Origin of the sequence: Mumia sp. zg.B17 (assembly GCF_019550915.1) — a bacterium.
GTDB lineage: Bacteria > Actinomycetota > Actinomycetes > Propionibacteriales > Nocardioidaceae > Mumia.
In genome coordinates this window covers 226,028-280,924 of record NZ_JAHWCI010000009.1, presented here as the reverse complement: position 1 = coordinate 280,924, position 54,897 = coordinate 226,028, and the positions used below count along the sequence as shown (strand labels likewise).

Sequence of the window (54,897 nt, the reverse complement as noted above, 5' to 3'; positions counted from 1 at the left end):
CACGTCCACCAGCCCGCGCGACGGGCACGCGACCCTCGCGGACCGTCCACCGTCGCTCGCCCTGCCCGGGATCGTGCTGGGAGCCGGGCTCGGCGGGTTCGTCGACGGAATCCTCCTGCACCAGATCCTGCAGTGGCACCACCTGCTGACGTCGACCAACACCGACAACATCGGTGTGCCCTACTACCCGGCCAACACGGTGCACGGCCTCGAGATCAACACGCTGTGGGACGGCATCTTCCACGCCGTCACCTGGGTGCTGGTCCTCACCGGGCTGGCCCTCCTCTACTCGCGCGTCCAGCACTCGCGCGGACGGGTGTGGGCCTCGCGCGCGCTGTGGGGCTGGGTGCTCGTCGGGTGGGGCGTCTTCAACCTCGTCGAGGGCATCGTCGACCACCACCTGCTCGGGATCCACCACGTACGGAGCGGTCCGAACGAGCTCGCCTGGGACCTCGCGTTCCTGGCCCTCGGTGCGGTGCTCGTCCTCGTCGGGTGGCTGCTGCAGCGCGGCGCCACGTTCACCGACGACCGGGCTGTGGCCGACCGGGCATGAGCCGGCTGACTGCGGCGGCCGGCCCCGGCGTGCTCGCGCACGGGCCGTCGCACGACGAGGGGGTCGGCAGCCGGCTCCTCGAGGTCGCCCTGACGACCGGCCCGCTGGTCGTCGTCACGCTCCTCGCCCTCGCCTACGTCGCCGCGGCTGTGATCGAACGCGGGCGTCGCGGGTGGTCGACCGTCCGCACCGTGGCCTTCGTCGCGGGGTCGGTGGTGCTCCTGCTGGCCCTCTCCCCCGCGTTCGACCGCTATGCCGACGACGACTTCGCGGGGCACGCCGCGCAACACATCCTGATCGCCATGCTCGCCCCGCTCCTGCTGGTGCTCGCCGCACCCGTCACGCTGCTGCTGCGTACCCTCCCGCACGCCGGAGCCGTCCGCGTGGGCCGGATCCTGCGGTCTCGACCCGTCGGGGTGCTGACCCGACCCGTCGTCGCGCTCGTCCTCAGCAGCGGTGGGCTCGTGCTGCTCTACTTCACCCCGCTGTACGACCTGAGCACCCGCAACGGCGCCGTCCACGGCCTCGTCCATCTCCACATGCTGCTGGCGGGCCTGCTCTTCGCCTGGGTGATCGCCGGTCCCGACCCTGCGCCTGGCCGGGCCACGGTGCCCGTGCGCCTCGTGGTGCTCGGGGTCGCCATCCTCGTCCACGCCGTGGTCTCGCAGCTGCTGTACGCCGGCCTGCTGGTGCAGGTCCGCGAGCCCGTGGCGGAGATGCAGGCCGCGGGGAACCTGATGTACTTCGGCGGTGACCTGGTCGAGCTGATGCTGGCGCTCGCGCTCCTGCTCACCTGGCGCACGAAGCCGGCGCGGACGCACGAGGGCCCCGAGACCGTGCGGTCCCGGGGCCCTGTGGCGATCAGCTGATCACGCGATCAGGCTGATCGGACTGCTCAGACGAACTTCTCGTCCTTCGCGGCCTTCTCGAGCAGCAGTGCGGGCGGGGTGAAGCGCTCGCCGTACGCCGCGGCGAGCTCCTGGGCCCGCTCGGTGAACGCCTGCACGCCGATGCGGCCGTCAGCAGCCTCGTAGCCGTTGATGTACTGCAGCGCACCACCGTAGACCGGCGGGAAGCCGATGCCGAAGATCGAGCCGATGTTGGCGTCGGCGACGGTGCGGAGCACACCCTCCTCGAGACAGCGGACCGTCTCGATGGCCATGATGAAGGTGTAGCGCTCCTGCATGTCGGCCCACGGGATCTCCGCGCCCTCCTTGCGGAACTGCGAGAGTCCCGACCAGAGGTGCTTCTTGGCGTCGGCGGGGTACTCGTAGAAGCCCGCGCCGGCCGCCTTGCCCTTGCGGTCGAGGTCGACGAGCGTGTTGATGACGTCCATCGCCGGGCTGTCGGGGAAGGCCTTGCCCTCGCCCTCGGCGGCGGCCTTGGCCTCGCCGTTGATCTTCTGCGGCAGGGTCAGCGTGACCTCGTCGATCATCGCCAGCGGCGGAGCCGGGAAGCCCTTCGTCGTCGCGGCGCGCTCGATCGAGACCGGGTCCAGGCCCTCGGCGAGCATCTCGGCGCCCTCCATCGTGAGGGTGCCGAAGACGCGGCTGGTGAAGAAGCCGCGGCTGTCGTTGACGACGATCGGCGTCTTCTTGATCTGCTTGACGTAGTCGAGCGCGCGGGCGATCGCCTCGTCGGAGGTCTTCTCGCCCACGATGATCTCGACCAGCGGCATCTTGTCGACCGGCGAGAAGAAGTGGATCCCGATGAAGTCCTCGGGACGCTTGACGCCGTCGGCGAGGATCGTGATCGGCAGCGTCGACGTGTTGGACCCCAGCAGGGCGTCGGGCTTCACGACCGGCTCGAGGTCACCGAAGACCTGCTTCTTGAGCTCGACCGACTCGAAGACGGCCTCGATGACGAAGTCGCATCCCTCGAGCTCAGCGTAGTCGGCCGTCGGGTGGATGCGTCCGAGGATCTCGTCGCGCTTCTCGGCCGTCAGGCGCCCCTTCTCGACCTGCTTGTCGAGGAGCTTGGTGCTGTAGGCCTTGCCCTTCTCGGCCGCCTCGATCGAGATGTCCTTGAGCACGACGTCGATGCCCGCACGGGCCGAGACGTACGCGACGCCGGCGCCCATCATGCCGGCACCGAGGATGGCGAGCTTGGTGGCCTTCGTCTTCTCGATGCCCGCCGGACGCGAGCCGCCGGCGTTGATCGCGTTGAGGTCGAAGAAGAACGCCTGCGTCATGTTCTTGAACTGCTGGCCGGTGACCAGGTCCACGAAGTAGCGCGACTCGATGCGCGAGGCGGTGTCGAAGTCGACCTGCGCACCCTCGACGGCCGCCGACATGATGTTGCGCGGAGCCTTGAACGGAGCGCCCTTGGTCTGCTTGCGCAGGTTGGACGGGAACGCCGGGAGGAACTGCGCCAGCTTGGGCGACGAGGGGGTGCCACCGGGCATCCGGTAGCTCTTCTTGTCCCAGGGCTGGGTGAAGGCCTCGGCGTCGTCCTTGTTGGCGAGGATCCACGCCTTGGCGGCGGGGACCAGGTCGTCCTGCGTGGCGACGACCTGGTCGATCAGACCGGTTTCGAGGGCGCGCTGGGGCTTCATGCGCGGTCCCTGGAGGAGGACCTCCATGAGGGCCTTCTGCAGGCCGAACATTCGGACGGTGCGGGTGACGCCGCCGCCGGCGGGCAGCAGGCCCAGGGTGACCTCGGGCAGACCGATCTCGTAGCGGCCCTCGACGGCGATGCGGCGGTGGGTCGCGAGAGCGATCTCCAGGCCGCCACCGAGCGCCGCGCCGTTGATCGCGGCGACGACCGGCTTGCCGAGCGTCTCGAGCGTGCGCAGCGTGGCCTTCATCGCCTCGACGCTCTCGAACACGACAGGCGCGTCCGCGGGGGTCATCTGCGTCATCAGCTTGAGGTCGCCACCGGCGAAGAACGTGCTCTTGCCGCTGGTGACGACGACGCCGGTGACGTCGTCCTTCTCAGCGACGAGACGGTCGACCGCCGCCTTCATCGAGGCCTGGTAGGCCTCGTTCATCGTGTTGGCGCTCTGGGTCGGGTCGTCGAGGACCAGGGTGACGATGCCGTCCTCGCCGCGTTCGTAACGGACGGCCTCGGCCGCCGTGGTCGTAGCGTTCTCAGTCATTCGTGTGTGCTCCGTGAACTCTGCTCGTCAAGAAAGGGTGAGTCGGTGGGCGAGGGATCAGAGACGCTCGACGACGGTGGCGATGCCCATGCCGCCGCCGACGCACAGCGTCGCGACGCCGTAGCGCTGGTCGCGTCGCTCGAGCTCGTCGACGAGGGTGCCGAGGATCATCGCACCGGTCGCGCCGAGCGGGTGGCCCATCGCGATCGCTCCACCGTTGACGTTGACGATGTCGTGCGGGACGGACATGTCCCGCATGAAGCGCAGCACCACCGCGGCGAACGCCTCGTTCATCTCGTACAGGTCGATGTCGCTCGCCTCGAGGCCCGCCTTCGCGAGAGCCTTGCGGGTCGCCGGCGCAGGGCCGGTGAGCATGATCGTGGGCTCCGAGCCGGAGACCGCGGTCGCGAGGATCCGGGCGCGCGGGGTGAGGTCGTTGCGCCGGCCCGCCTCCTCGTTGCCGATCACGACGATCGCGGCACCGTCCACGATGCCGGAGCTGTTGCCGGCGTGGTGGACGTGGTCGATCTTCTCGACCGAGTGGTACTTCTCGAGGGCGACGGCGTCGAACCCGCCGAAGTTGCCGATCGCCTCGAACGACGGTGCGAGCGAGGACAGCGACTCGACCGTGGTGCCCGGACGCACGAACTCGTCGTGGTCGAGGATCGTGAGGCCGTTGACGTCCTGCACCGGGACGACCGACTTGGCGAAGTAGCCGTTGGCGATCGCCTTGGCGGCACGCGCCTGCGACTCCGCGGCGTAGGTGTCGACGTCGGTGCGGCTGAAGCCCTCGATCGTCGCGATCAGGTCGGCGCCGATGCCCTGGGGCACGAAGTCGGTCGCGAACGCGGTGGCCGGGTCCATCGCCCAGGCGCCACCGTCGGCGGCCATCGGGACGCGGCTCATCGACTCGACGCCGCCGGCGAGGATCAGGTCCTCCCAGCCGGACCGGACGCGCTGCGCGGCCTGGTTGACCGCCTCGAGGCCCGAGGCGCAGAAGCGGTTGAGCTGCACGCCCGCGACGCTGTCGGGGAGTCCCGCGGCGAGCGCGGCGGTCTTGGCGATGTCGGCGCCCTGGTCGCCGACAGGGGTGACGCAGCCGAGGACGAGGTCCTCGACCTGGCCGGGATCCAGAGTCGGGTTGCGCTTCTGGACCTCCTCGAGGAGCCCGGTCACGAGGCTGATGGGCTTCACCTCGTGCAGGGATCCGGTCTTCTTGCCGCGCCCGCGGGGGGTGCGGATCGCGTCGTAGATGAATGCCTCAGTCATGGCGGTCCTTCGATTCGTTGACGACCCGACAAAGTTACTTGCGAGTAACGAGTGTGTCAATGATACCTAAAGGCCACTATGACACCACCGCTGTCATGGTGTTGCCGCGGTGGTCAGTGGCGAGACCACTCCCCGAGGAGCACCTGGAGCGCGGCCACGAGGGCCACCGGCTGGTCGAGCATGATGTGGTGCCCCGCGTCCGGGACGACGGTGACGGGAACGTGCCCGCCCAGCCGCTCGGCGACCGTTGTCGTGATGTCGGTGGTCGCCATGCCCCGCTCCCCTCGGACCAGGGCCGTGGGGCAGTCGGTCTCGGCCACCTCGGCGGGCTCCATCTGGGCGCTGAGGAACACGTGCGGGTCGAACTTCCAGGTCCAGCCGCCCTCCACCTCGCGCACCGAGCCCGCCGCCACGTGCTCACGGACGTACGGGAGGGTCGCGTCGTCGGGCGGCAGCGTACGGAAACGGCGCACGATCTCGTCCCAGCTGGGATAGACCTTGTTGCCGGGCAGGTGCCGCCCGGACTCCTTCCACGCGCGGGTCTCCGGCGACATCTGGCGCACCGGGGAGTCGATCGCGCAGGCGCCAGCGAGCCGTGACCCGTGGTCACGGGCCGCGGTCAGGCTCACGAACCCGCCCATGCTGTGCCCGATCACGACCGGCAAGACGCCGTCCTGTGCACCACCGGACGGCGTCTCGGCCGCGGCGACCGCCATCACCTCCTCGGCGAAGGTGGCGAGGTCGTACTGCCGTCGCCACTGCGAGTCGCCATGCCCGGAGAGATCGATCGCGGCGACCCGGTGCGACGCCGCGAGGAACGGGGCGACGTGGTCCCACCAGCCGGCGTGCGCCGCGCCTCCGTGCACGAGCACGACCACAGGCATCCCCGGCTCGCCCCACGTGCGGTAGGCGATCCGTGCGCCGGCCACGTCGACGTCGTGGCGGTGGTACGGCGTTGCGACCGCCTCGGAGAACCAGGCGGGTACGGCGGTGACCGGCGCCGCACCGGTCGTCTGCGAAGACATGGGCCCCCTCGGGGAGGACGAGCTGTGATCCTTCCGGAACCCTACGACCGGCGGCGTACTATCTCGCGCTTGGTCTCGTTGACGGCGCTCTCGTAGGCCGTCACGAGCGCTTGCACCGTGAGCGGCTTGAAGCGCTCGACCATCGCCGCGATCGCCTCCGACGACTCGCCGCTCGCTCGGTAGTGCGGCAGCACCTTGTCGCGGAAGACCTCGGTCAGCTCCTCCGCGATCGCCCGGGCATGCGTCTCGAAGATGCGCTCGGCCTCGACGGCGCCGTCGAGCGGGAGACCGAGGTCCATGAGCTCGATGCCGATCGACAGGTGGGCGGGCGCGACTCGGAAGACGTCCTCGTCGGGCGTCGGCTCGACCACCCGCAGCGCGACGAGCAGCTCGATGTCGTCGTCGGACAGCGGCCTGCCCGCGCGCGCCTCCAGCGTCGACCGGTCGGCCGTCTCGGGCAGGTCGGAGAGCCAGGGCGCCAGCATCGTGCGTTGAAGCGCGACGTCGCCCGGCGTGGCCGTGGGCGAGAGGCGCTCGAGGTATCCCTCGATGGCCGAGAGCGTGAAGCCGTGCGCCTGGAGCTCGCGCACGAGCTCGAGCCGCACCAGGTGGTCGGCACCGTAGAACCCGTTGCGCCCCTCGCGGACCGGCGGCGGGATGAGCCCTCGGCCGGCGTAGAAGCGGATCGTACGGACGCTCATCCCGACCCGCTCGGCGAGCTGCTCGACCGACATCCGGTCCGGTCCTGTCGGGGTCATGTCCGCACGATAGACCGCTCGACGGCTCTGGTCAGTCCACCCCCATCGGCAGGATCACGACGGGGCACGGGGCGGTCCGGGCGAGGACGTCGCTGACCGAGCCCAGGGCGTTGTGCCTGATCGTGGACGTGCCGTGGCTGCCGATCACGAGCATCTGCGCCCCAGCAGCGACCGACAGGAGGATGTCGACCGGCAGCCCTTCGTGGACGCCGACCGACACCTCGGCGTCGCCGTCGTGGAGCGCGGCCACCTCGGCCGTCTCGGCCGCGAGGCGCTCGCCCTCGGCGATGGTCCGGACCGACGATCGGTCGGGATCCACGGTGATCACGACCTGCACCGCCGCGCCCCGCAGGTCGGCCTCCGTCATCGCCCAGTGGAGCGCGCGTCGCGCTCCCGCCGAGCCGTCGCTGCCGACGACGATCGTCCCGGTCCGTTGTGGAGACTCAGTCATGCCGCCATCCTGTCGGACGCGCGGCCGGCAGGCGACCCTCAGAGACCCATCGTGCGGCCGATGATCTCCTTCATGATCTCGGTCGTGCCCCCGTAGATGGTCTGGATGCGCGTGTCCGCGTACGCCTTGGAGATCGGGTACTCGCTCATGAAGCCGTACCCGCCGAAGAGCTGGAGGCACTGGTCGACCGTCTTCTTCTGGACCTCGGTCGTCCACCACTTGCCCATCGCCGCGTCGGAGATGGTGAGCGTGCCGGCGTTGAGCTCCATGATCGAGCGGTCGACGAAGACCTGAGCGATCTGCGCCTCGGTCTCGAGCTCGGCGAGGGTGAAGCGGGTGTTCTGGAAGGAGCCGATCGGACGTCCGAACGCCTTGCGCTCCTTGACGTACTCCAACGTGAGGTCGATGACGGCGCGGCACGCGGCGGCGGCGGCCACCGAGATCGCGAGCCGCTCCTGAGGGAGCTTCTCCATCAGGTAGACGAAGCCGTTGCCCTCCTCGCCGAGGAGGTCCTCCTTGGGGACCCTGACGTCGGTGAAGAAGAGCTCGGCGGTGTCCTGCGCCTTGAGGCCGAGCTTGTCGAGGTTGCGACCGCGCTCGAAGCCCTCCATGCCGCGCTCCAGCACGATCAGCGAGACGCCCCGCGCCCCCGCGCTCGGGTCGGTCTTGACCGCGACGATCACGAGGTCGGCGAGGATGCCGTTGGAGATGAAGGTCTTCTGGCCGTTGACGAGGTAGTGGTCGCCCTGGTCGATCGCCGTGGTCGCGATCGCCTGGAGGTCCGAGCCGGTGCCGGGCTCGGTCATGGCGATCGCCGCGATCGACTCGCCGCTGCAGAACGCGGGCAGCCAGCGCGCCTTCTGCTCCTCGTTCGCGTACGACAGCAGGTATCCCGACACGAGGTCGACGTGCAGCGGGAAGCCGACACCGCTGGCGTGCGCCCGCGCCAGCTCTTCGTCGATGATCGCGTTGTAGCGGAAGTCCGAGACCCCGCCACCGCCGTGCTCCTCCGGCATCATGAAGCCGAGGAAGCCCTGCCGACCGGCAGCCCGCCACATGTCGCGGGAGACGATGCCGTCGATCTCCCACTGTGCGTGGTACGGCTTGATCTCCTTGTCGACGAAGGTCCGGAAGGCGTCGCGGAACGCGTCGTGGTCCTCGGTGAAGATGGTGCGCTGCATCGGCGGGCCCTTCGTGGTGTCGTGGTTAGGACGGATCGTTCTGGACGACGGCGCCGGACGCGACGAGGGCGTCGACGTCGCCGACGCCCCACGCGGCGAGGGCTTCGCGGGTGTGCGCCCCGGGCCGGGCGGGGGGACGCCCCAGGGTGGCCGGAGTCCGCGAGAACCGCGGTGCGGGCGCCGCCTGGACGACGCCGTCGTGCTCGACGTACGTGCCGCGCGCGGCGAGGTGCGGGTGCTGGGGTGCGTCGCGAATCGGGACCACGGGCGCCACGCACGCGTCCGTGCCCTCGAAGACCTCCGCCCACTCGGCCTGCGTGCGCTCGGCGAAGCGGGCCGCCAGGCGGGCGCGCAGCTCCGGCCAGACGCGAGGGTCGTTGCGGTCGGGCAGCGGTGAGTCGGGCAGCGCCACGTCGGCCGGCACGTCGAGGCCGAGCAGCCGCACCATCTCCGCATAGAACTGCGGCTCCAGCGCGCCCACGGACATCCAGCGTCCGTCGGAGGTCTCGTACACGTCGTAGAACGGCGCACCGCTGTCGAGGAGGTTGGTGCCGCGGGCATCGTTCCAGGCGCCGACCTGCTGGAGGTTGGTGATCATCGTGAGCAGGTGCGCCGTGCCGTCGACGATCGCGGCGTCGACGACCTGGCCGCGGCCGGAGGTGCGTGCCTCGAGGAGAGCGGCGAGGAGGCCGACGACGAGGTAGAGCGAGCCACCCGCGAAGTCGCCGAGCAGGTTCATCGGGATCTGCGGGGGCCCGCCCGCGCGGCCGATCGGGTCGAGCGCCCCGGAGACGGCGACGTAGTTGACGTCGTGCCCGGCGCTCGAGGCGAGCGGGCCGTCCTGGCCCCACCCCGTCATGCGTCCGTAGACCAGCCGAGGGTTGCGCTCGAGGCAGACGTCGGGGCCGAAGCCGAGCCGCTCGGCGACGCCGGGCCGGAAGCCCTCGACCAGCACGTCGGCTCGCTCGACCAGCTCGAGCAGGACGGCGACACCGTCGGGCTGCTTGAGGTCGATCGCGACCGTACGGCGACCGCGGGCGAGGACGTCACGCTCCTGCGGCAGCGACTGGAGGCCTCCCGGCGACACCCGGTCCACACGGACGACGTCCGCGCCAAGGTCGGCGAGGAGCATCGCGGCGAAGGGGCCGGGGCCGATCCCCGCGATCTCCACGACCCTGAGGCCGGACAGCGGGCCGGACAGCGGGCCGGACGGCGGTGTGGTGTCGGTCACGCCCTGATTGTGACAGTAGGACTGTCAGAGTGGCAAGCGCGCGCCACCTGCGGCTACGCTCGCCGAGTGTGACACGTCCGATGTCACATCCCGCGTGACAGGAGAGCGTCGATGAGCGTCGTCTACAGCAGGCAGGGCTCCGGTGAGCCGCTCGTCCTCCTCCACGGGATCGGTCACCGCAAGGAGGCGTGGAACCCCGTGCTGTCACGGCTCGCCGCGCACCACGACGTCGTCGCTCTGGACCTCCCCGGTTTCGGCGCGTCGCGGGCCCTCCCGAGGAGCAGGCGCGACGGCATGGACCAGCTCACCGAGGCGCTGGCCGACTTCTTCGCCGCCGTCGGGATCGACCGGCCCCACGTCGTCGGCAACTCCCTCGGTGGCGCCCTGGCCCTCGAGCTCGCCGCCTGCGGCTCCGTGCGTACCGCGACGGCGCTCTCCCCCGCCGGGTTCTGGACCGAGCCCGGCCGCGCCTGGGCGTTCGCGGTATTGCTCGGGCTGAAGGGCACCTCCCGCCTTCCCGAGCCGTTCGTCCGCCGCATCTCGACCCGCCGCTGGACCCGGGCGGCGGCGATGTCGTCGCTGTTCGCCCACCCGGGGCGGATCACCGCCGACGACTTCCTCGGCGACACCTTCGCCCTGCGCGACGCCGACGCCTTCGTCCGGGTGCTTCGGTCGGGGGCGCGCTACCACTACCGCGGCCGGCCGTCGGTCCCGACGACGGTGGCCTGGGGGGCGAAGGACCGCATCCTCCTCCCGTCCCAGGCGCAGGAGGCACGTCGACGGCTCCCGACGGCGACGCACGTGGCCCTCCCCGGCTGCGGCCACGTCCCGATGATCGACGACCCCGACCTCGTCGCCGCAGTGATCCTCGAGCGCACGCGCGGAGTCTCGCCGGTTGCGGCCTGACCGGCGTACGGATCACGCCTTGCGGCGGTCACCCGGCCGCTCGCGAAGCCCGACCAGGGTGAACAGGAACACCAGCGCCGCCGTGATGCAGAGCAGCGTGAGCCCGACCGTGTAGGTGTGGTCCTCCTCGTTGTAGGTCGCACCCATCACCAGCGGCGGGAAGAAGCCACCGAGACCACCGGCGGCACCGACGATCCCGGTGACCGAGCCGGTCTTGTCGGCCGGGGCGCGCTGGGCGACCCACGCGAACACCGACCCCGACCCGAGCCCCAGGAACGCCGCCATCGCCACGAAGGCGAGACCGGCCGGCCACTCCGGCTCGGGACGCAGGGCGAGCACCACGGCCATCACCGCGGTGCCGGCGAGCGAGACGAGGGTGACGAACCGCGGCCCCAACCTGTCCGACAGTGCACCGCCGACGGGACGCGCGATCACGGCCGCCAGCGCAAACCCCGCCGTCCGCTCACCGGCCTCCGTGAGGCCGTACCCGTAGGTCGTCACGTCGCCGAGATAGGTGGGCAGATACGTGGAGAACGCCACGAACCCGCCGAACACGATCGCGTAGAGCAGGGACATCTGCCAGGTCACCGGCTCCTTGAGCGCCGCCAGGAGCTTGGGTCCGGCCTTGTCCGCCGCCGGGCTCCAGCGTGGGGAGTCCCGCATGAACGCCCAGCACGCCGCGGCCGTCGCCAGCAGGGCGACGGCGAGGATCACGTGCGTCGCCATGTAGCCGAACCAGTCCACGAAGCGCGGGGTGAAGAACGACGACAGTGCCGTGCCACCCATGCCCGCACCGAACAGGCCGGTCGCGAAGCCCTGGCGAGGCTTCTCGTACCACGCCTTCACCGTGGGGATGCCGACCGCGAACGTCGTGCCGCCGATGCCGAGGAAGAACCCGAAGACGAGAAGCAGGGCGTAGGAGTCGGCGTTGCCTGCCACCGCGACGAGGACCACGAACGGCGCCGTCGCGACGAGCAGGACGGTGAACATCAGCCGGCCGCCGTACTTGTCGGTGAGCGTGCCGGCCGCGATCCGGCCCAGCGACCCGACGATCACGGGGACCGCGACCGCGAGCGACTTCTGCGTGGAGCTCAGGTCCATGTCGCCGGCGTAGCGGGCCGCGAGCGGCCCGATCATGTTCCACGCCCAGAAGCTGATCGCGAACGCCCAGGTGGCGAGGATCAGGTTGCGGGTCTGGGCGGCCCTCGGGAGAGCAGGTGCGTCGGTGGCGGTGCTCATCGCGGTGCCTTTCGGTGATCCACGGCCTGGTCGGTCGGTCAGCGGTCGCGGTCCGGTGTGCCGACGGGCTCCCAGCCCGGCCGCGGCGCGCGGGTTGCGGAGACGTCGTCGCGGCTGCGATAGACGATGTAGGGGCGGAACAGGTAGTGGACCGGCGCCGTGAACGCATGCACCAGCCGCGTGAACGGCCAGATCGCGAAGAGCGCCAGGCCGACCAGCGTGTGCACGTGGAACGACGTGGACGCGGCCGCCATCGCGTCGACGTCCGGCTGGAGGACGAACAGGCTCCGGAACCAGGGCGACACCGTGTGCCGGTAGTCGGTGACGTTGGTGTCGAACACGCTCACGACGGTGGTCACGAGCCCCGCGACGATCGCCGCGACCAGCACGACGTACATCGTCTTGTCGTTCTTGGTGGTGGCCATGAACACCGGCCCGGTCTTGCGCCGGCGATAGATCAGCATGACGACGCCGACGAGCGTGGCGAGACCGGCGATCGTCCCGAGCGACAGCGCCATCGCGTGGTACTCGCTTTCGCTGACGCCGATGGCGTCGGTCCACGCCTCCGGGACGAGCAGCCCGATGACGTGCCCGATCACCACGACGAGGATCCCGAAGTGGAACAGCGGGGACGCGATGCGCAGCAGCGCCGACTCGTAGAGCTGGGAGGACCGGGTGGTCCAGCCGAACTGGTCGTAGCGGTAGCGCCAGATCAGCCCGCCGACGAAGGTCGCGAGGACCAGGTACGGGATGACCCCCCACAGGACGACGTCCATCAGTGACCTCCGGAGTCCGACATCGGCAGGAGACGGGGGTCGTAGGAGTCGAGCCCGACCGTCTCCGTGGGTGGCCCCGCCATCGCCATCGCGGCGGCGCGGTCCTGCGGTCCCGGGCCGTCGTACGTCGCGCACACCCCGCGCAGCACGTGCGCCCACGGGGTGGGCGTCGCCCCGGGCTCGTCCTTGCCGGCGGTCTGCTCGAGCGCCAGCCGCAGCAGCTCCACGCTCGGCCGGTAGCGCTCGAGGAGCTCGCCGCCGCGCTCCGGGTCGTGCGCCGCCAGCTCCAGCACCATCGGCAGGTAGTCAGGGAGCTCGCCGTGGGTGTCCACGAGCAGGCCGGAGTCGCGGTAGGCCTGCTTGAACCCCGCGAGCACCTCGCCACGGCGCCGCGTGTCTCCGTCGGTGAAGTAGGAGAGGTAGAGCGGATGCTTGCGGTCCAGGTCGAAGACCTCGACGTACCGGCGCGCCAGCGCCTGCACCGGGGTCTCCTCGATGACGTCGATGAAGGCGAGGAGGTGCCGGTACGGCGCGCGGCGCGCGGTGCGACCGCGTCCGGCGGACTGCTCCTCGAGCGCAGCGCGGATCAGCGGGAGGCGTTCGACGAGCCGTTCGTCGGGATAGGCGAGGAGCAGCGCGGCGCTGCGGTGCGCGACCCGGTGGTCGGTCATGGGACGTCCTCCCGGTCGGTCGCCGGAGGCGGGAACATCCCCTGCGGAGCGCCGCGGCCGTCCCAGTTCAGGAGGTTCACCTGACCGCTGCTCGAGGGGTCCGGGGCGGCCACGGTGTCGGTTCCCTGACGCTGCCTGAGCGCGTGGAAGTTCTCGACCGCCATCGGCACCGGCCGTCCGCTCGCCTCGCCGACCGCCCCCGACTCGTACATGCCCGGCCCTTCCTCGAAGTCGAGCGAGCAGCCGAGCTCCTCGAGGTCGTGGGCCTGCTCGGCGTGTGCCGTCGGGATCACGTACCGCTCGTCGTACTTGGCGATCGCCATCAGGCGGTACATCTCGTACATGTCCTCCTCGGACATGTCGACCGACGCCGGGATCGTGCCGTCAGGGACCTTGCCGAGGTTGATCCCGCGCATGTAGGACCGCATCGCGGCCAGCTTGCGCAAGACGCCGGTGATCACGTCGGTGTCCCCGGCGGTGAAGAGCTCGGCGAGGTACTCGACGGGGATGCGCAGCGCCTCGATCGCCCCGAACAGGGTGCGCTCGTCCTCCGCGTCGTGCCCCTGGTCGGCGAGCAGGTCGACGATCGGCGACAGCGGCGGGACGTACCAGACCATCGGCATCGTCCGGTACTCCGGATGCAGCGGCAGCGCGACCTTGTAGCGCTTGGCCAGCGCGTAGACCGGTGAGCGGCTCGCGCCCTCGATCCAGTCCTCCGGGATCCCGTCGGCCCGGGCCTGCGCACGGACCTGCGGGTCGTCGGCGTCGAGCATGAGGTCGAGCTGCGCCTGGTAGAGCTGCTGCTCGTCCTCGACGGACGCGGCCTCGGTGACGCGGTCGGCGTCGTAGAGGAAGACGCCGATGTAGCGCAGCCGTCCGACGCAGGTCTCGGCGCACACCGTCGGGATGCCGACCTCCACCCGCGGATAGCAGAAGGTGCACTTCTCGGCCTTGCCCGACTTGTGGTTGAAGTACATCTTCTTGTACGGGCAGCCGGTGATGCACTGCCGCCAGCCCCGGCACCGGTCCTGGTCCACGAGCACGATCCCGTCCTCGGACCGCTTGTAGATCGCACCGCTCGGGCACGACGCCATGCACGACGGGTTGAGGCAGTGCTCGCAGATCCGCGGCAGGTAGAACATGAAGGTCCGCTCGAGGTCGAAACGGATCTTGTCCTCGGACTCGCGGCGCACCTTCTCGACCATCGGGTCCTGCAGCACCGACTCCGGCCCACCGCCGAGGTTGTCGTCCCAGTTCGCCGACCAGGTGATCGCCATGTCCTTGCCGGTGATCAGCGACTTGGGGCGCGCCACGGGGAAGTCGTCACCCAGCGGCGCGCGGGTGAGGTTCTCGTAGTCGTAGGTCCAGGGCTCGTAGTAGTCCGACAGCTCGGGCTGGACCGGGCTGGCGAAGATGGTGAACAGCCGTCGGGCGCGTCCGCCGGTGCGCAGCGAGAGCCGCCCACGACGGTTGCGTACCCAGCCGCCCCGCCAGCGCTCCTGGTCCTCGTACCGGCGGGGATAGCCCTGACCGGGTCGGGTCTCCACGTTGTTGAACCAGACGTACTCGACGCCGCTGCGGTTTGTCCACGCCTGCTTGCACGTGACCGAGCAGGTGTGGCAGCCGATGCACTTGTCGAGGTTCATCACCATCGCGACCTGCGCCATGACCTTCATCGGTTCTCGCTCTCCGCCCGTGGCCGGCCTGGGCTCGGACTAGTACGTCACCGGCACGGTCCGCTTGCGGACGGTGCAGACGATGTCGCGCTGGTTGCCCGTCGGGCCGAGGTAGTTGAACGCGTAGGACAGCTGCGCGTACCCGCCGACGAGGTGGGTCGGCTTGACCAGCAGACGGGTGACGGAGTTGTGGATACCGCCGCGTCGACCGGTCTTCTGCGACTTCGGGACGTCGATCAGGCGCTCCTGCGCGTGGTGGACGTAGACGACGCCGTCGGGCATCCGGTGGCTCACGATCGCGCGCGCGACGAAGACACCGTTGGCGTTGTCGCACTCCACCCAGTCGTTGTCGGCGACCTCGATCCGGTCGGCGTCCCCGACGCTCATCCACACCATCGGACCGCCGCGCGACAGCGAGAGCATGAGGAGGTTGTCCTGGTACTCCGAGTGGATCGACCACTTGTTGTGCGGGGTGAGGTACCGGACCGCGATCTGCAGGGCACCGTCCTCCACGGGAGCCGCAGCGTCTCCCACGGCCACGTCTCCGTACATGCGGTGCATGTCCAGGGGCGGACGGTACGTCGGCAGCTGCTCGCCGTAGTCGCGCATCCAGGCGTGGTCGAGGTAGAAGTGCATCCGCCCGGTGAGCGTGTGGAACGGCTTCAGGCGCTCGATGTTGACCGTGAACGGCGCGTAGCGTCGCCCGCCGGTCTCCGATCCCGACCACTCCGGAGAGGTGATCACCGACTGCGGAGCCTCCTGCGTCATCCGGAAGGTGATCTGCTTCTCCTCCGCGCCCTCGGCGAGGTCGACGAGCGGGCGGCCCGTGCGCCGCTCGAGGTCGCGGAAGCCCTGTGCGGCGAGGTGCCCGTTGGTCGTCCCGGAGAAGGTGAGGATCGCCTCCGCCATCCGCGAGTCGGTGTCGATCGCGGGCCGGCCCTCGGCCGCTCCCGACCCCATCACGCCGTGCTTGGCACCGAGCGAGGCGACCGCCTCCTCGAGGTCGTAGGTGATGTTCTTGGTGGTGAAGCCGAGCTGCTCGGCCTTGGGCCCGACGGCGGCGAGCTTGTCCGCGATCGCGGTGTAGTCGCGCTCGACGACGGCCACGACCGGCATCGTCTTGCCGGCGACCGGATCGGTCTGCCCCTCCCTCCAGTCGAGGCTCCGCCCGCCGGGCTGCGCGATCTCGCCCGGTGTGTCGTGCTGCAGCGGGACGGTGACCAGGTCCTTGCGGACCCCCAGGTGCGTCTTCGCCATCTCCGACAGCCTCACCGCGATCGCGGTGAACATGTCGAAGTCGCTGCGCGTCTCCCACGGCGGGTCGATCGCCGGGGTGAAGGCGTGCACGTACGGGTGCATGTCGGTCGAGGAGAGGTCGTACTTCTCGTACCAGGTGGCAGCCGGGAGGACGATGTCGGACAGCAGCGTCGTCGAGGTCATCCGGAAGTCGGCCGACACGAGCAGGTCGAGCTTGCCCCGCGGCGCCTCGTCCCGCCACCGGATCGTGCGCGGCGGCTCCGGTGCGTCGGTGTCGTCGACGTTCGACCGGGTGCCGAGCAGGTACTCGAGGAAGTACTCGTTGCCCTTCGCCGACGAGCCGAAGAGGTTCGAGCGCCACAGCACGAGCGTGCGCGGCCAGTTCTGCGGTGCGTCGACGTCGTCGATCGCCGCGTTCAGGCTGCCGTCCCGGAGCCGGTCGGCGATCCACGAGCCCGCGTCCGCCGCCGAGCCGGCGGCCGTCGCCGCGCCCGCCTCGTCGGCGAGGTCGAGCGGGTTGCGGTCGAACTGCGGATAGAACGGCATCCATCCCATCCGTGCCGACTTCGCGATCAGGTCGGCGGTGTGCAGGTCGCCGAGGTCGCCCTCCGCGAGCGGTGAGGCGAGGACGTCCTGGTGGGAGCCGTCGGAGCGCCACTGGCCGGTGTGCATGTACCAGTACGACGTGCCGGTCATCGTCCGCGGCGGGCGCGACCAGTCGAGCGCGTTGGCCAGCGACAGCCAGCCGGTGATCGGACGGCACTTCTCCTGGCCGACGTAGTGCGCCCAGCCGCCGCCGTTGCGCCCCATGGCTCCGGTGATCATGAGCAGCGTCAGGATCGCCCGGTACGTGACGTCCCCGTGGAACCACTGGCAGACGCCCGCGCCCAGGATGATCATCGTCCGCCCGCCCGACTCCTCGGAGTTCTGGGCCATCTCGCGTGCGATCCGGATGCACTGCGACGCGGGCACCGACGTGATCGCCTCCTGCCAGGCCGGCGTGTACGGCGACGACGCGTCGTCGTACCCGGTCGGCCACTCGCCGGGCAACCCGTCGCGGCCGACGCCGTACTGCGCGAGCATCAGGTCGAGCACCGTGGTGACGGTGTGCTCCCCGACGCGACGGACCGGGATGCCGCGCCGGATCACGCTTCCCGAGCCGTCGGGGGCGTCGAAGGCGGGCATCAGCACCTCGGCCGGCCGCGCGTCCGGGCCGATCACCGACAGCGCGGGGTCGACCTCGCCGAGGTCGAGGTTCCAGCGGCCCTCACCCTCCTCGCCGTAGCGGAACCCGACCGATCCGTTGGGGACCACCGGCTCGTTCGTACGGGCGTCGAGGAGCACCGTCTTCCACGCCTCGTTCTGCGACGTCCCCGAGCCCTCGAGGTCGGCTGCGGTGAGGAAGTTCTCCGGGACCCAGGAGCCGTCGTCGGACTGCCTGAGCCGGACGAGGAAGGGCAGGTCGGTGTACTGCTTCACGTAGTCGGTGAAGAACGGGACCTGGCGCTCGATGTAGTACTCCTTGAGCATCACGTGGCCCATCGCCATCGCCATCGCCGCGTCGGTGCCGGCCTGCGCCGGCATCCACTCGTCGGCGAACTTCGTGTTGTCGGCGAAGTCGGGTGAGACCGCGACCACCTTGGTGCCGCGATACCTCGCCTCCGCCATCCAGTGCGCGTCCGGCGTGCGGGTGACGGGGACGTTCGACCCCCACATCAGCAGGTACGAGGCGTCCCACCAGTCACCGGACTCCGGGACGTCGGTCTGGTCGCCGAACACCTGCGGGCTCGCCACCGGGAGGTCGGCGTACCAGTCGTAGAACGACGTCATGACGCCGCCGATGAGCTGGATGAAGCGCGTGCCGATGCAGTGCGACACCATCGACATCGCCGGGATCGGAGAGAAGCCCGCGCACCGGTCCGGCCCGTACGTCTTGATCGTGCTCACGTGCGCGGCGGCGGCGATCTCGACCGCCTCCTCCCACGAGATGCGGACGAGGCCACCCTTGCCGCGGGCCTGCTGGTAGCGGCGACGCTTGTCAGGGTCTGCCGCGATCTCCGCGAAGGCGAGGACCGGGTCGCCGAGACGCTCCTTGGCCTCGCGGTACATCTCGATCAGGACACCTCGTCCGTACGGGTAGCGCACCCGGGTGGGCGAGTAGGTGTACCAGGAGAAGGCCGCGCCGCGAGGGCATCCGCGCGGCTCGTACTCGGGGCGGTCCGGTCCCGTGGTGGGATAGTCGGTCTGCTGCGCCTCCCACGTGATGATCCCGTCCTTGACGTAGACCTTCCACGAGCACGACCCCGTGCAGTTCACCCCGTGCGTGGACCGAACGACCTTGTCGTGGCTCCACCGGTCGCGATAGAAGACGTCGCCGCGGCGACCGCCCTTGCGATAGACAGCGCGCCGGTCAGGACTCTCGTCCCAGCGTGAGAAGAAGTCACCGAGCGCGAGCAGGGCCTCCGACGCAGGACCGTCCGTGCCCCCGCCGGATCCCCGGCGCCGAGCACGCGCTCGTCCTTCACGGGTGGTCTGAGTCATCACAGCCTCCTCTCGCGACAACGTAGGTCGGACCGGGCATGGCCGCGACCGGAACTTCTGCGGCCCTCGGACCCCCTGTTCGCCGCCGAGCGGGGCGGGCCGGGGCCGACTACGCTCACCGTCATCGCCCGCACGGAGACGGAGGTTCGTATGCGCGACGTCGCTGCGCTCACCGAGGAGTACGTCGACGCCGCCAGCTCGGCGCCGCACGGAAGGAGCGCCGAGCTGGTGCTCACCGACGGCCCGTTGCGCCAGAGCGTCCTCGGGCTCGCCGAGGGCGCCGAGCTCTCCGAGCACGAGGCACCGCCGGCAGGCAGCATCCTGGTGCTCACGGGCGCGATCGAGGTCGTCGGCGCGTCCGGCACGACCGCCCTCGAGACGGGCATGCTCGCGCAGATCCCCCGCGAGCGTCACTCGGTGAAGGCGCTCGCCGACTCGGTCTTCCTGCTCACCGCTGTGACCGACATCTGACGCACCGGCGGGTAGGCCCTCGATCCGTGGGTACCGACGCGGCATGAAGGACATCGCAGCTGCCACGACGCCGGAGCGGAAGGCCGTCCAGACCGTACGAGCGATGGCTGCCGTGGTCGGCGCCACGTTCGTGCTCGTCGGGATCCTGGGATTCGTCCCGGGGGTGACGACGAACCTCGACGCGATCACCTGGGCCGGTCACGAGAGCGACGCCGAGCTCTTCGGCCTCTTCGAGGTCTCCGTGCTGCACAACATCCTCCACCTCGGGTTCGGGGTGGCCGGGCTGGTCCTCGCGCGGAGCGTGATCGGCTCGCTGCGCTATCTCCTCTGGGGCGGCGTCGCCTATCTGGGCCTGTGGGCGTACGGCGTCATGGTCGACCACGACCACGGCGCCAACATCGTCCCCGTGAACGATGCCGACAACTGGCTCCACCTCGGGCTGAGCATCGGCATGATCTTCCTGGCCGCCGTCGGGCGAGGACTGCTGACGCCCCGCGCGGCCGAACGCGCGCCTGGACGTGCCACGAACTGACGGGATCGCTCAGGTCGGGGCGCTCACACCAGGAACTGGAACGCCGGGTCGTCCGGAGACAGCTTCGTGGCGCGCACCGGCGAGTCCTCGAGCCGCGCGACCAGCCCGCCGAGATCGTCGGGAGAGCCGAGCTCGATACCGACGAGCGCCGGCCCTGTCTCCCGGTTGTGCCGCTTGACGTACTCGAAGAGCGTGATGTCGTCGTCCGGCCCGAGCACCTCGTCGAGGAACCGCCGCAGCGCCCCTGGCTCCTGCGGGAACTCCACGAGCCAGTAGTGCTTCACGCCGCGCGAGACCAGCGCCCGCTCGATCACCTCGGCATAGCGGCTCACGTCGTGGTTACCACCGGACACGACCGCGACGACCGACTCGCCCGGCGCCACGAGCCCGGGCACGCGCAGGGCAGCCGCGGCGAGCGCCCCGGCAGGCTCCGCGATCACGCCGTCGACCTCGAAGAGGGCGAGCATCTCCTCGCTCACGGTGCCGGCGTCGACATCGACCAGCTCGACCGCCCGGCCGCGACGGGCCAGGTCCTCGAGGACGGCCCAGGTGTGGTCCCCCACCCGGCGAACCGCGGCACCGTCGACGAACGCGTCGACCTCGTCCAGCGTGACCGGAACGCCCTTGCCCATCGCCGCGGCCATGCTCGCCGCGCCTGAGGGCTCCACACCGACGATGCGGGTGTGCGGGTGGCGTACCGCGAGCCACGCCGCCATGCCCGCGACCAGGCCCCCTCCTCCGACCGGCACGACGACGACGTCCGGGGCCGAGCCGAGCTGCTCACCGACCTCTCGCGCGACGGTGCCCTGCCCGGCGATCACGTCCGGGTGGTCGAACGCGGGCACGATCGTCGCGCCGGTGCGGGAGGCGTCCTCGTACGCGGCCGCGCTCGCGGCGTCGTAGGTGTCCCCACCGACGATGACCTCGACCGCGTCGCCGCCGAGCGTCGCGATGCGGTCGCGCTTCTGTCGCGGCGTGGTCCGCGGGAGGTAGATGCGTGCGTGCGCGCCGAGGGCACGCGCGGCGTACGCGACTCCCTGGGCGTGGTTGCCTGCGCTCGCGGCGACGAGGCCGCGCCCGCGTTCGGCGTCGTCCAGCCGCGAGATCATGTGGAAGGCGCCGCGGAGCTTGTAGGAGCGGACGACCTGGAGGTCCTCACGCTTGAGCCACACGTCGGCACCCGTCTGCTCGCACAGGCGGACGTCGCGCTCGAGCGGTGTCCGCAGAGCGACCCGGGAGACGGGCTCGTAGGCGGCGTCGACGTCGTCAGCGGTCGCAGGCACACCGTCCAGCGTAAGGACGGGCGCCTGTCCCACTCGCACTCGCCCGCCCGTCGAGACGCCCACCGAGACGCACGTCACGGGCGCGTCAAGATCGCGTCAAGGCCGGTCAAGGTCGCGTCAAGGTCGGCCGCAGGCAGCCGTCAGCGGCCAAGACTCGGCGTCATGAGTCTTGACACCGGCCTCCTGATCACACTGGTGGCCCTTCTGATCGGCTATCTGGTCGCCTCTCTCATCCACCCGGAGCGGTTCTGATGAGCGACGGTCTCGCAGGCGCGCTGAGCCTGCTCGCCCTCGTCGCCCTGCTGGCCTTGGCCTACCGCCCTCTTGGCGACTACATCGCCCGGACGCTCGAGAGCCCGCGCCACAGCCGCGTCGAGCGCCCGCTGTACCGGCTCGCCGGGGTGAACCCGGACGCGACGCAGAGCACCCGCTCGTACGCGCTGGCCGTCGTCGGCTTCTCCGTCGTGAGCCTCCTCCTCCTGTACGTCCTGCTGGTCGCACAGTCGGCCCTGCCCTACTCCCGTGGGATGGGGGGCATGCCCTGGGACATGGCGCTCAACACCGCCGTCTCGTTCGTCACCAACACCAACTGGCAGTCGTACGCCGGTGAGTCGACGCTCGGCTGGACCGCGCAGGCCGCCGGGCTCGCCGTGCAGAACTTCGTGTCGGCCGCGGTCGGCATCGCGGTCGCCGTCGCTCTGATCCGCGGCTTCACGCGAGACCGCTCGGACCAGCTCGGCAACTTCTGGGTCGACCTCGTCCGGGTGAGCCTGCGGGTCCTCCTCCCCATCGCCTTCGTCGGGGCCGTGCTGCTCGTGGTCGTGGGCACCGTGCAGAGCTTCGGCGCGGACCAGGTCGTGGACACGGTCACCGGCGGGCAGCAGACGATCACGACCGGGCCGGTCGCGAGCCAGGAGGCGATCAAGGAGCTCGGCACCAACGGCGGCGGGTTCTTCAACGCGAACTCGGCCCACCCCTTCGAGAACCCGAACGGCTTCTCGAACCTGCTCGAGATCTTCCTCATCCTCCTGATCCCGGTCGCCCTGACCCGCACGCTGGGCACGATGCTCGGCAACCGTCGGCAGGGATACGCGGTCCTGGCGGCGATGGGCGCCCTCTTCGTCACCTCGCTCGCAGTGACCACCTGGGCCGAGGTCGGTGCGCACGGACAGTCCGCACAGGCTGCCGGCGCCGCGATGGAGGGCAAGGAGACACGCTTCGGTGAGTGGGCATCCGCCCTCTTCGCCACCGCGACGACCGGCACCTCGACCGGGGCCGTCAACGCCGCGCACGACTCGTTGACCCCGACGGGCGGAGGAGCGGTCCTCGTCAACATGATGCTGGGCGAGGTCGCGCCCGGCGGTGTCGGCGCCGGGATCTACGGCATCCTCGTGATGGCGATCCTCGCGGTCTTCGTCGCAGGTCTCATGGTCGGCCGTACGCCCGAGCTGCTCGGGAAGAAGATCCGCTCGACCGAGATGCGCTACGTGGCGCTCTACACGCTGACCACGCCTGCCCTCGTCCTCGTCGGCGTCGGGATCGCGATCGGCCTCCCCAGCACCGCAGCAGCGATGGGCAACCCGGGAGGCCACGGCTTCTCCGAGGTCGTCTACGCGTTCACGTCGGCGGCGAACAACAACGGCAGCGCGTTCGGCGGCATCACGGTGACGTCCACGTTCTTCCAGCTGATGCTCGCCGCGGCGATGCTGCTCGGCCGGTTCGTGCCGATCCTGTTCGTCCTCGCCCTGGCCGGCTCGCTGGCGCGCCAGGGGAAGGTCCCCGAGACGACCGGCACCCTTCCCACTCACACTCCCCTGTTCGCGGGCCTGCTGGTCGGGGTCGTCCTCGTGATGACCGGGCTGACCTACTTCCCCGCGCTCGCCCTCGGTCCGATCGCGGAGGCCCTCGCATGACCCTCTCCCAGCTCGTGAGCCAGGCGCCGACGGCCCTGGCCAAGCTCGACCCGCGCCACATGTGGCACAACCCGGTGATGTTCGTGGTGCTCGTCGGGTCCGTCCTCACCACCGTCCTCGCCCTCGCCGACCCCGGCTTCTTCACGATCGCGATCGCGGTCTGGCTGTGGTTGACGGTGATCTTCGGCAACCTCGCCGAGGCCGTCGCCGAAGGACGCGGCAAGGCGCAGGCCGCCTCGCTGCGCGCCGCCCGCAAGGACACGGTCGCCCGACGCCTCGACCGCGACGGCACCGAGACGGAGGTCCCCGGCACGGACCTCGCGATCGGTGACCGGGTGGTCGTCGCGGCCGGGGAGGTCATCCCGGGCGACGGCGACGTGGTCGAGGGCATCGCGTCGGTCGACGAGTCGGCGATCACCGGCGAGTCCGCTCCTGTGATCCGCGAGGCAGGCGGTGACCGGTCGGCGGTGACAGGCGGCACGACCGTGCTGTCGGACCGGATCGTCGTGAGGATCACCGCGGCCCCGGGCAGCACGTTCCTCGACACGATGATCGCGCTCGTCGAGGGCACCTCGCGGCGCAAGACACCCAACGAGAACGCCCTGACGATCCTGCTGTCCAGCCTCACGATCGTCTTCCTGCTGGCGGTCGCGACGCTGGCACCGATGGCAGACTACGCGGGTGCACCGCAGCGCACGCTCGTCCTGGTGGCGCTGCTGGTCTGCCTGATCCCGACCACCATCGGTGCTCTCCTCTCGGCCATCGGCATCGCCGGCATGGATCGGCTCGTGCGGGTCAACGTCCTCGCGATGTCGGGTCGCGCCGTCGAGGCCGCCGGTGACGTCGGCACGCTGCTGCTCGACAAGACCGGGACCATCACGTACGGCAACCGCCGCGCGACGTCCTTCGTCCCGCAGGCGGGTCTGGACCCCGAGGTCCTGCGGGACACCGCACGACTCTCGAGCCTTGCCGACCCCACTCCTGAGGGCCGGTCGATCGTCGAGCTCGCCCTCACGCAGGGCGCTCCCGACGTGCCGCTCCCGGTCGGGGCCCAGATCGTCGAGTTCTCCGCATCGACGCGCATGTCCGGGGTCGACCTCGCCGACGGGACGGTGGTCCGCAAGGGCGCCTGGTCGGCCGTCCTCGCCTGGCTCGACCAGACCGCTCTGCCCCCGAGCGTCGAGTCTGCCGTGGAGCGCATCAGCGCGGACGGCGGCACCCCGCTGGTCGTCGCCGTCCGCCCCGCGCACGGCGGCGCAGGACAGGTCCTCGGCGTGATCCACCTCAAGGACGTCGTGAAGCCCGGCATGGCCGAACGCTTCGCCGAGCTGCGCCGGATGGGCATCCGTACGGTCATGGTGACGGGCGACAACGCGGTCACGGCGAAGGCGATCGCGGCGGAGGCCGGTGTGGACGACGTCCTCGCCGAGGCGACGCCCGAGGAGAAGATGGCCTACATCCGTCAGGAGCAGGCCGGTGGCCGCCTGGTCGCGATGACCGGTGACGGCACGAACGACGCTCCCGCGCTGGCTGCGGCCGACGTCGGCGTCGCGATGAGCTCGGGCACGTCGGCCGCCAAGGAGGCCGGCAACATGGTCGACCTGGACTCCGACCCGACGAAGCTCATCGACATCGTCGAGATCGGCAAGCAGCTGCTCATCACCCGAGGCGCGCTGACGACCTTCTCCGTGGCGAACGACGTCGCCAAGTACTTCGCGATCATCCCCGCGATGTTCGTCGCGGCCTACCCCGGCCTGGAGTCGTTGAACGTCATGCGGCTGCACAGCCCCGAGTCGGCGATCCTCTCGGCGGTCGTCTTCAACGCGCTCATCATCGTCGCGCTGATCCCGCTGTCGCTCAAGGGCGTGAAGTACCGGGTGACCTCCGCGGCCGGACTGCTGCGACGCAACCTCCTGGTCTACGGCCTCGGTGGCCTGGTGGCGCCGTTCGTCGGGATCAAGATCATCGACCTCCTCCTCTCGACCCTCTTCGGCTCCGCACTGTGAGCCCGTACGGAAAGGGCACGCGCATGACCACGACCACCACCCCCGCGGACCGGGAGTCCGATGCGGCACCTGTCCACGCCCCGCTCGGCGCCGGGCTCCTGCGTCAGACCGCGACGGGGCTCCGCATCCTGCTCGTCCTCACGGTGATCCTCGGGATCGGCTACCCCGCAGCCGTCTGGGCCGTCGGCCAGGTCGTCGCGCACGACCATGCGAACGGGCAGGTCGTCGAGGTCGACGGCCGACCCGTCGGATCCGCGATCATCGGGCAGACCTTCGAGGACCCGGCGCTGTTCCACCCGCGGCCGTCGGCCACCGAGTACGACGCGCTGGCGAGCGCCGCGAGCAACCTCGGCCCGTCGAACCCGGACCTTCTCGCCTCGATCGAGGAGCGGAGGACCGCCGTCGCCGAGGAGGAGGGGGTCGCCCCGTCCGACGTCCCGGCCGACGCCCTCACCGCCTCCGGCTCCGGCCTCGACCCACACATCTCGCCGGTGTACGCCGACCTCCAGGTGGCACGCGTCGCCGAGGCCAACGGCCTGGACCCGTCGACAGTGCGCGACCTCGTCACCGAGCACACCGCCGGGCGCACGCTCGGCTTCCTCGGCGAGGAGGGAGTGAACGTCCTGCTGCTCAACCTTGCGATCCTCGACGCCGCGAAGGCCTGACAGGATGGCGGACATGGACCATCCGCCCTCGCACCGCGGGCGGCTCCGGGTCTATCTCGGGGCCGCTCCCGGCGTCGGCAAGACCTACCGGATGCTCGACGAGGCACGCCGCCGCCGCGACCGCGGGACCGACGTCGTCGTCGGGTTCGTCGAGACCCACGGCCGGGTCCACACCGCCGAACAGCTCGACGGTCTGGAGGTTGTCCCCCGACGTCGGGTCACGTACCGGGAGTCGACGTACGAGGAGATGGACCTCGACGCCGTCCTGGCCCGGCGGCCCGAGGTCGTCCTCGTCGACGAGCTCGCTCACACCAACGTCCCTGGCGTTACGCACGCCAAGCGCTGGGAGGACGTGGACGCGCTCCTGGCCGCCGGGATCGACGTCGTCACCACCCTCAATGTCCAGCACCTGGACTCGCTGAACGACGTCGTGGAGGCGATCACCGGGGTCCGGCAGCGGGAGACCGTGCCCGACCAGGTGGTGCGCAGCGCCGACACCGTCGAGCTGGTCGACATGAGTCCCGAGGGGTTGCGGCGCCGGCTGGCCCACGGCAACGTCTACTCCGCCGACCGGGTGGACGCGGCGCTGTCCCGCTACTTCCGGGAGGGCAACCTCGCGGCGCTCCGCGAGCTCGCGCTGCTCTGGGTGGCCGACCGGGTCGACGAAGGGCTCGAGCGCTACCGGCACGAGCACCAGATCGATGCGACCTGGCCGGCGCGGGAGCGGATCGTGGTCGCGGTGACCGGTGGCGCGGAGTCCGCGACCCTCTTCCGCCGGGCGGCGCTCATCGCCGGTCGGACCGCGGGCGGCGAGTGGCTGGCGGTCTACGTCGCGCGTCGCGACGGCTTGTCGGGCACCTCGCCCGACCAGCTGGCACGCCAGCACGCGATGGTCACCGACCTGGGAGGCAGCTTTCACACCGTGGTCAGCGACGACGTCGCCGACGGGATCCTCTCGTTCGCGCGGGCGGAGAACGCGTCGCAGATCCTCATCGGCGCCAGCAGGCGCGGACGGTGGTCCGCGGCGCTGCGTCCTGGGGTCGGCGAGCGGGTGATCGCCGGATCGGGAGACGTGGACGTCCACATCGTCAACCACCAGGAGGCGCGGAGAGGCACCCGAGACCGGCGGCGGCCCGACCTCGGGACCCGGCGCACCGTCCTGGGCTACGGCCTCGGCGTGGTCCTCCCGGTGCTCGCTGCGCTCCTCCTGAACCTCACCGCCGACCTGCACGACCTCACTCTCGAGTCGATGGTCATGCTGAGCGTGGTGGTGCTGGTCGCGCTGGTGGGCGGTCTGGTGCCGGCCCTCGTGGCGGCCCTGCTGTCCGCGGCCCTTCTGAACTGGTTCTTCGTGGCCCCGGTGCACACGCTGGCGATCGCGCGCGGCCAGTACATCGCGGTGATCGGCGTCTTCGTCGTGGTGGGCGTCGCCGTCGCGTCGGTCGTCGACGTCGCGGCAGGACGGGCCGCGCAGGCGCGGCGGGCGTCGACCGAGGCCGACGCGCTGGCGGTCCTCTCCCACAGCCTCCTCCATGCGGGCGAGAGCCTGCCGACGCTGCTCGCACAGGCGTGCAAGGTCTTCGGCATGCGTGGCGCGGCGATCCTGGAGCGGGCGTCACACGGGTGGGAGACGATCACCGCGTACGGCGACGCGCCGGACGCGGTCTCGACTGCCGACGTCGAGGTGCCCATCGACGACCACACGTCCCTGGTGCTCCGGGGACGGACGCTCGCGGCCTCGGACCGGCGGCTCCTCACCGCGTATGCCGCGCACGCCCGAGTCGTCCGAGACCGTACGCGAGCGGCGGACCAGCGCGTGCACGCGCACGAGCTCGCCGAGGCCGACCGGACGCGTACGGCCCTCCTCGCCGCGGTCTCGCACGATCTGAGGAGTCCGCTGGCCGCCATCAAGGCTGCTGCCTCGAGCCTGCGCAACGACGAGATCACCTGGTCGGCGGAGGACGAGGCCGAGCTGGTGATGACGATCGAGGAGTCTGCCGACCGCCTCGACGCGCTGGTCGCCAACCTCCTCGACATGAGCCGCCTCCGCGCAGGCGCGATCACCGCGCTCCCCACCGACGTCGACGTCGTCGAGGTCGTCCGCAGGGCGGCCGCGGGGCTGCCTGACGCCGAACGCATCGAGGTCCGGGCGGCGGAGGGTCTCCCGGGGGCGTGCGCTGATGCGGGTCTCCTCGAACGCGTCCTCGCCAACCTGGGCGAGAACGCTCTCAAGCACACCTCGGGTCCGGTGCAGGTCCAGGCGTCGGCGTACACGGAGTCCGACGGCGCTCGCCGGGTGTCCGTGCGCGTGGTGGACCACGGCCCGGGAGTGCCGTCCCAAGGGCGCGACCGTATGTTCGCTCCCTTCCAGCGCCTGGGTGACGTGCCGCAGGGTGACGGTGTCGGTCTCGGTCTGGCCGTGGCGCGTGGGCTCACCGAGGCGATGTCGGGCACGCTGGAGGTCGAGGAGACGCCGGGTGGTGGCCTGACCTTCGTCGTCACGCTGCCGCAGGCACCGGTCTCCGGGGGCCCACCGAACGAGGAGCCAGGATGACCGTCGTGCTGGCGGTCGACGACGACCGCGCGATCCTGCGGACGCTCCGCATCAACCTCCGCGCACGCGACTACGAGGTCGAGACCGCCGGCGACGGACGGTCGGCGCTGCAGGCCGTCGCCGAGCGGGTCCCTGACGTGATCCTGCTCGACCTCGGCCTTCCCGACGTGAGCGGTACCGAGGTGATCCGCCGGATTCGTGCCACGAGCAGCGTGCCGATCGTCGTGCTCTCCGCGCGCCACGAGGCCGACGACAAGGTCGAGGCGCTCGACGCGGGTGCGGACGACTACGTGACGAAGCCGTTCGGGATGGAGGAGCTGCTCGCGCGCCTGCGGGCGGCCGTACGCAGAGGCGGGACCTCCCCGTCGCCGTCGCCCGCGGTCTCCGTCGGAGGACTCGTCATCGACCCCGAGGACGGCACCGCCGCGAGGTCCGGTGTGGAGGTGCACCTGACCCCGACGGAGTGGCGGATCGTCACCGCCCTGCTGCGGCGTCCCGGCCGGCTCGTCCGCCAGAGCGAGCTCCTGCGTGAGGTGTGGGGCCCGGCGTACGAGCGCGAGACCCACTATCTGCGGGTCTATTTCGCGCAGATCCGCCGCAAGCTCGAGGACGACCCCGCCAACCCCAGGCACTTCGTCACCGAGCCAGGGCTGGGCTACCGCTTCGTCGGGTGAGCGCTCCCGGGCTCAGCGCACGCTCGGGCGGTCGATGATCCAGCGCCACGTCCCGTCGGGCTGACGCCGCGCGACCTCGCACGTCGCGCCGCCGGCACCGGCGTCCATCGGCAGCACCGTCGTGGAGAGGGCCACGTCGCCTCGAACCAGCGGCCGACGCGGGATGCCCGCCCGGATCGGCCGGTGACCGGCGAGGGCGCGCGCGTAGAAGGCACGGATGTCGTCGTGCCCGACCGCGAGGCGGCCGTCGGGCATCTCGAGCACGGCCGTCGGCTCGTACAGCGCGACGACGCCCTCGACGTCGCGGGCGGTGAGGCGCTCGACGAGCTGCACGCTCAGCTCGTCGGGAGTGCGTGGGGCGGCGAGGAGATCGGACGACGTGGACATGTGTTCGAGAGTAGGTGCGGGCACTGACACGTCTCGGCGCTCGGGTCTAGCGTGCTGGAGCATGACGGAGATCGTGCTGTTCCACCACGCCCAGGGGCAGACCGAGGGGTTCATCGGGTTCGCCGACGAGCTCCGTGCGGCCGGCCACACCGTGCACACGCCCGACTACTTCGACGGCCGGACGTTCACCAGCGTCGAGGAGGCTGTCGGCTACCGCGACGAGGTCGGCCGGGAGGAGCTGATGCGCCGCGCAGGAGCGGCGGTCGACGGGCTTCCAGCCGAGGTCCTGTGGATGGGGATGTCGCTCGGGGCGGTCTTCGCCCAGCTCGAGGCCCAGACCCGACCCGGGGCCCTCGGTGCTGTCTTCCTCTACGGCGTGCTGCCTCCCGAGGCACTCGGTTCGACCTGGCCCGCCGGACTCCCCGCCCAGGTCCACGGCATGGTCGACGACCCGTGGATCAACTGGGATGCCGAGGTCGCGCCGTTCGCCGAGGCCTCCGGGGCGGAGGTGTTCCGCTATCCCGGGACCCGTCACCTGTTCGGCGAGGTCGGCAACGTCGACTACGACTCCGACGCGGCCGGCCTGCTGCGCGAGCGCGTGCTCGCCTTCGCCTCCCGCGTCGGCTGAGAAGGAGGTCACCTGATGCCATCGATGAGCGACGCCCCACGACTCCCGATCAGCTCGGCGACCCGGTGGCGAGACTGGCTCGCCGACCACCACGCCGACCCCGAGCCCGGGGTCTGGGTGGTGTGGGCTCGACACGAGGCCGACCGCCCCGAGCTCTCGTACGAGGCGTTGATCGAGGAGGCCCTGGCCTTCGGCTGGATCGACGGTCAGGCCAAGGGCCTCGACGACGAGCACTCGATGCTGTGGATGACCCGCCGTCGCCCCGGCTCGGTGTGGAGCCGTCTGTCGAAGGAGCGTGTCGCCCGCGTCGAGGCCTCCGGACGCATGACTCCTGCCGGCCGGGAGGCGATCGACCGGGCGAAGGCCGACGGGTCGTGGACCGTGCTCGACTCCGTCGAGGCGATGGATGTCCCCGACGACCTCGCGGCCGCCCTGGACGCCGACCCCGAGGCACGGCGTCAGTTCGACGCGTTCACCGCCGGGCGCCGCAAGCAGATCCTGCGCTGGCTCGTCGACGCGAAGCGGCCCAGCACCCGTGAGACGCGGATCGCCGAGGTGGTCCGGCTCGCCGCCCAGGGGATCGCCGCCAACAACCGGTAGCCAGGACGTCGCAGCGGTCACCCGAGGGGCTGGAGCACCTCGAGCCGGTTGCCGAACGGGTCTGCGGTGTAGAAGCGCCGGTGCCGTGGGAACGCGTCGTCCCAGGTCACCTCGATGCCGGCCGCCGCGAGCCGCGCAGCCACGTCGTCGATCCGCGCGACGAGCATGCCGGGGTGCGCCTTGTGCGCGGGTCGGAAGTCCTCCTCGACCCCCAGATGCACCTCCACGCCGCCCGACCGGAACCAGCAGCCGCCCCGAGCCCCGAGCTCGGCGGGCTTCTCCAGCTCGTGCATGCCGAGCACACCGCCCCAGAACGCACGGCACGCGTCCTCGCCGCCGGCCGGGATCGCCAGCTGGACGTGGTGCAGGTGGACGAAGGCGAGGTGCTCCGGGTCGGAGTGCGGGACCGTCATGGCGGCCACGCTATCCGGGCGCGCCCTCCCGGAACACCCGCGCCGACGCGATGGTTGTCCTCATACGTGAGCCGTTCTCCCGACACCGTGACGCTGGTCGACGTGGTCGTGATCGGCGCAGGACAGGCCGGGCTCTCGGCGGCGTACCACCTCCAGCGGCTCGGGGCCTCGTTCGTCGTCCTCGATGCGAACCCCGCTCCCGGGGGCGCGTGGCAGCACCGGTGGCGCACGCTGACGATGGGTGACGTCCACGGGATCGCGACCCTTCCGGGACTCGATGTGCCCGAGGCCGTGGACGACGCGGCCGCCCGTGACTTCGTTCCCGCGTACTACGCCGCCTACGAGGAGCGCTTCGGCCTCCCCGTCGTCCGACCGGTGCGGGTGAGCGCAGTCGAGGACGCCGACCCCGGGAACCGCGGCGGGGACCTCCTCGTCCGCACGGACGCCGGCGTGTGGCGCGCGCCGGCTGTCATCAACGCCACGGGTACGTGGGAGCGACCGTTCTGGCCGAGCTATCCAGGAGCGTCGTCGTTCCGCGGCCGCCAGCTCCACACCCACGGCTACGAGGGACCCGAGGACCTCGCCGGTCTGGACGTGGTCGTCGTGGGCGGCGGCGCCTCCGCCGTGCAGGTCCTCGGCGAGATCGCCCCGCTCGCCGCGTCGACGACCTGGGTCACGCGTCGCGAGCCCGTGTGGCGCGTCGGCGACTTCGACCCGGACGCCGGCCGCGAGGCGGTGGCGCTGGTCGAGGAGCGCGTACGGCAGGGCCTCCCGCCGCAGAGCGTCGTGAGTGTGACCGGTCTGCTGCTGCGCCCTCAAGAGGCACGCGCCGCGGCGATGGGGGCGTACGAGCGGCACCCGATGTTCACGCGGATCGAGCCCGAGGGGGTGCGGATGGCCGACGGGACCTCCCGGCACGCGGACGCCATCGTGTGGGCCACGGGCTTCCGGGCCGTGCTGAGCCACCTGGCGCCGTTGCACCTGCGCGAGGACACCGGCGGAGTGCGTCTCGTCGCCCGTGAGGATGCGCACACCCCGACGACCGCGGCACGCGACCACCGGGTGCAGCTGGTCGGCTACGGGCCCTCGGCGTCGACGATCGGGGCCAACCGCGCGGGGCGGGTGGCCGCCCGGTCGGCGGTGCGGGTCCTCGACGACCGAGCCGCCGCCTGAGCCGATGCAACGGCTTGCACTGCAAAGAGTTGCATATAGACTCGGCACATGGCCCTGGAGCACGCGATCCTCGTCTCGCTCGCCGAACGATCGGCGTGCGGCTACGACCTGACGCGCCGGTTCGACAAGTCGATCGGCTACTTCTGGAAGGCCAGCCACCAGCAGATCTACAAGGTGCTGGGGCGGATGGAGGGTGACGGGCTGGTGGAGTCGCACCCGGTTCCGCAGGACGGCCGACCGGACAAGAAGGTGTACGCCATCACCGGCGCGGGGCACGCCGCGCTGCTCGAGTGGTCACGCACACCGAGCCCGTCAGAAGCCTCCCGGAGCGACTTCGCGGTCAAGCTCCGCGGGCTGCCGTACTGCGACCGCGACGCCGTTCTCGCCGACGTACGCCGCCGGGCGGAGACCCACCGCGAGCGGCTCGCGTACTACCGCGCCGACGAGGCTCGCAACTTCTCCGACGCCGATGCGCTCGACGACGGCCAGCGCGCGCAGTACGCCGTGCTCCGTGGAGGTCTGCTGCTCGAGCAGGCCGGGCTCGACTGGTGCGAGGAGGTCGAACGGCTGCTCAAACAGCCGAGCGCGCCTTCCGCCTCGACCGGAGCGCCGTGAACGCCACCCACAGGATGCCGACCGCGATCGAGACGGCCACGACGATCAGCACCGCGTGGACCCACAGGAAGCCGGTCGGCGTGCTGTCCCCGACGGCGCCCTCCCACGCTCGCTCGTCGTCCCACACCGCCATCCCGAACCGCGGCCAGATGACGATGTTGAACACCCCGGCCAGCACCAGGAACCACGCAGCACGACGAGAGATCACCCGTCTAGTGAACACCAGAGGATCCCATGGCTGAGCAGCCCGCCCCCACCCCGTACCCGCACCTCCTCTCCCCGATCACGGTCGGCGGGGTCACGCTGCGCAACCGCGTGATGATGGGCTCGATGCACACCAAGCTCGAGGACCGGGCGAGCGACATCTCCAAGCTCGCGGCGTACTTCGCCGAGCGGGCCGAGGGTGGCACCGCGCTCCTCGTCACCGGCGGGTACGCCCCGAGCTGGCGTGGCTGGCTCAGCCCGATGGGCTCGACCATGGCATCCCGTCGCCTGGCCGACCGCCACCGGGAGGTCACGGAGGCGGTCCACGCCCACGACAGCCGCATCCTCATGCAGGTGCTGCACGCCGGCCGGTACGGGTACTCCCCTTTCTCCAAGGGCGTCTCGGCGAAGAAGTCGCCGATCACCCCGTTCAAGCCGAGCGCGATGAGCACCCGCGAGGTCGAGCGGACGATCCACGACTTCGTGCGCGCCGCGCTGCTCGCCCAGCGCGCCGGCTACGACGGCGTCGAGGTCATGGGGTCCGAGGGATACCTCATCAACCAGTTCCTCGCGGCCCGCACCAACGACCGCACCGACGCCTGGGGTGGCACCGCCGCGAAGCGGATGCGCTTCGCCGTCGAGGTGGTCCGCCGCATCCGTGAGGCCACCGCGGAGCAGTTCATCGTCCAGTACCGGATCTCGCTGCTCGACCTCGTCGACGACGCGCAGACCTGGGAGGAGACCGTCGAGCTGGCCCGCAAGCTCGAGGAGGCGGGCGCGTCGATCCTCAACACCGGGATCGGCTGGCACGAGGCCCGCGTCCCCACGATCGTCACCTCGGTGCCACGCGCCGCGTTCGCCTGGGTGACCGGCAAGCTGCGTCCCGAGGTCGGGATCCCGGTGATCGCCTCGAACCGCATCAACACCCCGGAGATCGCCGAGAAGATCCTCGCCGACGGCCAGGCCGACATGGTGTCGATGGCGCGCCCGCTGCTCGCCGACGCCGCGTTCGTCAACAAGGCGGCCGCCGGCCGCGCCGACGAGATCAACACCTGCATCGCCTGCAACCAGGGCTGCCTCGACCACACCTTCAGGAACCAGCGCGCGACCTGCCTGGTCAACCCCCGCGCCGGCTACGAGACCGAGCTGCGCCTCCTCCCCGTCCCTGAGCCGCGCCGCAAGCGGGTCGCCGTCGTCGGCGCCGGCCCCGCGGGACTCGCCGCAGCCACGGAGATCGCCGACCGCGGGCACCAGGTGACCCTGTACGAGGCCGACGACCAGGTGGGCGGCCAGTTCCGGCTGGCACAGCGGATCCCCGGCAAGGAGGAGTTCGCCGAGACGCTGCGCTACTACGCACGGCGCCTCGAGACCACCGGCGTCGACGTGCGGCTCTCGACCCGGGCGACCGTCGCCGACCTTCAGGCGTACGACGAGGTCGTCGTCGCGACCGGCGTCGTCCCTCGGGTGCCGGAGATCAAGGGCCTGGACCACGCGAGCGTGGCGTCGTACCCCGACGTGATCGAGGGCCGCGTCGAGGCTGGAGAGAGGGTAGCCGTCATCGGCGCGGGCGGGATCGGCTTCGACGTCGCCGAGTTCCTCCTCCACGAGCCGGACGAGGACCTCGACGAGTGGATGGCACGCTGGGGCGTGACCGACCCCGAGCTCGAGCGCGGGGGCCTCGCAACCAAGGTCAAGGCGCCGCCGAAGCGAGAGGTGTGGCTCCTCCAGCGCAAGGACGCACCGCTGGGCAAGGGCCTCGCCAAGACCTCGGGCTGGGTCCACCGCGCCACGCTCAAGGACGCCGGCGTCCACATGCTCGGCGGCGTCACGTACGAGTTCGTCGACGACGCGGGGCTCCACATCCTCGACCAGGACGGCGCCGAGCAGGTCCTGGCGGTCGACACCGTCGTGGTGTGCGCAGGACAGGAGTCGGTCGCCGACCTCGCCGAGCCGCTGCGCGAGGCCGGCGTGAGCGTGCACGTGATCGGTGGCGCCGACGTGGCCGCCGAGCTGGACGCCAAGCGCGCCATCCGCCAGGCGACGGAGCTGGCCGCCCGCCTCTGAGCCGCGAGCCGATGCGGCGCTGAGCGGCCAGGATGAGGGCATGAGACTCGCCTACGGCTGCATGGGACTCGGGTCCGCCGGATCCGCACCGACCGACGAGGAGGTCGACCGCGCAGAGGCCGCGGTCCGCACGGCGTACGACATCGGCATCCGTCTCTTCGACCATGCCGACATCTACGGCGGCGGATCCGCGGAGTCGGTGTTCGGGACCGTCCTCGCCCGCAACCCTGGCCTGCGGGACCAGCTCGAGATCCAGACCAAGTGCGGGATCGTCCTCGGCGGCGCGGAGAACGGCAATGCGTACGACCTGTCCCGCGAGCACATCCTCGCCTCGGTGGAGGGGAGCCTCGCGCGGCTCGGCATCGATCGGCTCGACCGCCTGCTCCTGCATCGCCCGGACCCGCTCGCCCGACCGGAGGAGATCGCCGACGCGTTCGACGTGCTGCGGGCCGAGGGCACGGTCCGCGGCTTCGGCGTCTCCAACATGGCCGCGTCGCACATCGCTCACCTGCGCTCGGCGGTCGATCAGCCGCTCGAGGTCGACCAGGTCGAGCTCGGTCTGCACCACCGCGACCTCATCGAGGCGGGCGTGCTCGTCAACCATCCCGACGCGCGGGCGTACGCACCGGTGGCGGGGACGCTCGAGTACTGCACCGACCACGCCATCACCGTCCAGGCGTACGGGCCGCTGGCCCAGGGGCGCTTCACGGGAAGGCCGCGAGGGCCGGAGGACGAGGCCACGGCGGCGCTCGTCCGCCGCTACGCCGACGAGCTCGGGGCCGCGCCGGAGGCCGTCGTCCTGGGGTGGCTCCTCAAGCACCCTGCGGACGTCGTCGCCGTCATCGGCACGACCGACCCCGGCCGCATCCGTGCCTGCGCCGACGCCGAGGCGGTCGGAGAGGCGATGACGCGTCACCAGTGGTGGTCGTTGTGGTCTGCGGCACGTGGTAAGCCAGTGCCGTGACCCCCCAGCTGCTCCAGCCGAACCTCGTCCACCATTTCTACGCGGGCGGTGCGCGCATCGCCGCCCTCCGGGGCCTGCCGCCGGTCGAACGTTGCCCGGAGGAGTGGGTGGGCGCGACGGTGGCGCGCGACGGCTCGTCAGAGGTCGGCCTCGCCCGTACGGCCGACGGGACGCTGGTCCGCGATCTCGTCCAGGCAGACGCCGCCGCCTGGGTCGGCGGCGACAGCATCGGCGGCGACACCGGGATCCTGCTCAAGCTGCTCGACGCCGGCCAGCGGCTCCCCGTCCACGTCCACCCCGATCGTGACTTCGCAGCGCGCCATCTCGACTGCCCGTACGGCAAGACCGAGGCATGGCTCGTGCTGGAGGCCACCGGCGACGCGGCGGTCTATCTCGGGTGGAGCGCCGACGTGGACCCCGACGAGCTCGCCGAGCGCCGAGATGCCCAGGACAGCGACTGGATGCTGAGCCGGCTCAACCGCATCCCCGTCCGTCCCGGCGACGCCTTCCTCGTCCCGGCCGGCACGCCGCACGCGATCGGCGAGGGGGTCTTCGTCGCCGAGGTGCAGGAGCCGACCGACTTCTCGATCCTGCTCGAGTGGTCGATCACGACCTCCACACGCGACGAGTCCCACCTCGGCCTGGGCTTCGACCAGGCGATGGCAGCCGTCTCGACCGCGGGTCTGAGCGGTCAGGCGCTCGAGCAGCTCGTCGTCCACCACGACCTGGACGACCGCGTTGCGACGCCCGTCCCCCTCCTCCCGGAGGCGGGCGACCCCTACTTCCGGCTGCACCTGCTCGCCCCCGGGCCGGACGACGCCCCGGAGGTCCGGGAGGGCTTCGCCGCGCTCGTCGTGCTCTCGGGGACGGGGGTCCTCGAGGGCGCCGCAGGGTCGGTGCCGGTCGGCGGCGGGCAGTCTCTCGTGGTGCCGAGCGCCTTCGGGCCGTGGCGGTTGGTCGGCGACGCACGCGTGCTCGTGGCGCGTCCGGGCGAGGGGTGGCGCGAAGCCCTCGGCCAGCGCATCGTGGGGTGATGTCGCCACGACTCCTCCTCGCGCTGCTCGGCGCCGCTGCCCTCGTCGTGGGCATCCCTGCCACGGCGACGCCCGTGACCTCCACGACCACCTCGACGTCCTCGGCCGCGAGCCCGGCGGCGGCGTCTCGCGCCGCCTCCACCGTCCGGCTCGACGGCGTGACCGTACGGCTGCGTGCCGGCACCCGCCAGGTGGTGACGGTCAACCGCACCCGGTCGTACCATGCGCGGGTCACGTTCTGGGTGCTCCGCGACGGCCGGTGGATCGCCAAGCGGCGCACCACCAACGGACGCATCGGGTACGGCGGGCTGGTCGCCGCGACCAAGCGCAAGCAGTCCACGGGCACGACGCCGCTCGGGACGTTCACGATGACCGAGGCGTTCGGACTCCGCGCCCGACCGAGCGGAACGGCTCTGCCGTACAGGAAGGTCCGCAAGGGGGACTACTGGGTGCAGGACAACCGCTCCCGCGCCTACAACACGCTGCGCAACAAGAGCGCGGGCGGCTTCAGGTGGTGGCTCCCCGCCTCGAACCGCAACGCCTCGGAGCGTCTGCGCGACTACCGCCGCGCCTACGTCTGGTCGATCGTCGTCGACTTCAACCGTCCACCGAACGCGGTTCGCTATCGCGGGTCGGGCATCTTCCTCCACGCGAACGGCACGGGCGCGACCGCCGGATGCGTGTCCGCTCCAGCCTCGTTCATCCGCTTTGTTCTAAAATGGCTACGGGCAGATCGTGTACCTCTGATAACGATCGGGCGCTAAAAGTTCCCGATTTCGAGGAAAAGTCCCTCCGCGATCTGTCAAGCCCCCACGGAGGGGCTAGCGTTCTCAATCGTGCGGCGACGATGTCGCACCCCCCTAGCCCCGGGGCCCCCCGGCCCGGGAGAACGGAGTGAGAGACATGTCTTTCCTTCTCTGGATCCTTGCCGTCATCCTCGTCGTGGCCGGCATCGTTGCACTGGTTCGTCGCCAGGTCCTGTGGGGCGTCGTCCTCATCATCGTGGGCCTGCTCGTTGGCCCGGGTGGCGTGAGCCTCTTCGCTTAACCTCCGAACGCGTAGGCTGACGACATGGAGCTCGTAATCCTCGTCGTCGTCGCCGCGATCGCCCTGTACCTGGTCAGCGAGCGTCGCAAGACGGTTGCGCGAGAGCGCGCCGAGCTCGCTGACCAGGTTTCAGCGGTTCGTAAGACCGCGTTCGAGGACGTCACGGCCCTCGGCGAAGAGCTCCAGAAGCTCGATGCCGATCTGGTCGGGACACCCCTCGACGAGGGTGCCAACGCCGACTACCAGCGGGCCCTCGATGCGTACGAGTCGGCAAAGACGGCCGTCGATGCCCTCGAGAAGCCCGAGGATGTCCGGCACGTCACCGAGATCTTGGAAGACGGGCGCTACGCCATCGCGTGCGTCCAGGCGCGGGTGGTGGGCGACCCCCTCCCCGCGAAGCGCTCCCCCTGCTTCTTCGACCCGCGGCACGGTCTGTCGGTCGAGGACGTCCAGTACGCCCCCACCGACGGCATCGTCCGCGACGTCCCCGCCTGCGCGCTGGACGCCGAGCGGGTCAGGGCGGGCGCCGAGCCCGACACCCGCAAGGTGATGGTCGGCGCGCAGCGCCTTCCCTACTGGCAGGCCGGTCCGGCCTACGCGCCGTACGCCGCCGGATACTTCTCTGCGTTCGCCTTCATGCCGGCGCTGTTCATGGGCACGATGCTCGGCGGCATGTTCGCCAGCGACGCCGGCCTCTCCGCCGCCGAGTACGGCGACGGCAGTGAGGGCGGCGGTGACGGCGGCGGGGATGCTGGCGGCGACGCTGGTGGTGACGCCGGCGGCGATGCTGGTGGTGACGGCGGCGGCTTCGACGGTGGTGGTGGCGGCTTCGACTGGGGCGGCGGCGGAGACGGCGGCGGGTTCGACTTCGGCGGCTTCTAGGCCGTGGCGTCCCAGAAGGTCGCCTACCTCCTGCGGGCCGTCAATGTCGGTGGCCACACGGTGCCGATGGCAGACCTGCGTACGCTCGCGAGCGACCTCGGCGCCCTCGACGTGGCGACGTACGTGAACAGCGGCAACCTCGTCTGCACGCCGCCGGGCGACCCAGCAGCCTTCGGCGCATCCCTCGAGGCGGGGATCGCCGACCGGATGGGCGTCACGACGGACGCCATTCCTCGTACCGCCGCCGAGCTGCGAGCCGCGCGCGACGCCTACCCGCACGACGTCCACGAGCCAAAGCTCTGCCACGTGTGGTTCCTCGCCTCCGAACCCAGCGCCGACGCGGTGCGCGCCCTTGAGTCCTACGACTTCGGGCCCGACCGCGTCGCACCGATCGGGCGAGAGCTGCACCTCCGCTACGCCGACGGGGTGGCACGCAGTGCGATCACGGCACCGCGGCTGCTCAAGCTGTCCGGCGTCGTCGGCACGGCGCGCAACCTCAGGACGGTCGAGAAGCTCGCCGCGATGGCGCAGTGACGCTCACAGGTCCGCGACGGGTGCCGCGGTCGCCGGCGGGGCTCCGATGCTCTCGACCGGGAGGTCGACGGCACGTGCTGCCGTGAGCCTCGCACGCTCGATCCGGTCCAGCCGGAACCAGCGGAGCGCGTCCTGCCTGCGGCAGTGCGCCACGAGGTACCACGAGCCGCGCGTCGAAGCGAGGATCTGCGGATCGACGCGGCGATCGGTGACGACCCCCGATCCGTCCCGATAACGCAGCGAGAGCACGCGCCTCTCCTGGAGCGCCTCCTCCACCGCCCGGCGGGACCGCGCGTCGCCGGTGGTGTCGTCCGCGCGGTCGATCCACACCCGCTCGGAGAGAGCGGTCGCACGGAGGCGGGTCGGTGGCGCCATCCCGTCGAGCACCTTGGCGAGGGCGGCGCGCGCCTGGGTGTCGAACGGCTCGCCCCGATGCGCGGAGATCGCCGCGGCAAGCCCGGAGACCTCGGCCTCGGAGAAGTTCAACGGCGGAAGGGTCGCGTCCGGGTCCACGACGTAGCCCCCGTGACGGCCCAGCCGCGCCCAGATCGGGAACCCGCCCTGCTGCAGTGCCGACACGTCCCGCTTGATCGTCCGGACGCTGACCTCGTACGTCGCGGCCAGCTGCTCGGCGGTGCGGCCCCGCGCGCCGGCGCGCCGCAGCTCCTCCCGGATCGCGTAGAGCCGATCGGTGCGGTTCATGAGAAAAGAGTGACACAAGGGTGACGAGTTCTGACGAGACGATGGGGTGATGACGAACTCCGGTGGACCTGTCCTCCTGCTCAGCGGCGCCGGGCTACCGGCGTGGATCTGGGACGCGGCGCGCGAAGCACTCGGCCCCGACCACGAGACCGCGGTCGCCTCCCGGCCCGACGGTCGTACGCCGAGCCTCTCCTCGTACGTCGACGCTGCCCTCGACTCCGCGCCGTGGGACCGGTTTGCCGTGGTCGCGCACTCGTCCGGCGGCGTCGTCGGCACCGAGCTCGCCCGTCGGGCTCACCCACGGGTCAGCGCCGTGATCGGAGTCAGCGCCGTCGTCCCGCCACCCGGCGGGTCGTTCGTCTCCTCGATGCCCTTCCCACAGCGCCACCTGATGAGCCTCGCGATGCGGCTCGCGGGCACCCGGCCACCGGACGGCGCCCTCCGCCGCGGCGTCGCTGCGGGCCTGGACGAGCCCACTGCCGCGCGGATCGTCGCCGAGTTCGTGCCCGAGTCGCCCGACCTCTACCGCGGGCGGACCGGGACCGACGCGCTACGGGTGCCGACCGGGTACGTGACGACGACGCAGGACCGCGAGCTCTCCCCTGGCCTCCAAGGACGGTTCGCTGCCCGGCTCGGTACCCGCCGTGAGCGGAGCCTCGCCACGGGCCACCTGCCGATGCTCGAGGACGCGACCGGGCTCGCCGGCGCCCTCGCTGAGATGCTCGACCAGCGCGGCTGAGCGTCAGGTGAGCTGGCGGAGCCGGATCGTCTCGGGCAGCGTGCCGAGCGCCGCGAGCGTCTCGGGCTCGAGCTGCTTGTCGATGTCGGTGAGCACGTAGCCGATCTCGCCGCGAGTCCCCAGGATCTGACCGTCGATGTTGACGCCGTGGTCGCCGAGCACCACGTTGATGGCCGACAGCACGCCCGGCACGTTGTGGTGGATGTGCGCGAGACGGTGGTGGTCGCCGTACGACGGCAGCTGGAGGTGCGGCAGGTTCGGGGAGAGGTCGGTGGACCCGTCGACGAGGTAGGAGTGCAGCTTGCCCGAGACGAAGCGGCCGATGTCCTGCTGAGCCTCCATCGTCGAGCCGCCGACGTGCGGCGTGAGGATCACGTTGGGGAGCCCGCGAAGGTCGGACTCGAACGGCTCGCCCTGCTTCTTGGGCTCCACGGGGAACACGTCGACGGCGGCACCGGCGATGTGGCCCGACTCGATGTGCGCCCGCAGCGCGACGGTGTCGACGAGGATGCCGCGGGAGAGGTTGAGGAAGAGCGAGCGCGGCTTCATCCGCGCGAACTCCGCGGCGCCGAAGAGGCCGGCGTTGCCCGGCCGGCCGTCGACGTGCAGCGTCACGACGTCGACGGTCTCGAGCAGCTCGTGGAGCGTCGCGCACCGCTTGGCGTTGCCGAGTGCGAGCTTGTCGGCCACGTCGTAGTAGGAGACCTGCATGCCGAGGGCCTCAGCGAGCACGGACAGCTGGCTGCCGATGTTGCCGTAGCCCACGATGCCGAGCTTGCGGCCACGGATCTCGTGGCTGCCCTGCGCGGACTTGTTCCAGATGCCGGCGTGCATGTCATTGGTCTTCTCGTTGAGCCGGCGCGCGAGCGAGATGATCTCGCCGATGGCGAGCTCGACGACCGAGCGCGTGTTGGAGTACGGCGCGTTGAAGACGGCCACCCCGCGGGCCGCCGCCGCCTTGAGGTCGATCTGGTTGGTGCCGATGCAGAAGGCGCCGACCGAGAGGAGGTCGGGCGCCTGCGCGAGCACGCGCTCGGTGACGTACGTCGTGGAGCGGATGCCGAGGAGGTGAACGCCCTGGACTGCCTCGATCAGCTCGTCCTCGCCGAGGGCTCCGGTGCGCGTCTCCACCTGGTAGCCCTGCGCGCGCAGGAACTCGGCGCCGTCGGCGTGGATGTTCTCCAGCAGGAGGACACGGATGTCGTGGTCCTCGAGCCGTGGCGTGGTCACGGGAAGGTCTGAGGTCATGGTGTAGAGCGTCTGTGTCGTCACGGGGACGAGTCCTCCTGGTCAGGTCGGTCCACCCGGAGGTGGCGGTCGACCCAGGGCCCAGGCGTACGGTCCCGCGGTCTGTGCTGGTGTGTCGCTCCCTGGTGGTCGACCCACCTGAACGCCAGTCGCGACCGGACCAGTCTAGGTCGTCCTCCCGGCACGGCCGAACGCATTCCGCGCTTCGGCCCTACTCGGCGCCAAGCAGAGCGAGGAACTCCTCGGGCGGCGTCCCCGGGATGTGGGCGAGACGGACCTGTCCGCGGGCGACGAGCTTCCCCTCGGCGTTCGTCGTGTTCATCTCCCACAGCTGGGTGGTCCGCCCGCGGTGGATCGGCGTCGCGACCGTACGGAGCGTCTCGCCCTCGCGGGCCTGCCGGAGGAAGTCGGTGTTGTTGTTGACCCCGACCACCAGACCCCTGTCGCGGAGCCACGCCTGCGCGCCCATGCTGGCGGCACTCTCGTGGGCCGCACAGTGCACACCGCCGTGGACGATCCCGAACGGCTGGAGGTGCTGCGCTCCCACGGTCCACTCGATGGTCGCGCGGTCACCGGAGAGCTCCACGAAGCGGAAGCCGAGGGCTCCGCCGAGGCCGGTCTCCGACATGGACGCCGTTGCATCAGTCACACGACGAGTGTGCCCACCGAGGTCTTGTCCCTCATACCCCCTAGGGGTATTCTCGGCGGCATGGACACCCACGCACCCGGTTACAGCGACGACAAGGCCGCAGTCCTCAAGCGGCTCAGGCGCGTCGAGGGTCAGGTCCGCGGGCTCCAGCGGATGGTCGAGGAGGACGTCTACTGCATCGACGTCCTCACCCAGGTCTCCGCCGCCACCAAGGCGCTGGAGTCCGTCGCCCTGACCTTGCTCGACGAGCACCTCTCGCACTGCGTCCACGACGCCATCGCCTCCGGCGACAGGGCTGAGGAAAAGATCGCCGAGGCCTCCGCCGCGATCGCTCGCCTCGTGCGGTCGTGACCCCAGCCCTTCCCCGTACCCTGCTCGACCGACTCTCGAGGAGCCCAACATGAACACGACCTACCACGTCACCGGGATGACCTGCGGCCACTGCGCAGGCGCCGTCAAGGAGGAGATCGGGGCGCTGGAGGGCGTCCGGTCCGTGGACGTCGACCTCGTCGCCGGCGGCACCTCGTCGGTGCACGTGACCAGCGACGTCCCGCTCGACGACGCCGCCGTCGCGGCCGCGGTCGACGAGGCGGGGAGCTATCAGGTCGTGGGGTCGTGACGCTCCAGACCCACGAGCTCGACATCGGCGGGATGACCTGCGCCTCGTGCGCCGCCCGTGTCGAGAAGAAGCTCAACAAGCTCGAGGGCGTCGAGGCGTCCGTCAACTTCGCGACCGAGCGGGCGTACGTGTCCGCGCCGGCGTTCGTCGACGTGGCCGACCTCGTCGCCACCGTCGAGAAGACGGGCTACTCCGCCGCTCCCGTCCGTGATCTGCCGGAGCCGGCCGCGACGGGGTACGCGACCGGCTCCGGCGCCACGCCCGACGAGGATCCCGAGCTGGTGTCCCTGCGGCAGCGGCTCGTGGTCTCGGCGCTCCTCGCGGCCCCGGTCCTGGTGCTGTCGATGGTTCCCGCGTGGCAGTTCGACAACTGGCAGTGGCTCGCGCTCACGCTCGCCGCCCCCGTCGCGGTGTGGGGTGCCTGGCCGTTCCACCGTGCCGCGCTGGTCAACGCGCGCCACGGCGCCGCGACGATGGACACGTTGATCTCGATCGGCGTCACCGCCGCGTTCGCCTGGTCCGTCTATGCGTTGTTCTGGGGTCACGCCGGCGTGACCGGCATGACGATGGAGCTCACCTGGTTCGCCCAGGGGTCCGGGGCCGACGAGATCTACCTGGAGGTGGCCAGCGCGGTCACCGTCTTCATCCTGCTCGGTCGCTATCTCGAGCAGCGCGCCAAGCGGGACTCCGGCGCCGCCCTCCGCGCGCTCCTCTCGCTGGGCGCCAAGCGGGTCACTGTGCTCCGTGGCGACCGAGAGGTCGAGGTCCCCGTCGCCGAGCTCGGGGTCGGTGACACCTTCGTGGTGCGACCGGGCGAGAAGGTCGCCGCCGACGGTGAGGTCGTCTCGGGCAGCGCGTCGATCGACGCCGCGATGCTGACCGGCGAGAGCGTCCCGGTGGACGTCACAGCCGGTGACCGTGTCGTGGGCGGAACGGTCGCCGCCGGCGGCCGGCTCGTCGTCCGCGCCACGGCCGTCGGCGAGGGCACGCAGCTCGCCCAGATGGCACGCCTGGTGGAGAACGCTCAGAGCGGCAAGGCGCCGGTCCAGCGCCTCGCGGACCGCATCTCCGCCGTCTTCGTGCCGGTCGTCATCGTGATCGCCCTCGGCACGCTCGCCGGGTGGTTGCTGGCGGGCGGGACGCCCACGGAGGCGTTCACCGCGGCGGTCGCGGTCCTCATCATCGCCTGCCCCTGCGCTCTCGGGCTCGCGACGCCGACGGCGCTCCTGGCCGGGACCGGCCGCGGGGCGCAGATGGGCATCCTCGTCAAGGGCCCGGAGATCCTCGAGTCCACCCGCCGGGTCGACACCGTCGTGCTCGACAAGACCGGCACGGTGACCGAGGGAGCGATGCACGTCGTCGGCGTGGAGACCGTCGCCGGCACCGACGCCGGCGAGCTCCTGCGGCTCGCCGGTGCGGTCGAGGCGGCGTCGGAGCACCCCCTGGCCCGTGCGGTGACGACGGCGGCCCGCGAGGCGGGGGACCTGCCCGAGGTGCACGAGTTCGTCACCACGACTGGACTCGGGGTCGGCGGCGTGGTCGAGGACCGCAAGGTTCTCGTCGGACGCCTCCCGTGGCTCCTCGAGCAGGGATCGAGCCTTCCTGACGGCCTGCCGGACACCGGTCCTGCGACCACGCCGGTCCACGTGGCGGTCGACGGCGAGGTTCGTGGGGTCGTCGCGGTGGCGGACCGGGTCAAGCCGACGTCGGCCGAGGCCGTACGCCGGCTGCGCGCGCTCGGCCTCGAGCCAGTCCTCCTCACCGGCGACCGACGCTCGGTCGCCGAGGACGTGGCGCGCGAGGTCGGCATCACCGAGGTCGTCGCCGAGGTGCTGCCGGAGGCCAAGGCCGCGGCCGTCGCCGACCTGCAGGCCCGCGGGCGTACGGTCGCGATGGTCGGTGACGGGGTCAACGACGCACCGGCCCTCGCCGTCGCCGATCTCGGGATCGCCATGGGCACCGGCACCGACGTGGCGATCGAGGCGTCGGACCTGACCCTCGTCCGCGGCGACCTGCGCCTCGCTCCCCGGGCCATCGAGCTGTCGCGCCGTACGCTGCGCACCATCAAGCAGAACCTCGGATGGGCGTTCGGCTACAACGTGGCGGCGATCCCGCTCGCGGCGGCCGGCTTCCTCAACCCGCTGATCGCCGGCGCCGCGATGGCCGCGAGCTCGGTGCTCGTCGTCACGAACTCGCTGCGGCTGCGCAACCTCTGACCCGCCCCGCGCCGCGCCTCGCTCACGCCAGGGCGAAGGTCTTGCGGTACTCCCCTGGCGTGACGCCGACCAGTCGCCGGAAGTGGTGACGCAGCAGCGTGCCGGACGAGAAGCCGCAGCGGTGCGCGACGTGGTCGATGTCGAGGTCGGTCGACTCCAGGAGAGTGCGGGCCCGGAGGATCCGCTGCTGAGCCAGCCACTGGATCGGCGTCGTCCCCGTCTCTGCGGTGAAGCGACGAGCGAACGTCCGCGGCGACATCCCGGCGAGCTCCGCCAGGCGCGAGACCGGCTGCTGCTCCTCCAGGTGTTCGACCATCCAGTCGAGCACCTCGGCGAACATGTCGTCGCTGCACTCGGGCACGGGATGGTCGATGAACTGCCGCTGACCACCGTCGCGCTGCGGCGCCACCACCATGCGCCGCGCGATCGCGTTGGCGGCCGCGCTCCCGATCTCCCGGCGCACGAGGTGGAGTGCGGCGTCGATCCCGGCCGCCGTACCGGCGCTCGTGACGATGTCACCGTCGTCGACGAAGAGGACGTCCTCGTTGACCTCCGCGACCGGGAACATCGTGCGGAGCAGGGCGGCATGGCGCCAGTGGGTCGTGCACGGGCGCCCGTCGAGCAGCCCCGCCTCCGCGAGGATGAACGCGCCGCTGCAGAGACTGAGCATCGTGGCTCCGGAGGCGTGAGCGGCGCGCAGAGCGGACAGGATCGCCTCGTCCAGCGGCGCGAGCGCCTCGCCGGTCCGTCGCCACGACGGGACGACGGCGACGAGATCGGCCCCCAGCAGCCCGTCGAGACCGTGGTCGGGGACGATCGACCCGCCGACCGAGAGGCGGACGGGAACTCCTGCCTCCGGGCCGCAGATCCGGAAGTCGAACGGCGGGACGCCATCCTCGGTCCGGTCGATCCCGAAGACCTCGCACACCACCCCCAGCTCGAAGGCGGTGACGTCGTCGGTGACCAAGGCAGCGACCGTACGGATCATGGAGTCGACGCTACGTGGCAGGATCTGTGCGGTCAACGACTTTTACACACCTTCTGTCTCGATCTGTACGAGCGCATGGTTGTTGCCATGAGGCATTCACGAAAGCATCTGATCACGACCAGCCCACGCTTCCCGGCGTTCCGCGTCGGCAACGGGAACCGCGACGCGCAGCGCCTGCGGTCGGAGCTCCAGGCGATCGCGACCCACAGCCAGCCCAAGGACTGAGGCGAGGCGACGCGCACCGAGACCGATCAGCGGAGGCGGGAGCCCCACACTGGTCGACCCGGACAAGGGTCCTTGCTAGCCTTTCCGCACGCTGTGCGAGAGAACGAGGAGGTGCTACCCGTGAACGCAATGACGTGGGTGCTCCTCGGTGAGGTCACAGCCGGGCGATAGGTCGTCCGGGAGCGCCGTTCAAGCACTCCCGAAAGGCACGACCATGCGCATCACCTCCGAAGAGCGCCTCGACGACGGCGTCCTCGAACGAGAGTTCACCCTCGGCGGCATCCCCGGCATGCTGTGGACCCCCACGTCCTCGCCAGCGCCGGTGCTCCTCATGGGTCACCCTGGCGGGCTTCGAACGATGTACCCGCGGCTGGTGGGGCGAGCGAGACACTCCGCAGCGAACGGCTTCGCCGCGGCCACGATCGAGCTGCCAGGGGCCGGCGGTCGACCTCCGTCGGCCGACGCCGAGCAGGCCCGCGCCGACCTGCGGCGAGCGGTGCTGGCCGGCGAGCCCGTCGACGAGATCGTCGACAGGCTGGTCCTTCCCCTCGTCGAGAACGCCGTCCCCGAATGGCAGACGCTCCTGGACGACCTCCTCGCGCTGCCAGGGATCAGCGGCCGGGTCGGTTACTCGGGCGGGGTGACCGCCCTCGGGATCAGGCTGGCGCTGGTCGAGCCACGCATCGCGGCGCTCGGGCTGTTCGCCGGAACCTTCGTGCCGCGCGTCATGTTCGACGAGGCCCGTCAGATCACCGTGCCGCTGCACGTCCTGCTGCAGTGGGACGACGAAGGGAATGACCGGCAGCGGGCACTGGACCTCTTCGATGCCTTCGGCTCCCAGGAGAAGACGCTGCAAGCCAACATGGGCGGGCACACCGGGGTTCCGCCGTTCGCGGCGGACGACGCGGCCAGGTTCTTCGCCCGGCACCTGAGGTGACGCCACGTTCTCAGACCGGAGAGGCGACGCACCACCAGACTCCCGTGCCACGATCGGGGGCATGACCACCCTCATCGGCATCACGGGAGCGACCGGCCGCGTCGGCCGGGCGGCCGCACGCCACCTCGCCGACGGCGGGTATGCCACGCGGCTGATCGTCCGCGATCCGGCACGCACGCCGACTCTGCCCCGGTCGGAGGTCGCGGTCGCCTCGTACGACGACGCGCACGCATGCCGGGCGGCGTACGAAGGACTCGACACCCTCTTTCTGGTCTCGGCGACAGAGTCGGCCGACCGCGTCGCCCAGCACCGTACGGCGGTCGACGCGGCGGTCGCTGCGGGCGTACGCCAGCTGGTCTACCTGTCGTTCGTCGGGGCGGGTCCGGACGCAGGGTTCCTCCTCGCCCGCGACCACGGCGCGACCGAGGAGCTGATCGCCGCCGCTCCGGTGGAGTGGACGTTCCTGCGCGACAACCTCTACACCGAGGCGATCCAGACGATGTTCGGCGACGACGGCGTGATCCGCGGGCCCGCCGGTCGCGGCAGGGTCGCCTCCGTCTCCCAGGCCGACGTGGCGGCGGTGGTCGCACACGTGCTCGAGGACCCCACAGCGCACACGGGCAGGACGTACGAGCTCACCGGGCCCGAGGCCCTGACGCTCGACGAGATCGCGGCGCTCCTCACCACGGCGACCGGCAGACCTCACCGGTACGTCGCCGAGACGGTGCAGGAGGCGTTCGCCAGCCGGGCACGGTACGAGGCACCGCGCTGGCTGGTCGAGGCGTGGGTCAGCACCTACACCGCCGTCGCCGACGGCGAGCTGGAGCACGTGAGCGACGACGTTCCCGCGCTGCTGGGGCGCCCCGCGACCACGGTGGCGGAGGTGTTCAGCGGCCGCCGGACGTGACCGCGTCGAGCACGCGGAGCGCGTTGCCGCCCGCGAGCGCCGCCATGTCGTCGGCACTCCACCCCCGGGTTGCGAGCGCCTCGAGGACGCGCGGGTAGGTCGAGACGTCCTCCAGACCGACGGGGAACCGCACGAAGCCGTCGTAGTCACCGCCCAGCCCGACGTGCTCGACGCCCATCACCTCACGAGCGTGCTCGATGTGGTCCACGACGTCTTGGACGGTGACCCGAGGCTCGGGGCCGACCTCGCCGCCGTGACGCCAGCGCGCCCAGCTCTCGCTGAGGAAACTCGGCACGAAGGCCACCATCAGCACGCCCCCGTTGTCACGCAGGCGGAGCAGCACGTCGTCCGGCACGTTGCGAGGGTGGTCGGCCACCGCGCGGCAGCTGGAGTGGCTGAAGATCACCGGCGCCGCCGTGACGTCGAGGGCGTCGTGCATGGTCGTCGTCGCCACGTGGGACAGGTCGACGAGCATCCCGAGCCTGTTCATCTCCCGAACCACGTCGCGACCGAGGTCGGTGAGACCGCCGTGGACCGGCTCGTCGGTCGCGGAGTCGGCCCACGCCGTGTTGTCGTTGTGCGTGAGGGTCATGTAGGCGACGCCGAGCCGCGAGAGCACCCGCAGCACGGCGAGCGAGTCGTCGATGCTGTGACCGCCCTCGGCGCCCAGCAGGGAGGCCACCTTGCCGTCGGCCCACACCGCCCGGACGTCGTCGCCCGTCCGTGCGAGCGCGAGGTCGTCCGGGTAGGCCGCCACCAGCCGGTGGACGAAGTCGATCTGCTCGAGGGTCGCCTCGACCGCGTCGGCACCCGCGAGCGATGTCCGCACGAACACCGACCAGAACTGGGCGCCGACCCCGCCACGGCGCAGGCGCGGGACGTCGGTGTGGAAGCGCCCGTGCGGAGCGACCTCTCCCAGGCCGTCCGTCGCGTACGCCGCCTCGACCCGCGACTCCCACGCGAGGTCGTTGTGGCCGTCGAAGACCAGCGCCTTCTCCAGCGCCGAGCGCACCGTCGGGTCGCCGGTCACCGCGAGCCGGGCTGCGGGATGGGGTGAGGAGGACGCCGCTGGATTCACCGGGCAACCCTGGCACGCCAGGAGCTGGTCGCGCACGGACCCGTCGTGGAGCGTGTCACGCGACGGGTCCGCACGCGAGCTATCGGGACCCCGAAAGCGCCCTGTCGATCTCCCGGAGGAAGTCCTCGAGGTCCTTCGGCGTCCGCGAGGTGATCAAGGTCGGCGTCCGGCTGTCGTCGACCACCGCGGCGTCGTCGACCCACTGGCCTCCGGCGTTGCGGATGTCGGTCTGCAGCGAGGCGTACGACGTGAGCCGTCGGCCGTCGACGACGCCGGCCTCGACCAGCGCCCACGGACCGTGACAGATCGCGGCGATCGGACGGCCGTTGCTCTCGAACGCCGTCACGACCCCGACCGCGTCCTCGTCGAGGCGGAGCTGGTCGGCGTTGATGGTGCCGCCCGGGAGCAGCAACAGGTGGTACGCCGACGGGTCCACCTGCGAGATCGTCGTCGTGGGAGTGACCGCCTTGCCGGGGTCCTTGTCGCCGACCAGGGTCTCGATCGGGTCGTCCTCCACCGCGGCGACATCGACCTCGGCCCCGTGCTCACGCAGGTGGTCGACGGGCACCACGAGCTCGTCCTGCTCGACGCCGTAGTTGCTGACCAGGGCCAGGACTCGGCGTCCGCTGAGGTCGGGCTTGGACATCAGATGTCTCCTCTCGACTAGCGGAAGGTTGCCTCCGCGAGGTACCCACGTGGGAAGCCGTCACACCTTCGCCCCGCCGGATGCGACCTACGCTCGACCCATGACGTCATCGATGGAGGAGACGGCGCGTGCCGCGCGCCGCGCCGTCACCCGGGAGGACGCGGGGCGGGTGCTGCCGCGGATCGCCCACCTCCTCGCGCCGTACAAGCGCAAGATGCTGCTCGTCGGCCTCGCCGTCGTCGCCGGCGCCGTGCTGGCCTCGCTCGCGCCGTTCCTGACCAAGGCGGTGTTCGACGACGCCTTGTTCCCGCCCGGTGGTGGTGGCCCCGACCTCGGGCTCCTCGGGTGGCTGGTCGCCGGGCTGTGCGCGATCCCGGTCGTCACCTCGCTGATCGCGATCGGCCAGAACTATCTCACGTCGACGATCGGCAACTCCGCGATGGCGGACCTGCGCGGACGACTGTTCGCGCACCTGCAGACGATGGAGCTCGGCTTCTTCACCGCGACGAAGACCGGGGCGATCCAGTCGCGCCTGGCCAACGACGTCAGCGGCGTACGGACGGTGCTGACCGACACCGCGACCACCATCCTCCAGAACGCCGTCACGGTCCTCTCGGCCTTCGTCGCGATGGTGATCCTGTCCTGGCAGCTCACGATCATCACGCTGATCCTGATGCCGGTGTTCGTCGTCATCCAGGTGCGGGTCGGGCGGCGGCGCCAACGGCTCGCCCGCAAGACCCAGGAGTCGCTGTCGGAGATGACCGCGATCACCGAGGAGGCGCTGTCGGTCTCCGGGATCCTCCTCGCCAAGGTGTTCAACCGCGCCGAGAGCGAGACGCTGCGCTACCGCGACGAGAACCACCGCCAGACCCACCTCCAGGTCAGGGCCGCGATGACGGGCCGGACGTTCTTCGCGATGGTCCAGACGTTCTTCGCGATCACACCGGCCCTGATCTATCTCGTCTCGGGCCTGATGCTGACCGGGCGGCTGGACTCCTCCGGCGCCGCGCTGACGGCGGGCACCCTCGTCGCGTTCACCACGCTGCAAGCCCGGCTGCAGATGCCCCTGATCCAGCTTATGCGCGTCACCCTCGACGTCCAGACGTCGCTCGCGCTGTTCCGACGGATCTTCGAGTACCTCGACCTGGAGCCGGCGATCGTCGAGCGGCCCGACGCCCGGCCGCTTCCCGACACCGGAGAGGGAGGACGCGTCGAGTTCCGCGGCGTGTGGTTCCGCTACCCGCCACCGCGGCTCGTGGGCATCCAGCAGCCCCGCGGCACCGACGACCAGGACCCCGTGACGGAGGAGCGCTGGACGTTGCAGGACGTCTCGCTGACGGTCGAGCCGGGTCAGCTCGCGGCCATCGTGGGGCCGTCGGGATCGGGCAAGACCACCATGACGTACCTCGTACCCCGCTTCTACGACGTGACCGACGGCGCCGTCCTCATCGACGGCGTCGACGTCCGCGACGCGACCGAGCACTCGCTGGCGACCACGGCCGGGATGGTGACGCAGGAGCCGTACCTCTTCCACGGCACCGTCTACGACAACATCGCGTACGCCAAGGAGGGCGCGACGCCGGAGGAGGTCGAGCAGGCTGCGCGCGACGCCAACATCCACGACCGGATCATGAGCTTCGCCGAGGGCTACCAGACGGTGACCGGTGAGCGCGGCTACCGGCTGTCAGGGGGCGAGAAGCAGCGGATCGCGATCGCGCGAGTGTTCCTGATGAACCCCAGGGTCCTCATCCTCGACGAGGCGACGTCGGCGCTCGACACCGAGACCGAGCGCCTCGTCCAGGACGCTCTCGAGCGCGCGACCGTCGGGCGCACCACGATCGCGATCGCGCACCGGTTGTCGACGATCCAGAACGCCGACGTCATCTTCGGGCTCGAGGAGGGCCGGCTGGTGGAGCAGGGCACACACGCCGAGCTGCTCGCCGAGGGCGGGCTGTACTCGCGGCTCTACGTCGAGCAGTTCGGCGGCGGCGAGATCGAGGGCCGCTTCCGCGACGGTGTCGTGTTCCGCGACGGCGCGGTGTTCCACGACCGTGAGGACCACGTCCGCGCCGACGTCCCGCTCTGACCTGCCTCGCGCCTGGCTACTGCTGGATCACCGAGAGCACGTTTCCCGCGGGGTCGGTGAACCACGCGATGAGCGGTCCTCCTCCACGGAAGATGCCCGTGGCATCGGTGGCCATGGGCGTGCCCTCGTACCTCTCGAACGACACACCGCGCCCGGCGAGGGTGTCCACGGCCGTCTCGATGTCGGGCACCGGGAAGTTCAGGACGGTGAACGACGCCGGCTGGTGCTGGTCGCCCTTGGGGTAGACGAGCGTGTCGCGGGCACCCGCGAGGTGCAGCGTCAGCATCCCGTCCTGCTCCTCCACGTCGAGGCCGAGCGTGTCGGAGTAGAAGGCCTGCGCAGCCGCGGTGTCGTCGACCGAGAAGCCGCTGAAGGCCGGTGAGTCGGCAAGCATGGTCGCCCTCCTTGCGGGGTCACGTCCGGACCCCTCCCGGTGCTGACCGGCTCAGCGTGCGGAACTCACCGGCACGGCTTGAGCGGACGGGTCGCCGGACCCTCGATGACCGAGCCGTCCTCGGCGAACCGCGACCCGTGCAGGGGGCAGTCCCAGGACCGCTCGGCGTCGTTCCACTCCACGATCCCGCCGAGGTGGGTGCAGACCGCCGAGACCGGCGCGCCGTTACCGGAGTCCGCGCAGGGCGGCACCCCGCCGACCGACGGCGGGGCGCCGTCGCGCGTCACCGCGGCCGAGACCCATCCCTTGCCCATCTCCACACCGACCGACGCGTTGAGCTCAGCCGCCTTCGCCGCATCACGCAGCGCGGGTCGGCGCCAGGAGCTGACAGCGTCGCGCCACGAGGGCGTCTCGCCCAAGAGGTCACCGGCGAGGGCGAGGCCCGCGGCCGCACCCATCGCCAACCCCCACTTGTTGAAGCCGGTCGCGACGTGGACCGCCCCGCGGTTCGGCAGAAGCCTGCCGACGTAGGGCAGACCGGAGGCGGGCGCGTAGTCCTGCGCCGACCACGTGGCCAGCGGGTCCCCCACGCCGAAGGTGCTCTGGGACCAGGCGACGAGGTCGTCGACCTTCTGCGCCTCGGACCGGGCGCGCCCGGTGGTGTGCCCGTTGCCGCCGACGACGAGCACCGACTCGTCGGGCGTCGACGTCCGCAGGGAGCGGGTCGGAGTGTCGATCGACAGGTGCATCGCGTCCACCGCGGGACCGTCGGTGCGGAAGGCGGCGGCGTACGACCGCTCCGGGGAGAGGCGGGCGAAGAAGCCGCCACGGTCGAGGATCGGTATCCCGGTGGCGAGGACGACGTGGCGCGCGTCGACCGTCGCGTGCTCGGTCCGGACCCGGGGCCTCTCACCGCCGTCCACGCGAAGGACACGAGTCTGCTCGAAGAGCCGCGCCCCCGCCTCGACGGCGTCGGACATGATGCGGTCGGTGACCGCGACGGCGTCGATCTGCCCCTGCCCGGCGAGCCGGATCGCGCCTCGCACCTCGTACGGCAGCTCGAGGCTGTCCTCCCACACCACCGGCAGTCCTGCCTCCACGCACGCCTCGTGCTCGCGCCGCAGCTGGCTCTCGCCGTGCGCGGTCGTCGCGTACGTCACCGCGTCGCGGACGTCGTACGGCAGACCGCTGCTCTGGCAGAACGCTCGGATCCACTCCTGGCCGGAGCGGTTGGCCTCGACGTAGCCCCGGAGGCGCTCGGGGTGGTGCCGCTGGAGCGTCGAGAGGCGCGAGCCCTGGAGGAGGCTCACCTTGCCGGTCGTACCCCCTGTCGTCCCGGCAGCGACGGTGCGCCCTTCGAGCACGACGACCGAGGTTCCGGCGCGAGCGAGCGCGAGCGCGGTCGTGGCCCCGACCAGGCCCGCGCCCACGACGACGACGTCGCACGAGAGGTCCTCGCTCAGCGGGGAGTAGGTCGGGCGGTCAGGGTTCTGGTCGTACCACCAGGAGTGCATCGGGTTCGTTCCTTCCGTCGGGCTCACCGGTACCCAGCCTCGCGCAGGACACGCGGGGTTTCAGACCGCCCTCCAGGGGTACCGCCGGGGGGCCGTCTACCGGATCCGAGAGGGAGTTCACGTGGCCACGACCGAGTACGACGCGGTCGTCGTCGGGGCCGGGCCGAACGGTCTCGTGGCGGCGAACCTCCTCGCCGACGCGGGACTCGACGTGGTCGTCCTCGAGGCGCAGCCGGAGGTGGGTGGAGCCGTGCGCAGCGCGCGCGACGTGCACCCCGACTACGAGCACGACACGTTCAGCTCGTTCTATCCCCTCGCGGCGGCGTCGGGCGCGATCGGCGGGCTCGGCCTCGAGAGGCACGGTCTGGAGTGGAGCCACGCGCCCGCCGTCCTCGGGCACCCGCTCCCTGACGGCTCGTGGGCGATGCTGCACCGTGACGTCGACGCGACCGCCCGGTCCCTCGAGGCGCTCGGCTCCGGCGACGGCGACCGCTGGCGCGCGTGGGTCGACGATTGGCGTCACGTCGGCGACGCGATGGTCGACGCCCTGACGACGCCGTTCCCGCCGCTGCGTGCCGGGGCCAGGACGTTGTGGGCGCTGCGCTCGGTCGGAGGGATCGACTACGTACGCCGTCTGCTGGAGCCCGCGGCCGCCCTCGGCAGCGACGGCTTCGA

At 71.1% G+C, this 54,897-nt stretch carries 55 protein-coding genes (2 of these 55 only partly in view); 31 read left to right on the top strand and 24 right to left on the bottom strand.

What is annotated here, in order from left to right:
* Positions 1–553, top strand: partial view of a DUF2243 domain-containing protein gene (locus KV097_RS18355; protein WP_220345569.1) — the 3' portion only. The gene continues 5 nt to the left of window position 1, outside the view; only the last 553 of its 558 coding nucleotides appear in the window; its start codon lies off the left edge, out of view; it ends in the stop codon at positions 551–553.
* Positions 550–1,422 carry a cytochrome c oxidase assembly protein gene (locus KV097_RS18350; RefSeq protein ID WP_220345570.1) on the top strand — a complete coding sequence of 291 codons (873 nt, stop codon included), beginning with the start codon at positions 550–552 and terminating at the stop codon, positions 1,420–1,422. The genes KV097_RS18355 and KV097_RS18350 overlap by 4 nt, the downstream gene beginning before the upstream one ends.
* A gap of 26 nt (positions 1,423–1,448) precedes the next feature.
* Here KV097_RS18350 and KV097_RS18345 read toward each other — a convergent pair whose 3' ends face one another.
* The 7 genes from KV097_RS18345 to KV097_RS18315 form a co-directional block, all read right to left on the bottom strand.
* Positions 1,449–3,650, bottom strand: coding sequence for a 3-hydroxyacyl-CoA dehydrogenase NAD-binding domain-containing protein (locus KV097_RS18345; RefSeq protein ID WP_220342591.1), 2,202 nt, complete (start codon positions 3,648–3,650; stop codon positions 1,449–1,451).
* Positions 3,651–3,707: 57 nt separating this feature from the next.
* Entirely contained in the window at positions 3,708–4,919 is a 1,212-nt protein-coding gene (locus KV097_RS18340; protein WP_220342592.1) for an acetyl-CoA C-acetyltransferase, read from the bottom strand.
* A 113-nt stretch (positions 4,920–5,032) separates the two neighbouring features.
* Complete coding sequence (locus tag KV097_RS18335) at positions 5,033–5,944, bottom strand: alpha/beta fold hydrolase (protein WP_220342593.1); 912 nt, start codon at positions 5,942–5,944, stop codon at positions 5,033–5,035.
* A 41-nt stretch (positions 5,945–5,985) separates the two neighbouring features.
* Positions 5,986–6,702, bottom strand: a complete 717-nt coding sequence (locus tag KV097_RS18330) for a MerR family transcriptional regulator (RefSeq protein ID WP_220366701.1) — start codon at positions 6,700–6,702, stop codon at positions 5,986–5,988.
* Between the two features lie 31 nt (positions 6,703–6,733).
* Complete coding sequence (locus KV097_RS18325) at positions 6,734–7,153, bottom strand: universal stress protein (protein ID WP_220366700.1); 420 nt, start codon at positions 7,151–7,153, stop codon at positions 6,734–6,736.
* Positions 7,154–7,191: 38 nt separating this feature from the next.
* The gene (locus KV097_RS18320) at positions 7,192–8,334 is read right to left on the bottom strand and encodes an acyl-CoA dehydrogenase family protein (RefSeq protein ID WP_220366699.1); all 1,143 of its coding nucleotides are present in this window, start codon (positions 8,332–8,334) and stop codon (positions 7,192–7,194) included.
* Between the two features lie 25 nt (positions 8,335–8,359).
* Positions 8,360–9,565, bottom strand: a complete 1,206-nt coding sequence (locus KV097_RS18315; RefSeq protein ID WP_308289495.1) for a CaiB/BaiF CoA-transferase family protein — start codon at positions 9,563–9,565, stop codon at positions 8,360–8,362.
* Positions 9,566–9,676: 111 nt separating this feature from the next.
* On the opposite strand from KV097_RS18315, the gene KV097_RS18310 reads away from it, so the two are divergent.
* Positions 9,677–10,471, top strand: a complete 795-nt coding sequence (locus tag KV097_RS18310; protein ID WP_220342598.1) for an alpha/beta fold hydrolase — start codon at positions 9,677–9,679, stop codon at positions 10,469–10,471.
* A 12-nt stretch (positions 10,472–10,483) separates the two neighbouring features.
* Here KV097_RS18310 and KV097_RS18305 read toward each other — a convergent pair whose 3' ends face one another.
* The 5 genes from KV097_RS18305 to KV097_RS18285 are packed head-to-tail and all read right to left on the bottom strand — an operon-like array spanning position 10,484 to position 18,631.
* Positions 10,484–11,710, bottom strand: a complete 1,227-nt coding sequence (locus KV097_RS18305; protein WP_220342599.1) for a nitrate/nitrite transporter — start codon at positions 11,708–11,710, stop codon at positions 10,484–10,486.
* Between the two features lie 38 nt (positions 11,711–11,748).
* Entirely contained in the window at positions 11,749–12,486 is a 738-nt protein-coding gene (gene narI, locus KV097_RS18300) for a respiratory nitrate reductase subunit gamma (protein ID WP_220366698.1), read from the bottom strand.
* Positions 12,486–13,157, bottom strand: coding sequence for a nitrate reductase molybdenum cofactor assembly chaperone (gene narJ / locus KV097_RS18295; RefSeq protein WP_220366697.1), 672 nt, complete (start codon positions 13,155–13,157; stop codon positions 12,486–12,488). The genes narI and narJ overlap by 1 nt, the downstream gene beginning before the upstream one ends.
* Positions 13,154–14,833 (bottom strand): nitrate reductase subunit beta, encoded by a 1,680-nt coding sequence (narH, locus tag KV097_RS18290; RefSeq protein ID WP_220342602.1) that lies wholly within the window; start codon positions 14,831–14,833, stop codon positions 13,154–13,156. The genes narJ and narH overlap by 4 nt, the downstream gene beginning before the upstream one ends.
* Before the next feature lie 39 nt (positions 14,834–14,872).
* Positions 14,873–18,631 (bottom strand): nitrate reductase subunit alpha, encoded by a 3,759-nt coding sequence (locus KV097_RS18285; protein ID WP_220366696.1) that lies wholly within the window; start codon positions 18,629–18,631, stop codon positions 14,873–14,875.
* A gap of 150 nt (positions 18,632–18,781) precedes the next feature.
* Between KV097_RS18285 and KV097_RS18280 the strand changes: the two genes are divergently transcribed.
* Positions 18,782–19,102 (top strand): hypothetical protein, encoded by a 321-nt coding sequence (locus tag KV097_RS18280; RefSeq protein WP_220342604.1) that lies wholly within the window; start codon positions 18,782–18,784, stop codon positions 19,100–19,102.
* 43 nt (positions 19,103–19,145) lie between these two features.
* A complete protein-coding gene (locus KV097_RS18275) occupies positions 19,146–19,634 on the top strand; it encodes a DUF4383 domain-containing protein (protein WP_255559828.1) in 489 nt (162 codons plus the stop codon).
* Between the two features lie 23 nt (positions 19,635–19,657).
* Here the strand turns inward: KV097_RS18275 and ilvA are convergent, their stop codons facing one another.
* Positions 19,658–20,917, bottom strand: a complete 1,260-nt coding sequence (ilvA, locus tag KV097_RS18270; protein ID WP_308289494.1) for a threonine ammonia-lyase IlvA — start codon at positions 20,915–20,917, stop codon at positions 19,658–19,660.
* Between the two features lie 162 nt (positions 20,918–21,079).
* On the opposite strand from ilvA, the gene kdpF reads away from it, so the two are divergent.
* From kdpF to KV097_RS18240, 6 genes are read left to right on the top strand one after another with little or no spacing between them, the layout of a single operon-like run.
* The gene (gene kdpF / locus KV097_RS18265; protein WP_167000460.1) at positions 21,080–21,169 is read left to right on the top strand and encodes a K(+)-transporting ATPase subunit F; all 90 of its coding nucleotides are present in this window, start codon (positions 21,080–21,082) and stop codon (positions 21,167–21,169) included.
* Positions 21,169–22,830: a potassium-transporting ATPase subunit KdpA gene (gene kdpA / locus KV097_RS18260; RefSeq protein ID WP_220342605.1), complete on the top strand. Its 1,662-nt coding sequence runs from the start codon at positions 21,169–21,171 to the stop codon at positions 22,828–22,830. The genes kdpF and kdpA overlap by 1 nt, the downstream gene beginning before the upstream one ends.
* Positions 22,827–24,836 (top strand): potassium-transporting ATPase subunit KdpB, encoded by a 2,010-nt coding sequence (kdpB, locus tag KV097_RS18255; RefSeq protein ID WP_220342606.1) that lies wholly within the window; start codon positions 22,827–22,829, stop codon positions 24,834–24,836. Before kdpA ends, kdpB begins: the two co-directional genes overlap by 4 nt.
* Positions 24,837–24,859: 23 nt before the next feature.
* Positions 24,860–25,501 (top strand): potassium-transporting ATPase subunit KdpC, encoded by a 642-nt coding sequence (gene kdpC / locus KV097_RS18250; RefSeq protein WP_220342607.1) that lies wholly within the window; start codon positions 24,860–24,862, stop codon positions 25,499–25,501.
* 13 nt (positions 25,502–25,514) lie between these two features.
* Positions 25,515–28,055, top strand: coding sequence for an ATP-binding protein (locus KV097_RS18245; RefSeq protein WP_255559827.1), 2,541 nt, complete (start codon positions 25,515–25,517; stop codon positions 28,053–28,055).
* Positions 28,052–28,729: a response regulator gene (locus tag KV097_RS18240; protein ID WP_220366694.1), complete on the top strand. Its 678-nt coding sequence runs from the start codon at positions 28,052–28,054 to the stop codon at positions 28,727–28,729. The genes KV097_RS18245 and KV097_RS18240 overlap by 4 nt, the downstream gene beginning before the upstream one ends.
* Before the next feature lie 12 nt (positions 28,730–28,741).
* Here the strand turns inward: KV097_RS18240 and KV097_RS18235 are convergent, their stop codons facing one another.
* Positions 28,742–29,116: a nuclear transport factor 2 family protein gene (locus KV097_RS18235; protein WP_220342610.1), complete on the bottom strand. Its 375-nt coding sequence runs from the start codon at positions 29,114–29,116 to the stop codon at positions 28,742–28,744.
* 61 nt (positions 29,117–29,177) lie between these two features.
* On the opposite strand from KV097_RS18235, the gene KV097_RS18230 reads away from it, so the two are divergent.
* Together KV097_RS18230 and KV097_RS18225 are read left to right on the top strand one after the other, a co-directional pair.
* Positions 29,178–29,744 carry a dienelactone hydrolase family protein gene (locus tag KV097_RS18230; protein ID WP_220366693.1) on the top strand — a complete coding sequence of 189 codons (567 nt, stop codon included), beginning with the start codon at positions 29,178–29,180 and terminating at the stop codon, positions 29,742–29,744.
* A 15-nt stretch (positions 29,745–29,759) separates the two neighbouring features.
* Positions 29,760–30,344 carry a YdeI family protein gene (locus tag KV097_RS18225; RefSeq protein WP_220366692.1) on the top strand — a complete coding sequence of 195 codons (585 nt, stop codon included), beginning with the start codon at positions 29,760–29,762 and terminating at the stop codon, positions 30,342–30,344.
* 17 nt (positions 30,345–30,361) lie between these two features.
* Here the strand turns inward: KV097_RS18225 and KV097_RS18220 are convergent, their stop codons facing one another.
* A complete protein-coding gene (locus KV097_RS18220) occupies positions 30,362–30,757 on the bottom strand; it encodes a VOC family protein (RefSeq protein ID WP_220366691.1) in 396 nt (131 codons plus the stop codon).
* A 66-nt stretch (positions 30,758–30,823) separates the two neighbouring features.
* Between KV097_RS18220 and KV097_RS18215 the strand changes: the two genes are divergently transcribed.
* Together KV097_RS18215 and KV097_RS18210 are read left to right on the top strand one after the other, a co-directional pair.
* Positions 30,824–31,930: an FAD-dependent oxidoreductase gene (locus KV097_RS18215; RefSeq protein ID WP_308289493.1), complete on the top strand. Its 1,107-nt coding sequence runs from the start codon at positions 30,824–30,826 to the stop codon at positions 31,928–31,930.
* A gap of 48 nt (positions 31,931–31,978) precedes the next feature.
* A complete protein-coding gene (locus KV097_RS18210; protein ID WP_220345584.1) occupies positions 31,979–32,545 on the top strand; it encodes a PadR family transcriptional regulator in 567 nt (188 codons plus the stop codon).
* Here the strand turns inward: KV097_RS18210 and KV097_RS18205 are convergent.
* Complete coding sequence (locus tag KV097_RS18205) at positions 32,502–32,753, bottom strand: SCO4848 family membrane protein (protein ID WP_220342615.1); 252 nt, start codon at positions 32,751–32,753, stop codon at positions 32,502–32,504. The two genes, KV097_RS18210 and KV097_RS18205, sit on opposite strands and share 44 nt — an antisense overlap.
* 26 nt (positions 32,754–32,779) lie before the next feature.
* Between KV097_RS18205 and KV097_RS18200 the strand changes: the two genes are divergently transcribed.
* From KV097_RS18200 to KV097_RS18170, 7 genes are all read left to right on the top strand, one after another.
* The gene (locus tag KV097_RS18200; protein WP_220366690.1) at positions 32,780–34,813 is read left to right on the top strand and encodes an NADPH-dependent 2,4-dienoyl-CoA reductase; all 2,034 of its coding nucleotides are present in this window, start codon (positions 32,780–32,782) and stop codon (positions 34,811–34,813) included.
* A gap of 40 nt (positions 34,814–34,853) precedes the next feature.
* Positions 34,854–35,777, top strand: coding sequence for an aldo/keto reductase family oxidoreductase (locus KV097_RS18195; RefSeq protein WP_220366689.1), 924 nt, complete (start codon positions 34,854–34,856; stop codon positions 35,775–35,777).
* Complete coding sequence (locus KV097_RS18190) at positions 35,774–36,811, top strand: class I mannose-6-phosphate isomerase (RefSeq protein ID WP_220366688.1); 1,038 nt, start codon at positions 35,774–35,776, stop codon at positions 36,809–36,811. The genes KV097_RS18195 and KV097_RS18190 overlap by 4 nt, the downstream gene beginning before the upstream one ends.
* Positions 36,811–37,575, top strand: a complete 765-nt coding sequence (locus KV097_RS18185; protein WP_220366687.1) for a L,D-transpeptidase family protein — start codon at positions 36,811–36,813, stop codon at positions 37,573–37,575. Before KV097_RS18190 ends, KV097_RS18185 begins: the two co-directional genes overlap by 1 nt.
* A 139-nt stretch (positions 37,576–37,714) precedes the next feature.
* Positions 37,715–37,858, top strand: a complete 144-nt coding sequence (locus KV097_RS18180) for a GPGG-motif small membrane protein (RefSeq protein WP_220342620.1) — start codon at positions 37,715–37,717, stop codon at positions 37,856–37,858.
* Between the two features lie 24 nt (positions 37,859–37,882).
* Positions 37,883–38,740 carry a hypothetical protein gene (locus tag KV097_RS18175; protein WP_220345589.1) on the top strand — a complete coding sequence of 286 codons (858 nt, stop codon included), beginning with the start codon at positions 37,883–37,885 and terminating at the stop codon, positions 38,738–38,740.
* Between the two features lie 3 nt (positions 38,741–38,743).
* Positions 38,744–39,274: a DUF1697 domain-containing protein gene (locus KV097_RS18170; protein ID WP_220342622.1), complete on the top strand. Its 531-nt coding sequence runs from the start codon at positions 38,744–38,746 to the stop codon at positions 39,272–39,274.
* Between the two features lie 3 nt (positions 39,275–39,277).
* Here the strand turns inward: KV097_RS18170 and KV097_RS18165 are convergent, their stop codons facing one another.
* Positions 39,278–39,976, bottom strand: a complete 699-nt coding sequence (locus KV097_RS18165; RefSeq protein ID WP_220366686.1) for a YafY family protein — start codon at positions 39,974–39,976, stop codon at positions 39,278–39,280.
* A 49-nt stretch (positions 39,977–40,025) separates the two neighbouring features.
* Here KV097_RS18165 and KV097_RS18160 point away from each other — a divergent pair, with 49 nt between their 5' ends.
* Positions 40,026–40,715 (top strand): alpha/beta fold hydrolase, encoded by a 690-nt coding sequence (locus tag KV097_RS18160; protein ID WP_220366685.1) that lies wholly within the window; start codon positions 40,026–40,028, stop codon positions 40,713–40,715.
* Positions 40,716–40,718: 3 nt separating this feature from the next.
* On the opposite strand, the gene serA is transcribed toward KV097_RS18160, so the two are convergent.
* Both serA and KV097_RS18150 read right to left on the bottom strand, forming a co-directional pair.
* Positions 40,719–41,963, bottom strand: coding sequence for a phosphoglycerate dehydrogenase (serA, locus tag KV097_RS18155; RefSeq protein ID WP_255559874.1), 1,245 nt, complete (start codon positions 41,961–41,963; stop codon positions 40,719–40,721).
* A 211-nt stretch (positions 41,964–42,174) separates the two neighbouring features.
* Positions 42,175–42,612 carry a PaaI family thioesterase gene (locus KV097_RS18150; RefSeq protein ID WP_301022058.1) on the bottom strand — a complete coding sequence of 146 codons (438 nt, stop codon included), beginning with the start codon at positions 42,610–42,612 and terminating at the stop codon, positions 42,175–42,177.
* Between the two features lie 60 nt (positions 42,613–42,672).
* On the opposite strand from KV097_RS18150, the gene KV097_RS18145 reads away from it, so the two are divergent.
* From KV097_RS18145 to KV097_RS18135, 3 genes are read left to right on the top strand one after another with little or no spacing between them, the layout of a single operon-like run.
* Positions 42,673–42,963 carry a metal-sensitive transcriptional regulator gene (locus KV097_RS18145; RefSeq protein ID WP_220342625.1) on the top strand — a complete coding sequence of 97 codons (291 nt, stop codon included), beginning with the start codon at positions 42,673–42,675 and terminating at the stop codon, positions 42,961–42,963.
* A gap of 49 nt (positions 42,964–43,012) precedes the next feature.
* Entirely contained in the window at positions 43,013–43,231 is a 219-nt protein-coding gene (locus KV097_RS18140) for a heavy-metal-associated domain-containing protein (protein WP_220342626.1), read from the top strand.
* Positions 43,228–45,447, top strand: coding sequence for a heavy metal translocating P-type ATPase (locus KV097_RS18135; RefSeq protein WP_308289492.1), 2,220 nt, complete (start codon positions 43,228–43,230; stop codon positions 45,445–45,447). The genes KV097_RS18140 and KV097_RS18135 overlap by 4 nt, the downstream gene beginning before the upstream one ends.
* A gap of 22 nt (positions 45,448–45,469) precedes the next feature.
* On the opposite strand, the gene KV097_RS18130 is transcribed toward KV097_RS18135, so the two are convergent.
* On the bottom strand, positions 45,470–46,435 hold the full coding sequence (locus KV097_RS18130) for a GlxA family transcriptional regulator (RefSeq protein ID WP_220366684.1): 966 nt from the start codon (positions 46,433–46,435) through the stop codon (positions 45,470–45,472).
* Between the two features lie 87 nt (positions 46,436–46,522).
* Here KV097_RS18130 and KV097_RS18125 point away from each other — a divergent pair, with 87 nt between their 5' ends.
* The 3 genes from KV097_RS18125 (at position 46,523) to KV097_RS18115 (ending at position 48,504) form a co-directional block, all read left to right on the top strand.
* The gene (locus KV097_RS18125) at positions 46,523–46,660 is read left to right on the top strand and encodes a hypothetical protein (protein ID WP_220342628.1); all 138 of its coding nucleotides are present in this window, start codon (positions 46,523–46,525) and stop codon (positions 46,658–46,660) included.
* 214 nt (positions 46,661–46,874) lie between these two features.
* Positions 46,875–47,597 (top strand): alpha/beta hydrolase, encoded by a 723-nt coding sequence (locus tag KV097_RS18120; protein ID WP_255559826.1) that lies wholly within the window; start codon positions 46,875–46,877, stop codon positions 47,595–47,597.
* Positions 47,598–47,658: 61 nt separating this feature from the next.
* Positions 47,659–48,504 carry an NAD(P)H-binding protein gene (locus KV097_RS18115; RefSeq protein ID WP_220366682.1) on the top strand — a complete coding sequence of 282 codons (846 nt, stop codon included), beginning with the start codon at positions 47,659–47,661 and terminating at the stop codon, positions 48,502–48,504.
* On the opposite strand, the gene KV097_RS18110 is transcribed toward KV097_RS18115, so the two are convergent.
* Positions 48,485–49,582, bottom strand: coding sequence for a dipeptidase (locus tag KV097_RS18110; protein ID WP_308289491.1), 1,098 nt, complete (start codon positions 49,580–49,582; stop codon positions 48,485–48,487). The genes KV097_RS18115 and KV097_RS18110 overlap by 20 nt on opposite strands.
* Before the next feature lie 79 nt (positions 49,583–49,661).
* The gene (locus KV097_RS18105) at positions 49,662–50,228 is read right to left on the bottom strand and encodes a DJ-1/PfpI/YhbO family deglycase/protease (protein ID WP_220366681.1); all 567 of its coding nucleotides are present in this window, start codon (positions 50,226–50,228) and stop codon (positions 49,662–49,664) included.
* 100 nt (positions 50,229–50,328) lie between these two features.
* Between KV097_RS18105 and KV097_RS18100 the strand changes: the two genes are divergently transcribed.
* Positions 50,329–52,314, top strand: a complete 1,986-nt coding sequence (locus tag KV097_RS18100) for an ABC transporter ATP-binding protein (RefSeq protein WP_255559825.1) — start codon at positions 50,329–50,331, stop codon at positions 52,312–52,314.
* A gap of 16 nt (positions 52,315–52,330) precedes the next feature.
* Here the strand turns inward: KV097_RS18100 and KV097_RS18095 are convergent, their stop codons facing one another.
* Both KV097_RS18095 and KV097_RS18090 read right to left on the bottom strand, forming a co-directional pair.
* On the bottom strand, positions 52,331–52,708 hold the full coding sequence (locus KV097_RS18095) for a VOC family protein (RefSeq protein ID WP_220366680.1): 378 nt from the start codon (positions 52,706–52,708) through the stop codon (positions 52,331–52,333).
* A gap of 65 nt (positions 52,709–52,773) precedes the next feature.
* On the bottom strand, positions 52,774–54,222 hold the full coding sequence (locus KV097_RS18090) for an FAD-dependent oxidoreductase (RefSeq protein WP_220366679.1): 1,449 nt from the start codon (positions 54,220–54,222) through the stop codon (positions 52,774–52,776).
* A gap of 121 nt (positions 54,223–54,343) precedes the next feature.
* Between KV097_RS18090 and KV097_RS19845 the strand changes: the two genes are divergently transcribed.
* Positions 54,344–54,897: the start of an NAD(P)/FAD-dependent oxidoreductase gene (locus KV097_RS19845; protein ID WP_220366678.1), read on the top strand. Its footprint extends 1,108 nt past the window's final position; only the first 554 of its 1,662 coding nucleotides appear in the window; the start codon lies at positions 54,344–54,346; its stop codon lies off the right edge, out of view.

Excerpts from the sequence above, each read along its gene's own strand:
- KV097_RS18350 (WP_220345570.1), top strand. The coding sequence starts at position 550 with ATGAGCCGGCTGACTGCGGCGGCCGGCCCCGGCGTGCTCGCGCACGGG.
- KV097_RS18345 (WP_220342591.1), bottom strand. The coding sequence starts at position 3,650 with ATGACTGAGAACGCTACGACCACGGCGGCCGAGGCCGTCCGTTACGAA.
- KV097_RS18340 (WP_220342592.1), bottom strand. The coding sequence starts at position 4,919 with ATGACTGAGGCATTCATCTACGACGCGATCCGCACCCCCCGCGGGCGC.
- KV097_RS18335 (WP_220342593.1), bottom strand. The coding sequence starts at position 5,944 with ATGTCTTCGCAGACGACCGGTGCGGCGCCGGTCACCGCCGTACCCGCC.
- KV097_RS18330 (WP_220366701.1), bottom strand. The coding sequence starts at position 6,702 with ATGACCCCGACAGGACCGGACCGGATGTCGGTCGAGCAGCTCGCCGAG.
- KV097_RS18325 (WP_220366700.1), bottom strand. The coding sequence starts at position 7,153 with ATGACTGAGTCTCCACAACGGACCGGGACGATCGTCGTCGGCAGCGAC.
- KV097_RS18320 (WP_220366699.1), bottom strand. The coding sequence starts at position 8,334 with ATGCAGCGCACCATCTTCACCGAGGACCACGACGCGTTCCGCGACGCC.
- KV097_RS18310 (WP_220342598.1), top strand. The coding sequence starts at position 9,677 with ATGAGCGTCGTCTACAGCAGGCAGGGCTCCGGTGAGCCGCTCGTCCTC.
- KV097_RS18305 (WP_220342599.1), bottom strand. The coding sequence starts at position 11,710 with ATGAGCACCGCCACCGACGCACCTGCTCTCCCGAGGGCCGCCCAGACC.
- narI (WP_220366698.1), bottom strand. The coding sequence starts at position 12,486 with ATGGACGTCGTCCTGTGGGGGGTCATCCCGTACCTGGTCCTCGCGACC.
- narJ (WP_220366697.1), bottom strand. The coding sequence starts at position 13,157 with ATGACCGACCACCGGGTCGCGCACCGCAGCGCCGCGCTGCTCCTCGCC.
- narH (WP_220342602.1), bottom strand. The coding sequence starts at position 14,833 with ATGAAGGTCATGGCGCAGGTCGCGATGGTGATGAACCTCGACAAGTGC.
- KV097_RS18285 (WP_220366696.1), bottom strand. The coding sequence starts at position 18,631 with ATGACTCAGACCACCCGTGAAGGACGAGCGCGTGCTCGGCGCCGGGGA.
- KV097_RS18280 (WP_220342604.1), top strand. The coding sequence starts at position 18,782 with ATGCGCGACGTCGCTGCGCTCACCGAGGAGTACGTCGACGCCGCCAGC.
- KV097_RS18275 (WP_255559828.1), top strand. The coding sequence starts at position 19,146 with ATGAAGGACATCGCAGCTGCCACGACGCCGGAGCGGAAGGCCGTCCAG.
- kdpF (WP_167000460.1), top strand. The coding sequence starts at position 21,080 with ATGAGTCTTGACACCGGCCTCCTGATCACACTGGTGGCCCTTCTGATC.
- kdpA (WP_220342605.1), top strand. The coding sequence starts at position 21,169 with ATGAGCGACGGTCTCGCAGGCGCGCTGAGCCTGCTCGCCCTCGTCGCC.
- kdpB (WP_220342606.1), top strand. The coding sequence starts at position 22,827 with ATGACCCTCTCCCAGCTCGTGAGCCAGGCGCCGACGGCCCTGGCCAAG.
- kdpC (WP_220342607.1), top strand. The coding sequence starts at position 24,860 with ATGACCACGACCACCACCCCCGCGGACCGGGAGTCCGATGCGGCACCT.
- KV097_RS18245 (WP_255559827.1), top strand. The coding sequence starts at position 25,515 with ATGGACCATCCGCCCTCGCACCGCGGGCGGCTCCGGGTCTATCTCGGG.
- KV097_RS18240 (WP_220366694.1), top strand. The coding sequence starts at position 28,052 with ATGACCGTCGTGCTGGCGGTCGACGACGACCGCGCGATCCTGCGGACG.
- KV097_RS18235 (WP_220342610.1), bottom strand. The coding sequence starts at position 29,116 with ATGTCCACGTCGTCCGATCTCCTCGCCGCCCCACGCACTCCCGACGAG.
- KV097_RS18230 (WP_220366693.1), top strand. The coding sequence starts at position 29,178 with ATGACGGAGATCGTGCTGTTCCACCACGCCCAGGGGCAGACCGAGGGG.
- KV097_RS18225 (WP_220366692.1), top strand. The coding sequence starts at position 29,760 with ATGCCATCGATGAGCGACGCCCCACGACTCCCGATCAGCTCGGCGACC.
- KV097_RS18220 (WP_220366691.1), bottom strand. The coding sequence starts at position 30,757 with ATGACGGTCCCGCACTCCGACCCGGAGCACCTCGCCTTCGTCCACCTG.
- KV097_RS18210 (WP_220345584.1), top strand. The coding sequence starts at position 31,979 with ATGGCCCTGGAGCACGCGATCCTCGTCTCGCTCGCCGAACGATCGGCG.
- KV097_RS18200 (WP_220366690.1), top strand. The coding sequence starts at position 32,780 with ATGGCTGAGCAGCCCGCCCCCACCCCGTACCCGCACCTCCTCTCCCCG.
- KV097_RS18195 (WP_220366689.1), top strand. The coding sequence starts at position 34,854 with ATGAGACTCGCCTACGGCTGCATGGGACTCGGGTCCGCCGGATCCGCA.
- KV097_RS18185 (WP_220366687.1), top strand. The coding sequence starts at position 36,811 with ATGTCGCCACGACTCCTCCTCGCGCTGCTCGGCGCCGCTGCCCTCGTC.
- KV097_RS18180 (WP_220342620.1), top strand. The coding sequence starts at position 37,715 with ATGTCTTTCCTTCTCTGGATCCTTGCCGTCATCCTCGTCGTGGCCGGC.
- KV097_RS18175 (WP_220345589.1), top strand. The coding sequence starts at position 37,883 with ATGGAGCTCGTAATCCTCGTCGTCGTCGCCGCGATCGCCCTGTACCTG.
- KV097_RS18165 (WP_220366686.1), bottom strand. The coding sequence starts at position 39,976 with ATGAACCGCACCGATCGGCTCTACGCGATCCGGGAGGAGCTGCGGCGC.
- KV097_RS18160 (WP_220366685.1), top strand. The coding sequence starts at position 40,026 with ATGACGAACTCCGGTGGACCTGTCCTCCTGCTCAGCGGCGCCGGGCTA.
- serA (WP_255559874.1), bottom strand. The coding sequence starts at position 41,963 with ATGACCTCAGACCTTCCCGTGACCACGCCACGGCTCGAGGACCACGAC.
- KV097_RS18145 (WP_220342625.1), top strand. The coding sequence starts at position 42,673 with ATGGACACCCACGCACCCGGTTACAGCGACGACAAGGCCGCAGTCCTC.
- KV097_RS18140 (WP_220342626.1), top strand. The coding sequence starts at position 43,013 with ATGAACACGACCTACCACGTCACCGGGATGACCTGCGGCCACTGCGCA.
- KV097_RS18130 (WP_220366684.1), bottom strand. The coding sequence starts at position 46,435 with ATGATCCGTACGGTCGCTGCCTTGGTCACCGACGACGTCACCGCCTTC.
- KV097_RS18125 (WP_220342628.1), top strand. The coding sequence starts at position 46,523 with ATGAGGCATTCACGAAAGCATCTGATCACGACCAGCCCACGCTTCCCG.
- KV097_RS18120 (WP_255559826.1), top strand. The coding sequence starts at position 46,875 with ATGCGCATCACCTCCGAAGAGCGCCTCGACGACGGCGTCCTCGAACGA.
- KV097_RS18115 (WP_220366682.1), top strand. The coding sequence starts at position 47,659 with ATGACCACCCTCATCGGCATCACGGGAGCGACCGGCCGCGTCGGCCGG.
- KV097_RS18105 (WP_220366681.1), bottom strand. The coding sequence starts at position 50,228 with ATGTCCAAGCCCGACCTCAGCGGACGCCGAGTCCTGGCCCTGGTCAGC.
- KV097_RS18100 (WP_255559825.1), top strand. The coding sequence starts at position 50,329 with ATGACGTCATCGATGGAGGAGACGGCGCGTGCCGCGCGCCGCGCCGTC.
- KV097_RS18095 (WP_220366680.1), bottom strand. The coding sequence starts at position 52,708 with ATGCTTGCCGACTCACCGGCCTTCAGCGGCTTCTCGGTCGACGACACC.
- KV097_RS18090 (WP_220366679.1), bottom strand. The coding sequence starts at position 54,222 with ATGCACTCCTGGTGGTACGACCAGAACCCTGACCGCCCGACCTACTCC.